The organism is Candidatus Sysuiplasma acidicola (genome assembly GCA_019721035.1).
GTDB classification, from domain to species: domain Archaea; phylum Thermoplasmatota; class Thermoplasmata; order Sysuiplasmatales; family Sysuiplasmataceae; genus Sysuiplasma; species Sysuiplasma acidicola.
The window spans coordinates 1-57,671 of record JAHEAA010000013.1 but is presented as its reverse complement, the minus strand read 5'-3'; the positions used below and the strand labels follow the sequence as shown (position 1 = coordinate 57,671).

62 protein-coding genes (1 of these 62 running past the window's edge) are annotated in these 57,671 nt (G+C 50.4%); 27 read left to right on the top strand and 35 right to left on the bottom strand.

Features of this window, described 5'->3' with window-relative positions:
- The 3 genes from KIS30_07110 to KIS30_07100 form a co-directional block, all read right to left on the bottom strand.
- Positions 1-531: the 5' end (the start) of a hypothetical protein gene (locus KIS30_07110; GenBank protein MBX8646507.1), read on the bottom strand. It extends 612 nt beyond the left edge of the window; only the first 531 of its 1,143 coding nucleotides appear in the window; it begins with the start codon at positions 529-531; its stop codon lies off the left edge, out of view.
- A gap of 111 nt (positions 532-642) precedes the next feature.
- Positions 643-990 (bottom strand): TrbC/VirB2 family protein, encoded by a 348-nt coding sequence (locus KIS30_07105; protein ID MBX8646506.1) that lies wholly within the window; start codon positions 988-990, stop codon positions 643-645.
- 106 nt (positions 991-1,096) lie between these two features.
- A complete protein-coding gene (locus KIS30_07100) occupies positions 1,097-1,447 on the bottom strand; it encodes a hypothetical protein (GenBank protein MBX8646505.1) in 351 nt (116 codons plus the stop codon).
- Between the two features lie 426 nt (positions 1,448-1,873).
- Here KIS30_07100 and KIS30_07095 point away from each other — a divergent pair, with 426 nt between their 5' ends.
- The 3 genes from KIS30_07095 to KIS30_07085 all read left to right on the top strand — a co-directional run bounded on the left by KIS30_07095 (position 1,874) and on the right by KIS30_07085 (position 4,318).
- Positions 1,874-2,047 carry a hypothetical protein gene (locus tag KIS30_07095; protein ID MBX8646504.1) on the top strand — a complete coding sequence of 58 codons (174 nt, stop codon included), beginning with the start codon at positions 1,874-1,876 and terminating at the stop codon, positions 2,045-2,047.
- Between the two features lie 67 nt (positions 2,048-2,114).
- Positions 2,115-2,930: a GNAT family N-acetyltransferase gene (locus KIS30_07090; protein MBX8646503.1), complete on the top strand. Its 816-nt coding sequence runs from the start codon at positions 2,115-2,117 to the stop codon at positions 2,928-2,930.
- Between the two features lie 113 nt (positions 2,931-3,043).
- A complete protein-coding gene (locus KIS30_07085) occupies positions 3,044-4,318 on the top strand; it encodes a class I tRNA ligase family protein (GenBank protein MBX8646502.1) in 1,275 nt (424 codons plus the stop codon).
- 32 nt (positions 4,319-4,350) lie between these two features.
- Here the strand turns inward: KIS30_07085 and KIS30_07080 are convergent, their stop codons facing one another.
- The 4 genes from KIS30_07080 to KIS30_07065 form a co-directional block, all read right to left on the bottom strand.
- Positions 4,351-4,875 carry a DUF835 domain-containing protein gene (locus KIS30_07080; GenBank protein MBX8646501.1) on the bottom strand — a complete coding sequence of 175 codons (525 nt, stop codon included), beginning with the start codon at positions 4,873-4,875 and terminating at the stop codon, positions 4,351-4,353.
- 139 nt (positions 4,876-5,014) lie between these two features.
- Positions 5,015-6,289 carry a phosphopyruvate hydratase gene (eno, locus tag KIS30_07075; protein ID MBX8646500.1) on the bottom strand — a complete coding sequence of 425 codons (1,275 nt, stop codon included), beginning with the start codon at positions 6,287-6,289 and terminating at the stop codon, positions 5,015-5,017.
- Between the two features lie 59 nt (positions 6,290-6,348).
- A complete protein-coding gene (locus KIS30_07070) occupies positions 6,349-6,663 on the bottom strand; it encodes a DUF5611 family protein (GenBank protein MBX8646499.1) in 315 nt (104 codons plus the stop codon).
- Entirely contained in the window at positions 6,644-7,753 is a 1,110-nt protein-coding gene (locus tag KIS30_07065) for an archaeosine biosynthesis radical SAM protein RaSEA (protein MBX8646498.1), read from the bottom strand. Before KIS30_07065 ends, KIS30_07070 begins: the two co-directional genes overlap by 20 nt.
- 156 nt (positions 7,754-7,909) lie before the next feature.
- Here KIS30_07065 and KIS30_07060 point away from each other — a divergent pair, with 156 nt between their 5' ends.
- The 4 genes from KIS30_07060 to KIS30_07045 all read left to right on the top strand — a co-directional run bounded on the left by KIS30_07060 (position 7,910) and on the right by KIS30_07045 (position 12,266).
- On the top strand, positions 7,910-8,956 hold the full coding sequence (locus KIS30_07060; protein ID MBX8646497.1) for a tyrosine--tRNA ligase: 1,047 nt from the start codon (positions 7,910-7,912) through the stop codon (positions 8,954-8,956).
- Positions 8,957-9,457: 501 nt separating this feature from the next.
- The gene (locus KIS30_07055) at positions 9,458-10,597 is read left to right on the top strand and encodes a Re/Si-specific NAD(P)(+) transhydrogenase subunit alpha (protein MBX8646496.1); all 1,140 of its coding nucleotides are present in this window, start codon (positions 9,458-9,460) and stop codon (positions 10,595-10,597) included.
- Complete coding sequence (locus tag KIS30_07050) at positions 10,594-10,896, top strand: NAD(P) transhydrogenase subunit alpha (protein MBX8646495.1); 303 nt, start codon at positions 10,594-10,596, stop codon at positions 10,894-10,896. Before KIS30_07055 ends, KIS30_07050 begins: the two co-directional genes overlap by 4 nt.
- A gap of 2 nt (positions 10,897-10,898) precedes the next feature.
- Positions 10,899-12,266 (top strand): NAD(P)(+) transhydrogenase (Re/Si-specific) subunit beta, encoded by a 1,368-nt coding sequence (locus KIS30_07045; GenBank protein ID MBX8646494.1) that lies wholly within the window; start codon positions 10,899-10,901, stop codon positions 12,264-12,266.
- 15 nt (positions 12,267-12,281) lie between these two features.
- Here the strand turns inward: KIS30_07045 and KIS30_07040 are convergent, their stop codons facing one another.
- From KIS30_07040 to ftsZ, 12 genes are all read right to left on the bottom strand, one after another.
- Positions 12,282-13,262 carry a DHH family phosphoesterase gene (locus KIS30_07040; protein ID MBX8646493.1) on the bottom strand — a complete coding sequence of 327 codons (981 nt, stop codon included), beginning with the start codon at positions 13,260-13,262 and terminating at the stop codon, positions 12,282-12,284.
- A 28-nt stretch (positions 13,263-13,290) separates the two neighbouring features.
- Positions 13,291-13,653 carry a prefoldin subunit beta gene (locus KIS30_07035; GenBank protein MBX8646492.1) on the bottom strand — a complete coding sequence of 121 codons (363 nt, stop codon included), beginning with the start codon at positions 13,651-13,653 and terminating at the stop codon, positions 13,291-13,293.
- Positions 13,654-13,771: 118 nt separating this feature from the next.
- On the bottom strand, positions 13,772-14,023 hold the full coding sequence (locus tag KIS30_07030) for a hypothetical protein (GenBank protein MBX8646491.1): 252 nt from the start codon (positions 14,021-14,023) through the stop codon (positions 13,772-13,774).
- Positions 14,020-14,154 (bottom strand): DNA-directed RNA polymerase subunit P, encoded by a 135-nt coding sequence (locus KIS30_07025; GenBank protein MBX8646490.1) that lies wholly within the window; start codon positions 14,152-14,154, stop codon positions 14,020-14,022. Before KIS30_07025 ends, KIS30_07030 begins: the two co-directional genes overlap by 4 nt.
- Positions 14,154-14,432: a 50S ribosomal protein L37ae gene (locus tag KIS30_07020; GenBank protein MBX8646489.1), complete on the bottom strand. Its 279-nt coding sequence runs from the start codon at positions 14,430-14,432 to the stop codon at positions 14,154-14,156. Before KIS30_07020 ends, KIS30_07025 begins: the two co-directional genes overlap by 1 nt.
- Before the next feature lie 9 nt (positions 14,433-14,441).
- Entirely contained in the window at positions 14,442-15,215 is a 774-nt protein-coding gene (locus KIS30_07015; protein MBX8646488.1) for an exosome complex protein Rrp42, read from the bottom strand.
- A gap of 2 nt (positions 15,216-15,217) precedes the next feature.
- The gene (locus KIS30_07010; GenBank protein ID MBX8646487.1) at positions 15,218-15,976 is read right to left on the bottom strand and encodes an exosome complex exonuclease Rrp41; all 759 of its coding nucleotides are present in this window, start codon (positions 15,974-15,976) and stop codon (positions 15,218-15,220) included.
- 30 nt (positions 15,977-16,006) lie between these two features.
- Positions 16,007-16,693, bottom strand: coding sequence for an exosome complex protein Rrp4 (locus tag KIS30_07005; protein ID MBX8646486.1), 687 nt, complete (start codon positions 16,691-16,693; stop codon positions 16,007-16,009).
- Positions 16,694-16,742: 49 nt separating this feature from the next.
- Entirely contained in the window at positions 16,743-17,438 is a 696-nt protein-coding gene (locus KIS30_07000) for a ribosome assembly factor SBDS (protein MBX8646485.1), read from the bottom strand.
- A 33-nt stretch (positions 17,439-17,471) separates the two neighbouring features.
- On the bottom strand, positions 17,472-18,188 hold the full coding sequence (gene psmA / locus KIS30_06995) for an archaeal proteasome endopeptidase complex subunit alpha (GenBank protein ID MBX8646484.1): 717 nt from the start codon (positions 18,186-18,188) through the stop codon (positions 17,472-17,474).
- A 123-nt stretch (positions 18,189-18,311) separates the two neighbouring features.
- Complete coding sequence (locus tag KIS30_06990; GenBank protein MBX8646483.1) at positions 18,312-18,602, bottom strand: hypothetical protein; 291 nt, start codon at positions 18,600-18,602, stop codon at positions 18,312-18,314.
- A gap of 22 nt (positions 18,603-18,624) precedes the next feature.
- Complete coding sequence (gene ftsZ, locus KIS30_06985) at positions 18,625-19,713, bottom strand: cell division protein FtsZ (GenBank protein MBX8646482.1); 1,089 nt, start codon at positions 19,711-19,713, stop codon at positions 18,625-18,627.
- A gap of 460 nt (positions 19,714-20,173) precedes the next feature.
- On the opposite strand from ftsZ, the gene KIS30_06980 reads away from it, so the two are divergent.
- The 6 genes from KIS30_06980 (at position 20,174) to KIS30_06955 (ending at position 28,347) form a co-directional block, all read left to right on the top strand.
- A complete protein-coding gene (locus KIS30_06980) occupies positions 20,174-21,496 on the top strand; it encodes an extracellular solute-binding protein (protein ID MBX8646481.1) in 1,323 nt (440 codons plus the stop codon).
- A 45-nt stretch (positions 21,497-21,541) separates the two neighbouring features.
- Positions 21,542-22,453, top strand: a complete 912-nt coding sequence (locus KIS30_06975) for a sugar ABC transporter permease (protein MBX8646480.1) — start codon at positions 21,542-21,544, stop codon at positions 22,451-22,453.
- A gap of 50 nt (positions 22,454-22,503) precedes the next feature.
- Complete coding sequence (locus KIS30_06970) at positions 22,504-23,379, top strand: carbohydrate ABC transporter permease (GenBank protein MBX8646479.1); 876 nt, start codon at positions 22,504-22,506, stop codon at positions 23,377-23,379.
- Between the two features lie 4 nt (positions 23,380-23,383).
- Positions 23,384-24,493 (top strand): ABC transporter ATP-binding protein, encoded by a 1,110-nt coding sequence (locus KIS30_06965; protein ID MBX8646478.1) that lies wholly within the window; start codon positions 23,384-23,386, stop codon positions 24,491-24,493.
- Between the two features lie 94 nt (positions 24,494-24,587).
- Positions 24,588-26,561, top strand: coding sequence for a glycogen debranching protein (locus KIS30_06960; GenBank protein MBX8646477.1), 1,974 nt, complete (start codon positions 24,588-24,590; stop codon positions 26,559-26,561).
- Positions 26,515-28,347 carry a hypothetical protein gene (locus KIS30_06955; protein MBX8646476.1) on the top strand — a complete coding sequence of 611 codons (1,833 nt, stop codon included), beginning with the start codon at positions 26,515-26,517 and terminating at the stop codon, positions 28,345-28,347. Before KIS30_06960 ends, KIS30_06955 begins: the two co-directional genes overlap by 47 nt.
- A gap of 10 nt (positions 28,348-28,357) precedes the next feature.
- On the opposite strand, the gene KIS30_06950 is transcribed toward KIS30_06955, so the two are convergent.
- From KIS30_06950 to KIS30_06925, 6 genes are all read right to left on the bottom strand, one after another.
- Positions 28,358-29,410 carry a hypothetical protein gene (locus KIS30_06950; GenBank protein ID MBX8646475.1) on the bottom strand — a complete coding sequence of 351 codons (1,053 nt, stop codon included), beginning with the start codon at positions 29,408-29,410 and terminating at the stop codon, positions 28,358-28,360.
- Between the two features lie 54 nt (positions 29,411-29,464).
- Positions 29,465-30,136 (bottom strand): zinc ribbon domain-containing protein, encoded by a 672-nt coding sequence (locus KIS30_06945; protein MBX8646474.1) that lies wholly within the window; start codon positions 30,134-30,136, stop codon positions 29,465-29,467.
- Between the two features lie 103 nt (positions 30,137-30,239).
- Positions 30,240-30,983 carry a metallophosphoesterase gene (locus KIS30_06940; protein ID MBX8646473.1) on the bottom strand — a complete coding sequence of 248 codons (744 nt, stop codon included), beginning with the start codon at positions 30,981-30,983 and terminating at the stop codon, positions 30,240-30,242.
- A gap of 26 nt (positions 30,984-31,009) precedes the next feature.
- Positions 31,010-31,672, bottom strand: coding sequence for a YfcE family phosphodiesterase (locus KIS30_06935; GenBank protein MBX8646472.1), 663 nt, complete (start codon positions 31,670-31,672; stop codon positions 31,010-31,012).
- A complete protein-coding gene (locus tag KIS30_06930) occupies positions 31,669-33,111 on the bottom strand; it encodes an NAD(P)H-hydrate dehydratase (GenBank protein MBX8646471.1) in 1,443 nt (480 codons plus the stop codon). Before KIS30_06930 ends, KIS30_06935 begins: the two co-directional genes overlap by 4 nt.
- Positions 33,112-33,151: 40 nt before the next feature.
- Positions 33,152-33,427 (bottom strand): signal recognition particle protein Srp19, encoded by a 276-nt coding sequence (locus KIS30_06925; protein ID MBX8646470.1) that lies wholly within the window; start codon positions 33,425-33,427, stop codon positions 33,152-33,154.
- 140 nt (positions 33,428-33,567) lie between these two features.
- Here KIS30_06925 and KIS30_06920 point away from each other — a divergent pair, with 140 nt between their 5' ends.
- The 3 genes from KIS30_06920 (at position 33,568) to KIS30_06910 (ending at position 36,924) form a co-directional block, all read left to right on the top strand.
- Entirely contained in the window at positions 33,568-34,068 is a 501-nt protein-coding gene (locus tag KIS30_06920) for a TIGR00725 family protein (protein ID MBX8646469.1), read from the top strand.
- 98 nt (positions 34,069-34,166) lie between these two features.
- Positions 34,167-35,585, top strand: a complete 1,419-nt coding sequence (locus KIS30_06915; protein ID MBX8646468.1) for a TldD/PmbA family protein — start codon at positions 34,167-34,169, stop codon at positions 35,583-35,585.
- A gap of 10 nt (positions 35,586-35,595) precedes the next feature.
- Positions 35,596-36,924, top strand: coding sequence for a TldD/PmbA family protein (locus tag KIS30_06910; GenBank protein ID MBX8646467.1), 1,329 nt, complete (start codon positions 35,596-35,598; stop codon positions 36,922-36,924).
- 24 nt (positions 36,925-36,948) lie between these two features.
- Here the strand turns inward: KIS30_06910 and KIS30_06905 are convergent, their stop codons facing one another.
- From KIS30_06905 to KIS30_06885, 5 genes are all read right to left on the bottom strand, one after another.
- A complete protein-coding gene (locus tag KIS30_06905; protein MBX8646466.1) occupies positions 36,949-37,341 on the bottom strand; it encodes a 30S ribosomal protein S8e in 393 nt (130 codons plus the stop codon).
- A 74-nt stretch (positions 37,342-37,415) separates the two neighbouring features.
- Positions 37,416-38,375, bottom strand: coding sequence for a hypothetical protein (locus KIS30_06900; protein MBX8646465.1), 960 nt, complete (start codon positions 38,373-38,375; stop codon positions 37,416-37,418).
- 16 nt (positions 38,376-38,391) lie between these two features.
- A complete protein-coding gene (locus KIS30_06895; GenBank protein ID MBX8646464.1) occupies positions 38,392-39,021 on the bottom strand; it encodes a translation initiation factor IF-2 subunit beta in 630 nt (209 codons plus the stop codon).
- A gap of 74 nt (positions 39,022-39,095) precedes the next feature.
- The gene (gene pyrG / locus KIS30_06890) at positions 39,096-40,715 is read right to left on the bottom strand and encodes a CTP synthase (glutamine hydrolyzing) (protein MBX8646463.1); all 1,620 of its coding nucleotides are present in this window, start codon (positions 40,713-40,715) and stop codon (positions 39,096-39,098) included.
- Positions 40,716-40,843: 128 nt separating this feature from the next.
- Positions 40,844-41,899, bottom strand: a complete 1,056-nt coding sequence (locus tag KIS30_06885) for a bifunctional phosphoglucose/phosphomannose isomerase (GenBank protein ID MBX8646462.1) — start codon at positions 41,897-41,899, stop codon at positions 40,844-40,846.
- A gap of 190 nt (positions 41,900-42,089) precedes the next feature.
- Here KIS30_06885 and KIS30_06880 point away from each other — a divergent pair, with 190 nt between their 5' ends.
- From KIS30_06880 to proS, 3 genes are all read left to right on the top strand, one after another.
- Complete coding sequence (locus tag KIS30_06880) at positions 42,090-42,557, top strand: FAD synthase (protein MBX8646461.1); 468 nt, start codon at positions 42,090-42,092, stop codon at positions 42,555-42,557.
- Positions 42,558-42,659: 102 nt separating this feature from the next.
- Complete coding sequence (prs, locus tag KIS30_06875; protein MBX8646460.1) at positions 42,660-43,529, top strand: ribose-phosphate diphosphokinase; 870 nt, start codon at positions 42,660-42,662, stop codon at positions 43,527-43,529.
- Between the two features lie 82 nt (positions 43,530-43,611).
- On the top strand, positions 43,612-45,009 hold the full coding sequence (gene proS / locus KIS30_06870; protein ID MBX8646459.1) for a proline--tRNA ligase: 1,398 nt from the start codon (positions 43,612-43,614) through the stop codon (positions 45,007-45,009).
- 26 nt (positions 45,010-45,035) lie between these two features.
- Here proS and KIS30_06865 read toward each other — a convergent pair whose 3' ends face one another.
- A complete protein-coding gene (locus KIS30_06865) occupies positions 45,036-45,251 on the bottom strand; it encodes a hypothetical protein (protein ID MBX8646458.1) in 216 nt (71 codons plus the stop codon).
- A 154-nt stretch (positions 45,252-45,405) separates the two neighbouring features.
- Between KIS30_06865 and KIS30_06860 the strand changes: the two genes are divergently transcribed.
- From KIS30_06860 to KIS30_06850, 3 genes are all read left to right on the top strand, one after another.
- Positions 45,406-45,840, top strand: coding sequence for a DUF296 domain-containing protein (locus KIS30_06860; GenBank protein ID MBX8646457.1), 435 nt, complete (start codon positions 45,406-45,408; stop codon positions 45,838-45,840).
- A 75-nt stretch (positions 45,841-45,915) separates the two neighbouring features.
- A complete protein-coding gene (locus tag KIS30_06855; GenBank protein ID MBX8646456.1) occupies positions 45,916-46,689 on the top strand; it encodes an aldolase in 774 nt (257 codons plus the stop codon).
- A gap of 5 nt (positions 46,690-46,694) precedes the next feature.
- A complete protein-coding gene (locus tag KIS30_06850; GenBank protein ID MBX8646455.1) occupies positions 46,695-47,720 on the top strand; it encodes an ATP-dependent 6-phosphofructokinase in 1,026 nt (341 codons plus the stop codon).
- A gap of 46 nt (positions 47,721-47,766) precedes the next feature.
- On the opposite strand, the gene KIS30_06845 is transcribed toward KIS30_06850, so the two are convergent.
- Positions 47,767-48,810: a zinc-binding dehydrogenase gene (locus tag KIS30_06845; GenBank protein ID MBX8646454.1), complete on the bottom strand. Its 1,044-nt coding sequence runs from the start codon at positions 48,808-48,810 to the stop codon at positions 47,767-47,769.
- 294 nt (positions 48,811-49,104) lie between these two features.
- Between KIS30_06845 and KIS30_06840 the strand changes: the two genes are divergently transcribed.
- The 4 genes from KIS30_06840 to folP all read left to right on the top strand — a co-directional run bounded on the left by KIS30_06840 (position 49,105) and on the right by folP (position 53,000).
- Entirely contained in the window at positions 49,105-49,842 is a 738-nt protein-coding gene (locus KIS30_06840; protein MBX8646453.1) for a class I SAM-dependent methyltransferase, read from the top strand.
- Positions 49,843-49,915: 73 nt separating this feature from the next.
- Entirely contained in the window at positions 49,916-50,803 is an 888-nt protein-coding gene (locus tag KIS30_06835; GenBank protein MBX8646452.1) for a prenyltransferase, read from the top strand.
- A gap of 51 nt (positions 50,804-50,854) precedes the next feature.
- Positions 50,855-51,754, top strand: coding sequence for a prenyltransferase (locus KIS30_06830; GenBank protein MBX8646451.1), 900 nt, complete (start codon positions 50,855-50,857; stop codon positions 51,752-51,754).
- Between the two features lie 352 nt (positions 51,755-52,106).
- Positions 52,107-53,000: a dihydropteroate synthase gene (gene folP / locus KIS30_06825; protein ID MBX8646450.1), complete on the top strand. Its 894-nt coding sequence runs from the start codon at positions 52,107-52,109 to the stop codon at positions 52,998-53,000.
- Between the two features lie 22 nt (positions 53,001-53,022).
- Here the strand turns inward: folP and KIS30_06820 are convergent, their stop codons facing one another.
- Positions 53,023-54,333 (bottom strand): FAD-dependent oxidoreductase, encoded by a 1,311-nt coding sequence (locus tag KIS30_06820; GenBank protein ID MBX8646449.1) that lies wholly within the window; start codon positions 54,331-54,333, stop codon positions 53,023-53,025.
- Between the two features lie 368 nt (positions 54,334-54,701).
- On the opposite strand from KIS30_06820, the gene mdh reads away from it, so the two are divergent.
- Positions 54,702-55,649, top strand: a complete 948-nt coding sequence (mdh, locus tag KIS30_06815; protein ID MBX8646448.1) for a malate dehydrogenase — start codon at positions 54,702-54,704, stop codon at positions 55,647-55,649.
- Between the two features lie 35 nt (positions 55,650-55,684).
- Here mdh and amrS read toward each other — a convergent pair whose 3' ends face one another.
- Positions 55,685-56,740, bottom strand: a complete 1,056-nt coding sequence (gene amrS / locus KIS30_06810; GenBank protein ID MBX8646447.1) for an AmmeMemoRadiSam system radical SAM enzyme — start codon at positions 56,738-56,740, stop codon at positions 55,685-55,687.
- A gap of 288 nt (positions 56,741-57,028) precedes the next feature.
- A partial coding sequence (locus KIS30_06805; protein MBX8646446.1) for a transposase occupies positions 57,029-57,671 on the bottom strand: 643 nt, incomplete at its 5' end.

The following is a 57,671-nucleotide window of genomic DNA, read 5'->3' as shown; positions in this document are numbered from 1 at the left end:
ATAACAGAGGCAAAGTATGGGCATAAGTGACGCGAGGAAGAATACCAGCAGCACCCTCACAACTAGCATAAGGTACAGGAGCGCAACAACGACCGAGAGAATGAGCAGCGTAAAAAGACTGTATCCGCCCAAGCTTTGAGTAACCATGGATGAATAGGAGGATATGTGTGAATATGGTATCACAAAAGATGTCATGGCGTCGTTTACATCGAGCAGCAGCTGACAGATGAAGAGCGTGAAGGGCATCAGGACGAGTGTTATCGACAAATTTGTAAGAGAACCAGTTGTACCTCGAAAGTGCCCCAGTGCCCGACCGGTGAGATAAGAGTAGGCGATTGCGATAAGAAACAGCGACGATATTGCATAAGAGACGACAAGCACCGCACACCAAGTGTCGTATACGCCACCGTTGAACAGGGAAGTACTCACGGTGAGTGCAGGCACTATCGCTTTCAGGACTGCCGTCAGCGCGCTTCTCAACATAGATGTCAGCGGCGCAGTGAACATGGATGATATCGACAGTGTGGCCACCTACCTTACCAGTCGCTGCCTGATGAGTCCGATCACTCTGCCTGTGTAAAATGCCAGGAAAATCCCAACGAAGGAATCCAGCACGGTCGACATTACTGTCATAGTCATGCTTCATGCCACCAGTGATTGGGCAAGTTGGACAAGGTAGGTCGAGGCAAACAGCAGGAATATGCCGAATGTTACATCCATGAAGTACTTTCTAGCCTTATATCGTTGCTCGGGATTGCCGTTGCTAAGCATCCACATATAAGCAGTGATAACATAACCAATGGCTGCAACAACTGTTCCCAACGCGATAAGAAGATTTCTCACATTCGTAAGCGTTCCGACAAGCTCCTGTTGGGGCGATGTGGCCGCGGCTGCGATTCCGGCTTGCGATATCAGCGGTACAAATATGAGGCACACAATCAGTATTCTCCTCCACACGGCAGTCTTGTGTTTTTGTTTCGTGTTGTACACTGTGTCACCTAGGTGACCAGAGTCACATTTGACTATTTAAATATTATGAAATATATTTAATATATATAATAATTAAATTTTGCGTTTCAGTAGACCATTTAGGATATCACCTCATATTCTGCAGCACATAGATGAGTCCTGCCTCGAAACCGCGCTGGAACTCATTCAAATTCTCGGATGGATTGTCCCAGAGTTTGAGCAATTCGGCTTTAACTTTCTCGATAATCTGAGGATCGCATTTATCAGATTTCGATGCTTTCAAAACTGTATTGACGACATCGCTTATGCTCACACGTATCTTGTTTTGCCTGTCTTCCATTTCAACTTTTAGACGTATCAAAACGTTCCATGCTGATGCGTCGAAATCGACAAGCCGCCGGAATTTTTCGATCGTGCCGGATTCGGCACCCGTGTCCCCATTTTTAAGATCACCCTTTGAAACAGATTCCTGGTCCATGCTGCGAAAAGTTCCGACCAAGCATATTAAGACGATTGTTACATGTAACATGTTAACAACATATGTATTATATACTCCCCTGATCGGCAGCATCTGACAGCGATTGATATAATGCTCTCAATTTTCCACTGAAAAACATGACTTTGTACTGGTTACGAGTAGCCTGCCGGCATCGATTCAGTCCTGTAGCTTATTAAACGGCGAGCGCGATTGAGGAAGTGTCTCAGAAAAATGGTACAAGAGCACAACTGCACAGCACAGGCCACCCCGAAGAACACTTTATGCAAGTGCGGGCAACAGATGTAACCGATGCTGGCAGCGACTGGCAGAAGTCACGAAACTGGTGGAACACCAATGAAAAAGTGACAGTGTCATCAACTTCAAATATGGAGATGTGAAATATGCAGGATGGGTCAATAAGATACTATGAGATGCAAGGATTGCAGGAAATGGTACGGGGCCGAGGACGACGGTTTCGGCCCATGCAGTATAAAGAACTCAAGGGGAGACATCAGGTACATCACGTTCGCGATGCACAAATGTGACGAAATTTACGCGAGTGAAGAAGACGTGGAGCCTGTGCGATCCGGCAGTCTGTAACCTCACCAGTGTGCATTTCGTAGTGTCGTTCAGGGAGGTTTTCATTATCGGAATCATTTTCAGGCGTTTGGAAAGCAATGACTTTGATTTCGCGATTGCTCTGACTGAGAAGGAAAAGTGGTATCTGACTGCGTATGACCTTGAACTTTATGTAACTGGGGACCATGGAACTGGCCTGATTGCTGTGGTGGATGGTGTTCCCGTCGGTCTGGCAACGGCAGCCATCTACGATAGGTCTGCATGGATAGGCAATGTGATTATAGATCATTCGTCAAGGAACAAGGGTCTGGGTAGAATGCTCGTCGAGGCACACATGCAGAAACTGAGCGCGTCAGGCATTAACTCATTCCTTCTTTATGCATATGACCGAAGCAAGTCGTTGTATGAGCGAATGGGCTTCAATTTTGATGCCGTTTTATGGGAAGTCGCGATTAGGGGAATGCACGCCAGTGACAGCACCGAGGTTATGCACGGCTACGACGCAGCTATTGAGCAGGTTGACTTGCGATACTTTCCATGCTCTAGGGGGCATATTCTCAGACGCTCGTCCAAAAGGAACCATTCGGATGTTATCACACACAGAGACGAAGACGGCAATGTGGACGGTTATCTCTTCACATCCTATGTGGATACCGAATACGGGAGTGAAGTTGCCCCTTTTGTGTGCAGGAGGTCAGACGTGGCGGCCATGATAAGTGCCGCCACTGATGGCGTTGGCATTATCCACCTCTATGTCCCGGAACAGAATATTGATGCAATAGAACACATTGGTGCTTCATTCCAGCGTGTCAGGCGCATCCACAGGGGCTATTTAGGATCTTCCAGCTGCCTGCCGTACCTTGGCCCAGAAATACTGTCGGCAGGTTTTCTCGAATCGGGATGAATCATCCGTTCTTCCAAATCAGTCCAGTGTGATGGATTGACCCGTCTATAACAGGCTTTCGGTTTCCAATATTGCCGGTCTCAGTAGCCAGGTGTTTGCATTCTTGACTGCGGATGGACGAATCTTTAATATCCGGTCACGATAGTCGAAGACAGGGAAGTAACGGTTTGACCGTAAGGATATATAATTCACTGACGCGGAAGGAAGATGATGTTAAAGGCAGGGGATTGAATCCCCGAAATATCAATATGTACATCTGCGGTCCAACGGTGTATGATTCTCCCCACATTGGCCATGCGCGGAGCTATATCTTCTTTGACGCGCTCAAAAGAACACTGCTCCTAGATGGATACAATGTACGGCATCTTCAGAATTTTTCTGACGTTGATGAGAAGATAGACAGGAAAGCAAAGAAAGAGGGAACAAGCCCGGCTTCGGTATCCAAAAGGTATGCACACGAGTTCATCCAGGACATGGGGAGCTTGAATGTTATTCAGCCTGACACTTATGTCTGGGCTTCAGATGAACAGGATCTGATGCATCGTATAACATGCAGCTTCTTTGATCGAGGCCTTGTTTACAATGCTGGCGAAAACGTGTATTTCAGGGCAGAAAAAGGAGGAGGATTCGGAGCTCTTTTACACAACAGGTTGGACAACCTCATATGCGGAAGTGAGGCGGATACATTCCCCTTTGTGAAGGAGAAAAAGGAGGATTTCACTATTTGGCTCGGCAAGTTTGACCCGTTGAATCCGTATGCCCCTGGCGGACGCCCTTCATGGAATCTTGAGTGTTTTTCTATGGTTCACAAGGTGTTCGGATGCGAACTGGATATCCAGGGCGGAGGAAACGATCTGATCTTTCCGCATCATGAAGTAGGTTCGGTTCTTTCCAACGCCTATTGTCGTGTGGAATTTGCTACCCACTACGTGCATAATGCCTTTGTTACGGTTCAACAGGACAAGATGTCTAAATCTGCCAGCAATTTCATTGCAACAAGAACGCTGCTCTCGGAATTCACTCCCGAGGCACTGAGACTCTACATGCTCTCATCCCATTTCAGGAAGAACATCGAATTCAGTTATGACTCACTCCGTGAGTGGGAAAATGCCGCATCCAGACTCAGGAAGTGCGGTATGGCCGGAGACCTGATGTCTGGAGAACGAGACGTGATGCCTGAGGAGGCGGCAGACGCCACTGCACTGTGGCACGATTTCATGGATGCACTGAAAAACAATATGGATACAGGTCGCGCTGCGGGCATACTCACCAGTGCGGCTCGCAGGAAGGGTGCATTCTCAGGCAAGGAGGGCAGAGCAGACTTCAGGCTCATGTGTGCTGCCTTTGGTCTGTTCGGTTTCGAGGCAGCAGCGAACCCCCAGCATTGAACTACTCGATGCAGAAGCGAGAGCCAGCACCATCATACCGCTCTGTCCAAATGGTCTGTTGTCTTGGCTCCGCACGTCCTTTCTAGCATCGCAAGCTCCTTTGTGGTGAGTGCATTCGGGTCCACATTTATGAACATGCTGCAACCGCAGCTCAGTATTATGTCGCCAATCTGGTTTACGCATCTGAGAACGAGATTGAAATCATTTTCAGCAATCAGGTATTCGATGCCGTCAAGAAATAGCGTAAATTTCCTTCCCGAGTCGGCAGCATGTTTCACCATTGAAACTAGGCGACCGAGTGAAGCAGGAGCCATCTTTCCTTCCCCAACCATGTTTGTCAGCCAGTAGTACTGTGAATTGATGAATGTCGATAGGGATCGTATTTTCTCCGGATACGTCCTGCTTATAGAAATAAACGGCATGTCGCAGGGGATGGAAGATTCGATGAAACCGATTGCCTCTTCTGTGTGTCTGAATCTGAGGACGTAAATGTCGCCAGGCTTGGAAGCCAGCTGCTCCATTTCGCTCTGCTCGTCGCTCACTGCAACGCTATCCATCCCGATCACCTTGTTGGTATTCTGTCTTAGAGTGCAGTACTGGCTAACTGCTGGATTATATAAACAAGGTTCAATGCGATTATTGATGTTGATAATATGTTGAGGTGTAGCTGCGTTGGTTCTCTCCGATGGCGGAGCATCAGTGCCGGAACACGGAATGCCCGGCAAAGCCGATTTCCGGGTATTTTCTCTCAATTTCCAGCAATCTGTTGTATTTTATAATGCGCTCTCCCCTGGCGGGTGCCCCTGTCTTAATCTGGCCAGTACCAAGTCCAACCGCGAGGTCTGCAATGAAATCGTCGGCGGTCTCCCCGGATCTGTGGCTGACGACAGTATTCATGCCTGCGCCCATGGCCAGCAGCGTGCTGTCGACCGTCTCCGATACGGTCCCTATCTGATTCAGTTTAATCAGAACTGCATTGGTGCACTTTTTCTCGATGCCCATCCTGATCCTGGCTGCGTTGGTTACATACAGGTCATCTCCAACGATCTGAAGTTTGTTGCCAGCCGCTGCCTGGAAGCTGGCAAAATCGTCAAAAGCATCCTCATCGAATGGATCCTCGATAGAAATAAGCGGATATCCGGATGCCAGTGAAAGATAATGATCTGAAAGTTCGGACGGAGCGAGCTCCATGCCATCTATTTGATATTTTCCTTTTCTGTAGAATTCGGAGGCTGCGGCATCTATTGCGAGATGGACCTCCCTGCCGGGCGAATATCCCGCCTCAGTCACGGCGGCCATGATCGCATCAAGTGCGTCAGCAGTTTTTGAAACGGGAGGCACAAAGCCTCCTTCATCTCCGATGTTCACGGCGAACGGACCGAACTTTTTCTTCAGATGTGTCTTCAGCTGCTGGTATATTTCAGATGCGCATCTCAGTGCGTCGGAGAATCTGGCAAAACCAGATGGCACCACGAAGAATTCCTGCACTGCAAGTTCTCCTCCCGCGTGAACACCGCCGTTGATGATATTCAAAAAGGGCACGGGCATTATGGGCTTTCGGCCGGAGAACGAGGAAAGGTATTCGAAAAGCTCTGAACTGTTCATCGATGAGATGAGTCTTGCAGTAGCCATGGAAACGCCGAGTATGGCATTTGCACCCAGTGACGATTTGTTCGGCGTCCCGTCGAGCACGATCATTGCACTGTCAATCTCCCTGAGGCCGGAAAATTCTTTTCCATAAATTGTCCCCGCTATGGCATCGTTGACGTTTGACACTGCCTTCAGCACACCTTTTCCGCCGAATTCTTTGTCGCCGTCCCTGAGTTCCAGCGCTTCGTGTTTTCCTGTGCTGGCACCTGAGGGAACCTGGGCAATAAACTCCTCCTTGCCTGCGGAAACGGTCGCCTGAACAGTGGGGTTTCCTCTCGAGTCGAGTATCTGATACGCCCTTACTGAGCTCAGTTTCACCATTGCGATACCTTCCATTCGATCATCTTTTTATCACCATCAACTCACACAGGTAATTTGCATCACTTGCTCTTCATCGCTTTCTTCCTTCTTTCCTTTGAAGTGTAGCCCGTCGTATTTTCCAGGAATCTGTTATATCTTGCAATTGTGTCTGATGCTATATCATTGCTTACATCGGTATTGCTTTCAGTTTCCAGACAAAGGCGTCCCTTCTCACCAAGCCAGCACTCGAGCCTCTTCAACGCTCCAAATGATGTCAGTACGTGTCCATCCTTCTCCTCGGATCTTCCGAATTCTTTCTGCATTGCCTCGGCTATTGTCTTCAGTGTTGTTCCAGACTTGAGTTTTCTCTTTATTTCATATTCCTGCACATTCATCACCGCTCTGACCGGCATCTAGCCTGTAGTCCTGTTCTGTGTAGAACGATCCCAGATTCGAGAGTTTCAGTTCTTCATGCCACACGTTTCTGCATCGGCAATCGAGTTTCCCAAGCGCGGATGCGTCCTGATGTCTTGAAAAATCGGCGATTGCATCAAGCACGCGTTTGTCGCATCTCCCGCAATTGTGAGATCCTCTTACAGTGCCTGCACCTGTTGGTTTGCTCATAACACGGATTCCGGCGTCTGCCGATCGGCGCAGCACTTCGACGACGCTCCAGAGCCATGGAGGTCTGTATGCCCCCCTCTTCCAGAGAAGTTCTACTACAGTATCTTTCTGTATGTTCGTGGGGTTGACGGAAACAGTGTGTGAATAAGGCGAAACCAGTTGTATCGTCCTCACGGCATCATCTATGGCATCTGCCTCGGAGACAAAGGGTGGTTTGAGCATCAGATAACTCTTGATCTTGAAACCCATCGAGTTCGCGAGTCCCGAGGTCCTCACGAAATGAGAAAAATTGGATGGTTTGTTGACCGAATAGTTGAGGACCATGTCGTTTGCACTTTCGAGTCCTACAGCCAGCATGATTCTGTCACTGAAGTCTGCAATGTGGCCGAGCGTCGTCGATGTGATGTATTCATGTCTGGTTTCAATGACGATACGTTCAACCCTGGAGGAGGCGTCTTCCAGTATCCTTTTCCTCAAAGCCGTCGAAATTTCAAATGTATCCAGGAAGCTGCCGGACGTGTATATCTTCAGCACTTTTTGGTCACTGAGGTTCTTGAGGGCACTCAAGTACTGTTGCCAGATGCTCTCTTCAGTGGCTGTGGAGGCGGACTCATTAGTATAGCCGCACATGCTGCAGCCCGATCTTATCGCCCACGAGCATCCTCGGGTGGCTAATATCACAACGAGTGCCTTACAGTCCTCGCCGTTTATGGACTCCTCCTCTGTCCAGCATGAAACATAGCTGTAAGGATCGAGATCTCTCTTTGCTCTGGAACGTTCGCGCGTTCCAGCTTCTCTCAAGCGGCGCAGCAAGGGCTGCGAAAGTGCAGTGCCATATCCAGCCTGCTGCAATGATGCCATACATCAACGACTAACAAGGCTGCAGTAATAAAATTTGCCCATGAACCTGTGGGACTCTGGCCTGCATGCGCAACACTCATGGCGTCAAGACAACAAAGAATTTTTCAGTTGAATGCCTGCAAAATTATTTACACAGTCAAACGATAGCGGCAGCAGATGAGCAGGGAAGAGAGCATAACCAACATACTGGATTATGCCCAAGAGATTGTTGCAGAGGCGGAGCTCAAGGAACTGCTTGAAAGCAAAGAGCGGCCAAGGGCATATATTGGTTTTGAACCTTCTGGATATCTTCATGTTGGAAGTTTCTTCATTACTTCAAGGATGATAAACCTCCTGCTCGATGCAGGCTTCGAAGTCACGATTCTGCTTGCGGACTGGCACGCATACATCAATGACAAACTCGGCGGTAAACTGGAAAGAATAAGGGATTGCGGAAAATACATGCAGGATGCCTTCTCGTTCGGAGCTGACAACAGAGGGGGTCTTTCCTTTGTCTATGCATCAGAACTCATCGGTGATAATGAGTACTGGGCAGATCTCATACGCAATGCAAAATCGCTCACCTTGTCCAGATTGAAAAGGGCCATGACCATCATGGGTAGGAGCGAGGATGAGGCCGAGATGGATTCTTCCAAACTAATTTATCCGTTGATGCAGGTGACGGACATCTTCAGGCTTCGCGTTGACCTGGCTTATGCCGGCATGGATCAGCGCCGTGCTCATATGCTAGCGAGGGAAGTGGCTGAGGCGCGTGGTCTGAAGAAACCGATTGCTCTTCACACACCGATTCTCTCCAGTCTCAAAGGTGCCTCCAGGATGGATTCGGTTTCCAAGATGTCCAAGAGCGATCCGGACAGCGCGATATTCATACACGATAGTCGCGAAGACGTTGCAAGGAAAATTGCAGGTGCTTTCTGCCCGCGCGAAGATGTGGCCAATCCTGTGCTCGACATATGCAGATACATCATCTTTCCTTACGTTGGAAAACTCGAAGTTAAAAGAGAGAGCAAGTATGGCGGAGACGTCGACTACGACAGTTACACTCATCTCAAAGAAGATTACGTTTCCGGCAGGCTGCACCCGAAGGATATGAAATCCTCCACGGCTCAAGCGCTCTGGAAAGTTCTGGAACCGCTGCACGCCCATTACTCAGACAATCCCTCGCTGCTGAAACTGGTGAACATTTCTGAAATTACAAGGTGACACGCGATTTCGTAGTTTCACACGTGAATCTGCCAATTCTGAGGAAATGTTTCAACATGTTCGACGAACCTGTGTCAGATGCACATGCTGACAGGACATACATGTTTCTGCAATATTTTCGCCGTGTTTCCGTAAAAATGCTGCGAACAATGGGCAAAGACGGCTTGGAGATACTGATGCAGCATCGCAGATGACCACTACGATAAACGGCGCACGAAACACACGTTCACCATGCACTCCGGCATATCCTCCAATATCTGGAGGGGCGGAATATTTCAACGCACTTCAATGAAAATGTGACAGGGCCTTTGACGAAGAGACCTTGTCAAATTTTCGTTGATATTCCATAGAGTAGAGTTCTCGGTAACGTCAGACCTCTACTCTATCAAAGATGCTGACGGAAGCCTTTAAGTCAACTTTTTCAAGCAAAAGTTGACAGGGTCACGAAGATATATAAACAGCAAGACTTTCGTGACTTGACGTTAGGCTGGTGTAAGACAGATGACTGTAATGCTTGCTGTTCCGAAGGAGATGACGCCGGGTGAGAGGAGAGTTTCAATTGTTCCCGACGTCGCTGCCAGACTTTCCAAATCTGGTTTTTCGATTACGGTGGAATCCGGAGCGGGCTCCCTTGCTTATTACGAAGATGCGGATTACGTTAAGGCGGGAGCGACGATTGTCAAGAAAAGGAAAGATCTGCTTTCTGCAGCCAGTATTGTGACCGTCGTGCAGCCTCCAGCAGCAGCGGACGTTGCCATGATGTCTCCGGGGGCAGTAATAGTGGGTTTCATGGCCCCCTTCAAGAATGTTGAAGGCATAAAGGCGATGAGAGACAGGGGAATCACCGCATTCTCCCTCGAACTCGTGCCGAGGATAACGCGTGCCCAGGGCATGGATGCCCTCTCATCCCAGGCAACGGTCGGTGGTTACAAGGCTGCTCTGATTTCAGCTGGCAGCACACCCAAGTTTTTCCCCATGCTCACTACCGCTGCCGGAACTATACGGCCCGCAAAGGTGCTTGTTCTGGGTGCCGGTGTCGCAGGGCTCATGGCTATTGCAACGGCCAAGCGGCTCGGAGCAATGGTTGAGGCATATGATGTGAGGCGTGCGGCCGGCGAACAGGTCCGCAGCCTTGGTGCAAAATTTCTCGAACTTCAGATTAATGCAGAAGGCTCCGGCGGTTATGCCAGGGAGCTGACGGCCGAGGAGAAGAAGCAGGAAGAGGCGATGGTTAAAGAAGCCGTTGCTCAGGCAGATGCAGTTATAACGACGGCTAATGTGCCCGGAAGAAAAGCTCCCAGGCTCGTTACGAAGGAGATGGTGCTCAGCATGAGACCCGGTTCCGTCATCATCGATCTAGCGGCAGAGTCTGGAGGAAATTGTGAACTGACGAAGCCGGACGAGACCGTGGTTGAAAACGGTGTCTCAATCATAGGTCCCTCAAATCTCCCCGGGCAGATTCCGTATCATGCCAGTCAGATGTATTCGAAAAATCTTCAGGCATTCCTTGGCCTGCTTGTTGATAAGGACGGAAAACTGGTGGAGGATTTCAGCGATGAGATACTCGCGGCCAGCCTTCTGGTTCACAAGGGAGAAATCAGGAACAGTTCTTCAAGAGAAATGGTGGAGGGAAAGAAGTGATATCGGAATTCTGGATTGCTCTCTATATAGTTGTGGTGGCCTCTCTCGCCGGTTATGAAGTAATATCACGCGTTCCTGTCATACTGCACACGCCGCTGATGTCAGGTTCCAATTTTATCCATGGCGTTGTGCTCGTCGGCGCAATGATTGCGCTCGGATATGCGACTACGCCTGTTGAGCAGGCAATAGGATTCATCGCAGTCGTCATGGGTGCGCTCAACGTCACAGGCGGATATGTTGTAACAGAACGCATACTGCAGATGTTCGAGAAGAACAAATCAAAGAAGAAGGGTGCATGAATATGTTCGATATATTCGATCCGGTTTACATCATCGCCGTCTTTTTCTTCATCGTCGGTCTGCACAGAATGAGCCATCCACTCACCGCAAGAAGCGGCATCGTCTGGGCAGGCGGCGCAATGCTTGTCGCGATACTTGTCACATTTTTCATGCCGGGAATGCGCAATCTTCCGCTGATGGTAATAGCTATGCTGATCGGCGGCGGTCTTGGCTGGTTTGCAGCCAAGAAGGTTGCAATGACCGATATGCCGCAGATGGTCGCCATTTACAACGGCATGGGTGGAGGTTCCGCTGGCGCCATAGCGGCAGTGGAACTGCTCAGAATCACCACAAACCCTGCCTTCGCAGCTCTTTCCGTGGCCGGCGCATTGATTGGAGGCATATCTATCGCAGGCAGTGTTGTGGCATTCCTGAAACTTCAGGGATGGATCAAACAGAGGCCGATAACCTATCCATTGCAGCAGCCGACAAACATACTCGTGCTGATTGTAGCCTTCGTAATGGGGGCTCTCGTCATTGATCCTGCAGTTGTTCACGGCGCATTTCAGCCGCTTCTGCCGTTCTTCATTCTCGCAATCGGATACGGTTTCCTTATGACCCTGCCGATCGGCGGAGCAGACATGCCCGTGGTGATATCGCTCTTTAACGCTCTCACTGGTCTTGCAGTCGCCCTAGACGGTTTCGCGCTAGAGAATTTCGCGATGGTCATCGCCGGCACACTCGTAGGCGCGGCAGGCTCAATGCTCACGCTGATTATGGCGAAGGCGATGAACAGATCTGTTTCAAACATACTCTTCGGAGCGTTCGGCGCAAAGGAGGAAGAGGGTGTGAACATAGCGGGCTCACTCAAGCCCATTGAGGCCGACGATGTCGCTGTGATGCTAGCATACGCGAACAGCGTGATTATTGCACCGGGATATGGTATGGCAGTCGCGCAGGCACAGCAGAAGGTCAAGGAACTCACGGACCAGCTGGAATCAAGGGGAGTTACAGTCAAGTTTGCCATACACCCTGTCGCCGGAAGAATGCCTGGTCACATGAATGTCCTTCTCGCAGAGGCCGGCGTCCCGTATGACCGTCTGTTCGACAGGGATGAGATTAATCAGGAATTTCCCAATACCGATGTCGTGCTCGTGATTGGTGCAAACGACGTTGTCAATCCAGCTGCAAGGAGACAGGGCAGCCCGCTGTTCGGTATGCCTATACTCGATGTCGACAAGGCAAAGAACGTGATTATACTGAAGAGGGGGCAGGGAAAGGGTTTCTCGGGCATTGAGAATGAACTCTTCTATGCAGATAACGCCAAGCTGCTGTACGGAGATGCGCAGGAGACAGTAGGCAGACTCGTCCAGTCGCTCAAGAAACTGTGAATCGACAGAGAAAGCTCACTGCCGCCTGACCCTGCGCCTATGGGTGTCTGCTGACTCGCAGTTTGCGGGCATGCCGATCTGTTCAAGACATTCGGCAGCGCACGAATTCAGGATGGCCTCCAGTTCGCCTTCGGTGTTGAGCACTGCTGCTCCTGCATGTCCTCCGCACGTCCCGCCGAACCCTGCGGCTATTTGCCTGAAAAGTGCGACAAGGTTTATCGATGCTCCGGCCATCCGTGGTCCTGTACGTCCTGTTACCCTCACAGCGCCGTCGGATGACGAACCCACAAACGCCACATCACAGCCGGCCCCAAGAAGCGCGGAAGCGACGCTCGACTCGTATGATGAGGTGTGGCTGCAACACACCGTGTAGCCTCCTGCAGTTCTGAAAACCATTCTCTGCAGGCCCTTCAATATTGCTGTCTGCTCTGAACGTTCCCTCGCACTCTCAGTGCGTGACACCAAATCATCAAGCCGGGTTTGGGCTATTTCGAGCATTGCGGCACATTTTCTGAGGGTTGATGCCCCGCCCCTCCTGAAGCGTCCGGTGTCGAACACCATGCCGAGCACGAGCAGTTCCGCGGCCTCCTTCGCAGGTGCGAAGCCCGCCGCTTCCAGTACTTCAATAATGATTTCAGAACAGGACGGAGACTCCTGGTTTATGAGGAAGGCGTGTGCCGCAGAGTTTCCCGACATCTGATGATGATCGATTATCACAATTTCCATGTTTTCTATGCCAGGATACTCCGAAATCCTCGACTCGCTGGTGTCCACAAATATGACCCTGCGGGCGGACGACGGCAGGAGTCCTTCGTTCGTACGTATGCCATGCAGTTCAGCCTCGGCTGATGCAATCCTGTCGAGCCCGTACGGTGCCCACAGGTAATCTATATGGAACGACGAGGACAGGGCGTAGGCAGATGCGAGACAGTCAACGTCTGCACCAGGGTGCAGCGCGATGACTGAAGGTGTGCCATCCGCAAGCAGTCGGGCCATCGAAGAGGCGCTGTGGGCTGATCCGGATTTAATTTCCTTCATCCTTCTTCGGTCCGAGCTCCCTGCTCAACTCTTCCTGAAGTGACTGGTATCTCTCACGCAGGTGCTTTTCCTGCCTTTCAATTGATTTGACCCTGATATCCAGCGTCTCTTTCTGCTCGGAAAGTTCCTTTGCAACGCTCTCCCTGTCTTTCGCTCTGACCATGATGGAACCTATGTTCTTGTAGATGGTGGCATCGGCCTGAAGGTTCTTCAGCTCCTCCTCCGCCTTTGTCACTTCCTTAAGCTGTGCCTCAAGCTGGTATCTCTGGCTCGAAAGCACCTGGATCTGCTGCTGCAGCTGCTGATACTGATTTATCTGATTCTGCAATTTCGGGCTTATGTCGTTCATAGTGCCACCTCGGAGTTTTTCATGTTTTTCAACGATTGGAGAAGATGCAGCTCCTCTAAATAATTGCCTGAGCATCAGAATCAGTCAAATCCCGGCTTTGCGTATGAATGCGGGCAAATCAGGCGCTGCTGTTCGGTAACATCTTCAATACACCGAGTGCAACATTTGCCCAACGCATGTATGAGTTGAGCGATGCCCTGAGTGTGTGCAGGTCTTCAGCCTCTATGACTAGGCACGTCTGGCCCTCTCTGTCTTCCCATCTTACTCTGCATTTTCGCAGATCTTCTGTTTCGGGACCAAGTGCACGCTTCAGAAATGCGCCCTGCTCTCTAGGAAGACAGAATGAGAGCGTGTGCTTAACTTCCTTCATTTCGCAATGAGCTGCTTCTTCACGCTCGGCCTGTCTTTCACAAATATTTTCGAACCGCACTTGTCGCACTGAAGACCTACGGTGTTTACACCTGATCTTATCGGCTCACCGCATTTTATGCATTTGTACATTATTTCTCCACTTCCTCTGATTCGCCTTCGGTTTCCTTCTGCGGCATTATTATGTCCCTGAACTGTCCAACATAGGCTCTTGCTGCATACTTGTAATTGCAATGCCGGCACTGATATATTGCCGTGGACTGTCTCTTGACAGAGACCATGCCGCATCTCGGGCATGCAGATCCCTTTGCAGCTTCACGTTCCACTTCGAGTATCCTGGCCCTGATACGCACGCCATACCTTGGGCCAAATCTAGCGACCGATCCTGATTTTTTTGCCGAATTAGACAAGTTAGCACCTCACATTTTTTCCCTGACAGCCTTTCCTGCATCCACAGACATGGCTATGGCCTTTTTTACTTCCTCATAAGTGAAATGTCCAGAACCACCTTTCTGCATGGCCCTGATGTCTCCGTTCTCATCCGTTGCGACAGTAAGCCTTGCGGATGACACTTCGTCTTCTTCTAGGGTTGGGTCTAAAAGCAGTTTGTCTCCAATCTTGACTGTGGTGCAGGACACAGGTAAAGAGGAAAGCTTCAGAGGAAAGTCTTCTCCCTTCCCATGGCGTTTTGCAGGCACCATCGTGTGTTTCAGAGCGGAAACTGCGCCTATGGATGCCGCATCGAACAGGTTGCCGTCGTAGTCAAGCGGATAAACGTCAATGTAGAGTACCCAGACTTCCTCACCTGGCTTGATGCACAGTGCTTCCATATCAATCATCTGGCTCTCCCGGATACCCCTGTCCACAACACGTGAGAGTTCTATAGCCGAGGGTGAAGGGGGGCCAGTCTCAAAATTCTCCGAAGCCATGGGGATTAGTTCAACGTTTGTAGTCAGAACGCCCTTGTTCGGAGTGTCAGCGAATGGTTCTCCAACATCCATCTTTATACCGACAGCGACATCTGTATTGCCAATTCGCAACCTTGCGGATCCCTCGGCGCTCTCAACAACACTGTTTTCAATTGTAATCGATCTGAATTCGTCGAATCTGCGGCCATCGGTTCTAATTCCCCTCGAAAGCACGTTAGAAATGTGCCCTCTCTTCACGTCTGAAAGCGGACTCCTGGATGCCATGATCAGTTCGCCTCCTCTGTGCTGGGTTCGTCCTCAGAAGCCGCAACTCCGTACTTCCTCTTGAGCGCTTCCTGCTGAAGGCCGTAAATATGTGCACAGCCCCCTTTTGCAAGGTCGACGGCTCTGTCAAATTCCTCCTGTGTCATGTGACCATCCATCTGCAGAAGCAATATTTCACCCGTCCTGGGAAGATAAGCCAGCGGGAGATCGGCTTCACCGAAGTTGTCCTCCTCTTTGTTCAAATCCAGGACTACTGTGCCAGCAACTTTTCCTGCAGCGCAGGCGGGAACAAGGTCTCTCATCGGAATGCCTGCGTCAGCAAGCGCCACTGATGCCGCGGTAAGTCCGGCGCATCGCGTGCCTGCATTCGCCTGGAGTACTACTATGTAGACGTCAATCGAAGTTCTCGGGAACTGCTCCAGAAAAACGACATGCTCCAATGCTTCTGCGAGTATCTTGGAAATTTCGACGGATCTTCTGTCTGGTCCAGGCCTCTTTCGGTCATCCACTGAAAACGCGAGCATGTTGTAGTTGCACTGGACGATCGCCTTCGTCGGATCCTGAAGATGTCTGGGATGACACTCCCTCGGCCCGTAGACGGCGGCCAGTATCTTGTTCTTTCCCATCTCCACGTAAGCTGAACCGTCGGCTCTTTTCAGCACTCCGGCTTCGATCTTTATGGGTCTCAGCTCGTCCGCTTTCCTTCCATCGATCCTCTTTCCTTCTTCGTCTATCAGTTTAAGCCCTTCGGGCAAATCCATACTCATAACTTCACCATTACTGTGACAAAATTACACTCTTTCTGAACCGCCATTCCTCAGGAACTCCCTTACCTTGTCTGTGAGGCCATACGTCTGGGCCTCCCTGTCGATCAAATCTATCGCTTTGGCCACAAGTAGTACCTTTTCGATTGGGCCGTCAACCCAAATTTTGCCGTTACGGCCCACGACGATCTTGCATCCCGTTTCCGATTTGAGCATTTCAAGCATAGATCCTTTCTTTCCGATCACGCGTGGAACCTTCCCGAAAGGCACTTCGACGATGTGTCCGCCACTCAGCTTCCTCAAGCTCTGCTCCCGCATGGTCACCTGCACGTGCTTGGAGTCGTCGACGGACAGTATGGCAGCAGTCACGCTGTCCCCGATATCAAGATACTTTGCAGTGGCGTTGAACTCAACCTTCCATGGGGACTCCGAAGCGTGGAGCAGAGCGGGATACGGTGAGGAAATGTCAAGTAGCCAGCTAGATGTGTTTATGCCAGAAACGGTGCCGATTATCTCGTCTCCTGAAAGCGGTACATACTTTCCAGCAAGTGGAATCACGTCGACGAAACTCGTTTTTGCCGTTCTGAGTCCGAGTCTTGAGGCATAATACTGACCTCCCTTTTTGTATATGCCGAAGCCGGGTTTCTTGTTTTCGCAGTTTACCGATTCACCCGGCACTACGATTTCTCTGACACCGGCAGTGGACTGGGGCATAAAAATCTCATTCTCCGTTTTTTATTAAAACATGTTCTAATCGGGTACCCTATTTTAATATTTTGGTTTCCGCCCTTCCTTTCGTCTTCTGCCCCATCTTCTCGAAGAGGTCGGTTTGCATGCCGGCTGGAATTTCGAGGACGCAAACCCAGTGGCCATCGTTCAGCCACTCTTCCTTTGTTATCCTGCCCAGCGACACCAGATCTTCGTAACATCGGCCATAATCATCACCACTGAGCTTCACGGCAATCCTGGAATTTTCAAACCTTATCGGAATGAGCGGTCGCAAGGCGTCGAGCACTTCCTGGACCTGTGAGTCTGCTGACCTGAATGGATCTATTCTGACCCGTGCCTCCTCCATCGCAGCTTCGATTCTTGCCAGTGGATGTGGTGTATGTGTCTGAGGATTAATGGCATTTCTGGCAATCGTTGCGGCTACCTGCTTTCTCTTGGTCTCAGCCATGATGTGGCGCTGTTCTGTGGTGAGCTGCACCTGTCCCTTTTCAAGTATGATGCGGGAAATCGTTCCCACATCATCAGTACCGAAGAATTCCTTCAACTTCTCTTCGGATTGTTTGGAACCCTTCTTGGCGTCCTTGAAGATCTCTTCAACTGCCATGTGTTTGGCAACGTCTACCTCCTTTCCTTCTTTGAGGTATTTGACAATCTTTGGATCAATCAGTATTTCGAATGTCTCGCCTTTATATTCATATCTGCCCACGATGGCATCATCTAGATCTACCATAGACGCGCACCGACTGAGCCGCAGGTAGCCTTATCAGGCGCCCACCATCTTAACGTATTTTTCAACCTCTGCAGGTTCGAGTTTACGGAAATCCTTCCCGACTGTCACCAGACCTATCTCTATCGCCTTCGGATTAAGATCCTCTTCGGTTGCCTTTTTCAGGCCTTTGAGTGCGAGCACCAGCGCTTCTTCTACCGACAGTTCGTCCTTGTAGTTTTCCTCGAAGAAATCCATCACAACATTCCTGCCAGCTCCGATAGAACTCGCCTTGTACGAGGCGAGGCCCCCGCTCGGATCAGTCTCGAAAAGATGGGCACCACTATCGTCGACGCCGGCAACAAGCAGAGATGTCCCAAACGGTCTCACTCCGCCGTACTGTGTATATTGCTGTTTGTAGTCGCATATCCTTTTGACGAGTGCCTCGATGCCGATCCTGTCACCATACGTTATCTTGTTCACCTGAGACATCACACGTGCGTTATCAACAAGCACTCTGGCATCTGCTACCAGACCCGATGTCGCACAGCCTATGTGGTCATCTATCAGGTAAATCTTTTCCATGGACGAAGGTTCCATGAGTTTGCTCGCTATGCGTTTGTCGACTATGAGGGCAACACCGTCCTTGAACTTCACCCCGACGGTTGTCGTGCCGCGTCTTACTGCCTCTCTTGCATACTCCACCTGAAATAACCGGCCATCCGGTGAAAAGACCGTGATTGCCCTATCGTAAGCCATCTGTCCCGGCTGCATTATTTAACCAACTCCGAATATGACATGTGTTCCGGAGCTGCTTAATGTATTTAGGCATAAAAACTCTTCTTCCCTGCCGAGTTCGGGAAAAGACCACCGCCTTGTTCGTCGAACTAAGGGCGCTCAGAGCTTGGATTTGAGTCCCTTGAGTGTTCCGGAGGCACAGAGCGTCCTCAACGAATACGGTCCATGGTTGCAGTTGAGTGCTCTGACAACGGTTCCAAGTCTGTCGTGGCTGCATCTGATCACCGCTACATCGTTCTCTACATAGATCAGTTTGACCTGGGCACTCGCATAGATCGTCCTGTCCATGCAAAATTCTATCACTCTCGATGCTTCGCCTCTGTTCCTTGGAAGAGGTTCCAGCTTCACTGCGACGTACCTCTTCCGGCCGCTCTTGTCTCTGACAGTCAACTGAAACGCAGTCTCTTACCGCCTATTTAACAAAGTCGACGCCTTTCTCTTGCACGTTTCCCTGAGATAGCATGAAAGGCGATCTGACGCCTGTTATCACGACAAGCACCTTGATTTTGCCAGATGATTCCGGTTCGACACTGCAGCCCCAGATGATCCTCGCCTTGGATCCCATGGCAGACGAGGCTGCTTCTGCAACTCTTTCCGCCTCTTTCAGTGTCATATCCTCGCCACCGACCACTCGTATCAGTGCACCTCTCGCTTCCCGTATGTCGACGTCCCCAAGAAGCGGGGACGACAGTGCCTGTCTGAGCGCATCCTCGACCCGTTCATCTTTCGGACCCGAGGACTCCCCGATGCCTATCATGGCAACACCTCCGGAGCCCATGATTGTTTTTATGTCGGCAAAGTCTATGTTGACGAGACCGGGCTTTGTGACTATTTCAGTAATGCCTTTGATGCACTGTGAAAGCACTTCATCCGCGACCCTGAATGCTGCATCCAGTGGCAACCGCGGCACAATCTCCAGAAGTTTGTCATTTGGAATGACAACCGTTGTGTCAGCGAAGTTTCGCAGTCGCTCGAGTCCGCGCAGTGCATTCTGCATCCTCATTGCCCCTTCCGCCTTGAAAGGAAGCGTGACTACGGCCATGACCAATGCCCTGTTCTCCTTTGCTATCTGCGCGACGACGGGTATAGATCCAGTTCCGGTTCCTCCGCCCATCCCTGCTGTGATGAAAACGATGTCGTCGTGTTCAACATACTTCCTGATGTCTTCCCTTGCCTCTTCTGCGGCCTGGTTTCCCACTTCTGGTATGGCACCAGCTCCCAGTCCCCTTGTCAGTCTTCTGCCGAGCAGAACTTTATGAGGTGCATTAAGTAGCAGCAGATGTCTCGCGTCTGTGTTGGCAGCCACTAGAGAAGCACCGAATATTCCCGACTGATGCAGCCTCCTTATTGTATTTGATCCACCCCCGCCGCAGCCGAATATGCTTATCCTCACTTTCAGTGATTCAACTAAGCGCATCAGCTCTTCGTCAGTAGCGTCTGAAAACGTTCCATCTGTCCTGTCCTGATTGACCCTTAAGGCATCCTCGACTATCGATTCCATTCAAATCCCATCCCGAGAAAGGTAGTTTATGAGTAATGCTTCGGATGTATTTAAAACATAAGGCGATTGTCTGACAATCGTCATGCGCTTTCACGCACAAAATGCGATTTATCGCATGTTTTCAAAGGAGTCGCAAGCAGTCGCATTCATTGCGTTGCGTATTCTGTTGGTTCATCGTTGCATTTCCTCACTGGATCATGATAGGACTCCTTTTTTCATCATTTATTCACTCACTCCCCGGAACACGAATCGTCCAGACGAAAGCAACCTCGCTCGAGTGTATTGTGATTATTGCCACTCCCCTTAGTCAGTCTGCGAATCCAACAACGTGACCCCGACTGTTCCATACGTCGTTGGATTGTTGCATTCGAAAAACAGATTCTCAAAATTTATATAGTAAAAATTCAATTGCTGACTATACTAACTAACATTAGTATATTGAATCTGCATGAGGGGAAAAATGAACAAGTTAACCTTAGCTGTGGTAATTGTGGCGGTAGTTATTGTAGTGGCTGGTATCACCGCGGGCTTTGTGCTCACGAAGAAGACACCGACAAAGACATCGATTGTGTTTTCAGGCTGGGTTTCAAGCGGAGCGGAGTATACATTCGATCAAAAGATGGTATCTACTTTCAATTCACAGCACAGTAATATCTCTGTGGTCTTTGAGCCAATCACCTCCAATTATTACGCATCGCTTTCAACGAAGTTTTCAACAAACACAGCGCCTTCTGTGTTCTATATGGAAAACAATGTCCTGCCTGCCTACGCTAAGGCAGGCTACCTGCTGAATCTCACGCCGGTCCTCTCCGCAAACACTTCGTATGATCTCCAGGGATTTGTTCCAAACATAGTCAACACATTCCATTACAAAGGCGGACTGTATGCTGCCCCGAAGGACTGGAATCCTCTTTTCATCTATTACAATAAGGCAATATTCAACCAAGAGCACGTGCCTTATCCCTCAAATCTTACCGCATGGAACTGGACAACAATGGTAAGCACGCTCACAGCTCTCAAGAAAAATATATCATCGCTTCCTGGTGGAGGCAGTGGCTACTATCCGATGGTCATTGGTCCGCAGTTTGCAAGGATATTGGCGTTCATGCATCAGGCGGGAGGCCAATGGATAAACCAGGCGGGCACCGGTGCTTCAAGCAAGAGTGCAGGACTCCTGTCTGCTATCAATTTCTGGTACGGATTGTATGCGAAAGGCCTTGCGGGCCTTAATAGCAATCTTTCCGCAGGCTGGAACGGTGGAGATTTCGCGACCGGCAAAGTGGGAATGGTCATGAGCGGCGGATGGACCGTTCCAGTTGCAACCGGAAATGGTTCTTTCTTCAAGTCCAATCCGCAGGATCTGGGTTACTACCACACGCCATCCGGTGTTCAGAACGGCACCATGATGTTCAGTGTTGGACTCGCAGTCAACAGTCATCTCACCGGAACAAAAAAGTGGGCGGCTGAGCAGTTTGTGGAATACTTCACCGGACCTGCCGGAGAGCAGCAGTGGGTGAGCTTGGGCCTGGCTCTTCCTTCAAGAACTGCGATTCTGCAGAGTTCGACCTACGCGGCGGAACAGCCGATCCTTGCCTACGCCGGCAGCACTGAATTCCCGTATGCCTATGGGTGGAACTACAACACGACCAACTTCAGCGCTGCCGAGTCGGGAGCCCACACGATAATCGTTTCACTGTTCGCAGGAAAGCTAAATCCAACGCAGGCGTACCAGCAGATACTTGCCGAAACAAATTCGAGCTTGGCCGGTTCTTCGTCACTTTGACGCCAGTTGACGGGGACGGGATGATATGTGGCTGCGGACGCAGCGATGCGGCGGAGATTCTGGGCAGTGGTCAGAGTTCGTGATGCTGGCAGCAAGCTGGAAAGCAGAACGGCATATCTCCTGATAGCCCCTCTTTTTATTCTTCTGGGTTCTTTTGTTTTTTTCCCTGCAATATTTTCTTTTTACGTGAGCCTTTTCCATTATGACCCTTTCAATCACAATATCTATTACGTGGGATACAGCAACTATCTGAGTGTTTTTAACAGTCCTCTCTTTCGAATCGCAGTTATTAACGTCCTGATTTATGCTGCCGTTGTTGTCACGATTCAGACATTCCTCGCATTCAGCCTGGCTCTCCTGTTTAACAGAAGGTTTCTCGTTTCCAAAGTTTCACGTGCCTTTGTCTTCCTTCCGGCAATCACGTCATCTGTTGCAATGTCGATAATTTTCATATGGTTTTTCTCCAAACAGGGTCTGTTGAATTATATCCTCGCGCCGCTTGGAGTAGCACCTGAAAACTGGCTCTTCAGCACAACATATGCCTTTCCCTCCATCATGATGCTCAACATCTTCTCAACTTCTCCTTATTTCATGATCATGTACCTGGCGGGACTCCAGTCGATTCCCTCTCCAATAATGGAGGCGGCGGCCATTGATGGTGTTGTCTCTCCATGGTCAAAGTTCAGATACTTCTATTTCCCAATGCTCACATTCACGACTCTATTTGTTGTCATACTGGGCATAATAGGCTGCATACAGCTGTTTGACCAGGTCTTTGTCATGACTGATGGTGGACCTGCCTATGCAACCTATGTGCCGATGATTTTCATATTTAATCGGGCTTATCTTTATCCCGGTATGATCGGTGTCAGCGCTGCGGCTTCATTCATGCTTTTCATCATCATAATGACAATAACTGTTGCCCAGCGCAACTTCCTGAAGGAGATGAAATGGTGACGCTGTGGCAGAGATTGCGTCCTGTTCTGGAAAGGATCAGACGGAGCGTAATGAGTGATGATGGGAGTAAAGATTTGGCCATCAACAAACTGGGCCCGTTCAAGCGTCTTGTTCTCATGGCGGCCATGATAACTGTCGCAATAGTGTATGTTATTCCGTTTTACTGGATGGTCCTCAAAGCTTCAAGGAACAGTATTCTCGCTAATTTCCCTCCAGATCTTAACCCTTTCTCCAGGACCAGTGTCAATAATTTCATAAGCAACATCCATCAGGTCTGGGGATTCGGCAGCTTCCCTACGTGGTATTTCAACAGCATACTTGTTTCATCGATAGTGGTCACGTCGAGTGTGATGGTCGGCGCAATGGCTGGTTACGCATTCGCCAGATTGAAATTCAGGGGCAGGGACGTACTCTTTTATGTTGTTCTGGGCACGTTGATGATTCCTTTCCCGGTCATACTCATAGCATCCTACGTATTCATGGTGGACATAGGGTGGATAAACACTTATCAAGGACTGATTCTGCCTCAGATTGCATCCGCAGTCAACGTCTTCCTCATGCGTCAGTACTTTCTCACCATTCCATCTGAAATTGAGGACGCTGCCAAAATAGACGGCCTCAGACCATGGCAGATATTTTACCGCATTTCCGCACCTCTTGCGAAACCGGCATTTGCGGCAAGTGCGATTTACACATTCATCGGTTCGTGGAATAATTTTCTTTGGCCCCTGCTGGAGGCACAGACTGTCAACTACTGGACCATTCCTCTCGCGCTCAATTTCTTCAAGGGTGCGAATGGCACTCAGATATACTGGAATCAGATGATGACTGCAGACATACTCGCACTGATTCCCACATTCATAATTTATATGATATTCGAACGCTACTTCATTCAGGGCATTTCCCTGACCGGAACAAAAGGTTGAAAATATGGGTGTCAACGTCAACAATCTGGTAGTGCAGTACGGCGAAACAAGAGCCGTTGACAATGTGAGTTTTGAAGTCCGGGAAGGCGAGTTCCTGGTCATTCTTGGGCCATCCGGCTGCGGGAAAACCACGATTCTGCGCTGTATTGCGGGGCTCGTCGAGCCTACTTCCGGCGAAATCATTATCGACGGCAGAGTCGTTAATGGCGTCTATCCTTCAGAGAGAAACATCGCCATGGTCTTTCAGAATTATGCGCTGTATCCTCACATGACAGTGCACGACAATATAGCGCTGAATATGAAGATGAAGAAGATACCCAAACAGGAAATTGAGAGACGCGTCATGGACGTTGCGTCCAAGCTTCAGATACAGGAGCTCCTTCAAAAGAAGCCAAGACAGCTCTCGGGAGGTCAGGCCCAGAGAGTCGGACTTGCCAGGGCAATGGTTCGCGATCCGGTCGTCTTCCTCATGGATGAGCCTCTGTCCAATCTCGACGCAAAGCTTCGAAACGAAATGAGGGATGAAATGAAACGCTTTCAGAAGATTACCGGAAAATCCATCATATATGTTACACATGACCAGATTGAGGCCATGACTCTCGGTGACAGAATACTCGTACTCAATCACGGGAAGGCTGTGCAGATCGATGAGCCACGCAAACTCTTTGACGCGCCCAAACACCTCTTTGTAGCAGGTTTCCTGGGAAATCCGCCGATGAACATTTTGCAATGTACAATCAGATCTGCAGGTGCAGGCAAATACGAATTGCAGTTCGGCACAAACAGGATGTCACTGAAATCAACCGATAATGTGGGGCCGGCTGCTGAGATGTCAATAGGCTTTCGCCCCACAGACGTGGTAATCTCGGACGACGGCCCCTTCACCGCATCTCTCGAATATGTGGAACTTCTCGGAACAGAGATGAACGCCCATTTCAGCATCGGTGAGGGACGATTCATTGCGAGGCTGCTCCGTGACGAAATTACGGAGAAGCTCTTTCAGATGAAGAACGGCAGCGCGGTGTCATTCGGCGTCAGGGGAAACAGGATTTTCATATTCGATGCAACCAGCGGCCAGCGATATAATGCAACATTCAGTTCCACAGATGCGTGAGGTGCGCACATTAGGTTACGAAGGAGCATGACGTTCGATGGATCAGAACAGTGTAGAGTCAGTGTTTCGAAGAGAGTTCGCGCGCTGCAGGAAAATGAGTGACAGAGACAATTCACGGGTGATGGACGCGTGGGTGGTCGAAAACCGTCCTGAGCTGCGGCGCGGCGATTATCTTTCATTCGTCAAGGGAAGGAAGTCACATTTTATAGTGCTGCAGAATGGCAGCATCAACACGGCACCCTCAGGCAGATTCAGGACCGGCATCTGGTTCGGTGGCGAAGGGCATATTTCATCGTTCAACATGCATGTTTCCGGAAAAAGTTGCGCTGCCGCGTTCAGAAAACAGGTCAGGACACCTGCATACACTTACAGAGAGTATGAGGGTTTCGAACGTATCGACTTCGCTCCATTCGACAAGAACGCCATCGCATTAGCACTCCTGTTCCGGGAACCCGGTACCGCTGTTATTGAAATGACAGTGAACCACATGATGATGTGGCCGGAGAACAGAATGGAGAGCGAGTATGTTCTTTCGTGCCCGTCACCCGGCAGATATGGTGTGAAAAGCCCTCTGTCTGAGACGAGCATTGCGGTCGGCGGTGCGAAATCTGACGCATCGCTCGATGGAAACATGCTGAGAGTCACAATACGCGGCAGAGCTTTCTGCCTCATTTCCATAGGGATGCGTGGAAGCAGTGTGGATGTCGCCGATTTCGCGAGGAACATGGATTACCATTCCTCAATTCTCAGGGACTGTGTGCTTGTAACGCCTTCATTCGAAATGAATAAATACTTTCTTTGGGCCAGACACGACATTCTGGAATTGTTTTCGGAATCCAGCCAGGGAAATGGATTTTTTGCTGGCATGCCGGAATTTTCATGGTTTTTCGGTCGAGACGGGGAGTGGATTAGCATGGCGGCGATCGAGTGCGGGTTGCACGAACTTGCACGAGCACAGCTGGATATGCTGGCAAAAAATTCCGAAGGAGGGCGTATTCCGCATGAAATACCACTTACGGGTCACAATGAAAATCAGCATTACGGTCTGAGCGGGGATGTGCTGCCCACCAGATTCATGTCTGCGGACAGCACTCCTCTCTGGATCATGGCTACGTTGAAGCTGGAGAAATGGCACAGAGTCGGAGAACAGGAGGAGATGCTGAAAAGAGCCGTGGATTTCTGCATATCGTGCGACAGAGACGGAGACGTGCTTATCGAAAACAGATTCAAGGAAGGACTCATAGGCTGGCCGGAATCCTGGTCATCCTATCGTGACGGCGCGTGTATTGACGTCAATGCATGGTGGTTAAAGGCGCTGGAGGAGTACGCGGAAACACATCCCGAATATGAAAAACTCGCCAGGAAGGGTATGAATAACTACATCTCCACGTTCTTCCGGCTCGACGGGGAAAATCTCACTGTTCTGGACTCAGTAGACAGGAAGATACAGAGAAAAATCAGGAGCCCGATGGAGATCGTACCGGCGATATACTGGAAGAGCGACCTTATGCGATCTCTCGTTGCCTCGCTGTCCGGGGCGGACATGATCACACCATGGGGTGTCCGTTCCATGGCATCCTCCGATCCGATGTATGACCGGGGATACCACACAGGCGAAGTCTGGCCACTGATGACCGGATGGTTTGCTATGGCTGCATTCAGAAACGGCTTTGCCGATTTGGGCTCCAGCCTCCTCGAGTCTTTCCCCATGCTCGCATTTTCCAGTCCGGAGCCGGGCAGGGTCGGCGAAACCTATCATCCTGAATATATACATTCGATGGGCCAGTTCGCCCAGGGATGGTCTTCTTCGCTCTTTGTTCAGGCTGTGATAGAAGGGCTGTTCGATATAGATCCGGACGGCAGCGAGGGTGCTGCCGGTTTGACGCACTTCATGAACGCACATCTGCCTGACGGATGGTCATATATGAAACTGAGGCGCGTTTCCTACAGGGGAAGGCTCTATGATGTGTCGGTAACTAGAAAAGGTCTTAGTGTGATTGACTCAGAGCCCGGTATGACAGATGAAGCCGCAAACAGGAAGTCTAAGAGTCGCGCTCACAGGCAGTGAGCGTATCGCGCTCGCAAATGAGTATGCTTATTTCTGTGGTTTCGCAGATTTTTCAGCCAGGCCCATGGGTTTTCACCTGCCGGGTGAAATGGGCGGTCTCTGGGACCCGCCGTTGCGGCTGTTCAGTGGTATAGACGTCATGTCGCAGGGCAGAAGGATGATGCCATCCGGTCTGCTCGTCAAGGCGTCATGGGTGGAATTGGATTACGGCAGCTTCGGCGTCGACATCAGCATGCCGGAACATGTGCTCATGTTTATAGAAGTAAAAAATGCGCGTGGCCTCGATGTTGAGATCGGTTTCGACATGAATCTCCACCCGATATGGCTCAGCGATTTCGACACCCGCTGCACGACGGAGACGCGAAAGGGAAAAATGTCACTCAACATACCGTCGATGGGGCGAACATATGTGCTGGAGACGGACGCGCGTGATCTTTCAGCCTGCGGCGGAAATGTGCGTGTCGGAGACAACAGGAATTTCAGTTTGGCTCTGTATCGCGTCACTGGAAGCAACCACATTGGTGCCAGGGCTGCTCTAAAACAAACCGCGGCTAGGCATCAGAGGCATGCCTGTGATACAGTTCTGGAGAACGTCGACGGACAAATCTCGGAAGCGTTTCTCTGGGCAAAACACAGTCTAAGGACGCTCACGCACAGACAGGAGGGAATAGGCAGGGGACTTACCGCAGGCTACTGTGACTTCCCATGGTATTTTTCGATAGATTTCTTCTATTCAATCGATGCGCTGCTTGAGACGGGCATGTGCTCTGTTGCCAGAGACACACTCAGGCTGTTCATCCGTTACGCGAGGCGCCAGGGGGGAAGAGTCCCTCATGAGCTTGTTACAAACGGCGTGATATACAATCCAGGTGATCTCGAAGAGAGCGCCATGCTCAGCACGGCAGTTCTGAGGTACGTCTCATGGGTCGGCGACGCACATTTTGCAAGAGCCCATTTCAGGGACTGTCTCGCATCACTGGATTTTGTGAATTCGATGCAATTCAAGGGCCCGGGAATAATGGAGGACGCGGCGCGCGGAAGTTCCGTGGAGATAGACACGCTGTGCTACTTCATAGAGGGTGTGGAATCGCTTCAGGCTCTCAGGAACATGGCCTTCGACAGAAGGTCTTCGGCCTTTTCCTCAGAAATGGCAGAACTCAAAAGAGCGTCGAAAGAGGCGTCGAGGATTGTAAACGCGGTGATGTGGAGCAATGAACTCTCCACCTATGCAAACCGTATGACGGACGGCGTGCCGGAACAACTGGGTTTCTGGACATCGATCGTTCCTTTCCTTACGGGCGTCGCATCACCGGAGCGATATCGCCGCTTCTCCGAATCTGAAAACGGTTTGAAGAGTATGACTGGAAGAGACGGCCTCCTGATCGGTTCCGGAATACTGAAGACAATGGCAATACAGAACGGGTTGATGTCGCTCGCGGCATCAAGGTATGCGGATATTGAAAATGCCCTTCTCTTTTATATGCACAATGTGCGGCATGCAGGCGAGTTCATGCCCGGCGTTGTACCGGAGATATTCAACGATCCTGCAGGATGCTACATGCAGGCATGGTCATCGGCAGCAATTATTCATCCGCTTGTCGGCGGAATTCTCGGCATAATACCAGACGGCGGAAGACTGCGGGGCGGAAAGAGGGCAGGCAGCACGCTGGACGGATTGAGGATAAGCGGATTGCCGTTCAGAGGCAGGAAATACAATTTCGAGGTTGTGCAGGGTGTGGTGGTGTGCCGTCCGCCGGTGCGGCAGCGCGCTGCCTCCCGTCGCTGACGCGACGACATTATTTCGCAGATTCCAGCACTATAATCTCTGCCTCTATGTCTTCGACCATCGAGTTGTAGCCCCCCACGACAAATTTCTGTCCTTCCGATTCAACTGTAAAATTGACGACGTCCGGACTCGCCTTCACATCCGTAACAATGCCTTTTATTGATATGAGGCTGTCATCAATGCGGCGGCGTCCCCTGACGGATACCGTGACCTTCTTTTCGCTGGAAAACAGCTTCAGCAAGTCGTTGACCGCCAGTCTCTGCGACGAGTACGTGGCAGGTATGCTCAAATCCCTCTGGAACAGCGTGCTGGAAGCGTACCATGCGTTGAAGAAGGTGTGCATCAGGAACCACGACATGTCCACATCGTTGAAAACATAACCGTAACGTCTTTCAGTAGGAAGCAGTGCTATCTTTCTCGGCATGAATGTGGTCCCGCTCACATCGCCGATTATCGAGAAGAACTGGCCCAGTTCTGCATACCTTATTTCACTGAACAGGGCAGCATCCCTCTGCAGGAACTCATCTTCGTATCTCTTCCTCTCGACTCCAAAAACGAGTAGAACTGCCTTCAATCCCTCTTTGACCCTCCTCGACAGCGTGCCGTAGAATTCGGGAAGCAAATTCGGCATGGACTCTATGCATACGGTGTCGTTTGCCTTGGCTATCACAGAGCGTGAGTTTATGACGAAACCCCTCCACTGCCTGCTGAACCACATCGATGGTACATTGTCTCTTGATTTTCTTCCGGAATGCGCCCAGTTCAGCAGTTCATCCCTGTTTTCCTCGAGTTCTCTGGAGATGTTCTCCAGTATCAGTTCTGCGTCTATCGGCAGGTACAGTTTTGGTCTGCTGTCCTGTATGTTTATGAAATTCTTGCGCTCGAGACCCGATGTTATGTCGTACAGCTGAGGCTGCCTGAGATTCAGTTTCCGCAGAAGATCCTTGGTCGTGGCTCCCCCCTGCTCGACCAGGAACTTATAGACAATCGACTCATTCTCTGAAAGACCTATGCTTCTCAGCAGTTTAAGCATCGAACCATTTTCATCTTTCAGGCCCTTCACCCTGCTGGATTAATGCCGCAAACTTTATTTTACTTTTGTAAATTGTAAACTTCGTCAAGCGGTGTCTAAATACATCCTGCAGAAGCCGCAGTACATCTTTTCGTCTATTTCGGAACCGCACTCAGGGCAGGACGGCGCCAGAGGCATGCCGCATCTGCAGGCCAGCATACCGGCCCGTTCGAAGTTACCGCAGGCATCACACCGTATCAGTGCAGTGTTCTGTTCACCGAACACTGCAGCACAACACCTGCAGAAACGATCCTCTTCGGCGACTGCCGTGCCGCAGACTGGGCAGAGATAGCCATGAAGGCTTTCGAGATGGTACCCGCATGATGTGCAGAATGTGTCTTCAGGGGGCAGTGAGTGTTCACAGTTCATGCACCGGAAATCCGTCGCCACGGGACTTCCCTGAATCTGTGCAAATTCTGCAAACTTGGGCACCCAGGCCGCCGCAGTAATCACGTGTTTCGCATCGCCTGCTTTTCCGCACCTGAGACAGGTCTCGCCTGCAACGTAACACCCCCTGTGGTAGGAAGCTCCGCATTCGCAGAAGAACGGATCCTGACACGAACTCATGAGGCCAAGACAGGTGTAACACGTCTTGGGCGACGGTCCGACAATCTTGGGTCCGAGGAGTCGCAGTCTCGTCGCAACCACGAGCTTCCTGGCGGTAGCAACGAACTGTGAAACCACCGCTGGCCGTGCGAATAAACCAACATTTTTCATGTGTTTTGCTCAACTCCCTATTCCGGACCCTTATGGTTCATGTCTGATAGAAATGTTTCGCACAATGTTGTTTTCAAACACCATCTTGTGGAACAGTGAAAATTCAAGCAGCAGTCCGCGTCTTTTTAAGATTTTCACTGAGCGTTCCAAGAAATGTGCCATCAAGAAGATACAACTTCCCTTTGCCGGTTCTCACCAGTCCATTGCTGAACAGTGGTCCAAGTACCTTGCTTCCAGGTTTGTTGATGGGTGTTCCGGTGAGCAGCGGATTGAATGCAGGCAGTATGATGACCTCTTCAGGCAGCTTGTCGTACCGATTCGTCGGATCCTTCCTGCTCATCGGCGCACGGAACCAGCACTTTTCCACATAGCGGTTGTCCAGTGAATCAATGAATTCTACAGCTGGATGAATGTGGCCCATGATCAGCGTACCCTCGTTCATCATCGAACGTAGGGGCCATGTGTGTCCATGGAAAAATGAGAAACCGGCCAGCGAGAAGCCTGCTGGCGGGTGCACTCTTATTCTCTGCGGCATCATTCTGACAATCATGCCGTCGTGATTTCCCGGGATTATGTCTATGCGATGGTAGATATCCAGCAGGGATGACATGAATGCCGGTATCTCGGACACAACGTTTTGTGCAATAATTTCGTGTCTCAGGTCACCGACTATTATGAGGTGGTCGGAATGCGAAGAAAGCTTTGAGAGGTCTTCAATCATCTTTTCGGTTTGAGCTGCAATAAGTATCCCTTTCTTTTCAAGCTCGTTACCCAGGCCTATGTGCAGATCGGCAATGATGAGCATGTCTTCATCAGATCTCGCTATAAGCGCAGGGTATCCTGCCACGGGCTCAGAGGTTCCTCGGCCCTCTTTCAGACACCCCACCTCAGCCGTTCTGACAGCGGCGCCGGCAGACCGTGCTTCATATTATTGGAAATAATCTCTTCGACATCGTACGGCACTCTAATTATGCTCTGCTTCGATTCCGAAAGGACAACGCACGAAGCCCTCGCATCGCCGTCCCTGGGTTGTCCGACTGAGCCTGGATTCAGGACAGTGGCCGATGACATTCGTTTTACGAATGGTATGTGTGTATGTCCAAGCACCGTGAAGGGTTTGCGGGAGTATGCGGCGAGACGTTCGTCGACCAGATCTTCGTATGTATAATCGTCCGGCCAGAATGGCGAACCGTGGAATATCGCTATTTCCCCGAGTTCCGCACTTTCATGAAGACTCTTCAGGAAGTCAATATTTTCTGGCTTGAGCTGAGAAACAGTCCACCTTAACGCTGTAGCTGCGAGTGCATTCATGCTGGTGTAATCTTCCCTGGCGGCGCTGCGGTCATGATTTCCGAGAATGCAAGTGGTTCCCCTGTCTCTGAGCAATTTTATCACCTCATTCGGCATAGAATTGTAGCCAACAATGTCGCCAGCGCAGAGGATGTCGTCTACTCCCTCTGCATCCAGACGGCGCATGACTTCCCTGAGTGCAGGGTAATTGGAATGTATATCCGAAATTACACCGTACTTTTTCATCTGTTGTTCTCCAGTTGAGAAGCTAGAACTTCAGGTATGGCTTCAATGACATCGCTTGCGATCATGCCGAATGACTTCCTGCCAAAGCACAGATCACCTGCGCAGCCGTTCATATAGGCTCCGAGTCTTGCCGCATTGTATCCATCCAGTCCTTTAGACATCAGAGCGGTAACGACGCCTGCAAGGACGTCTCCAGTTCCTCCCACTGTCATTCCTGGGTTTCCGGTGTCATTCAATCTGACGCGCTTGCCGTCACTTATTATGTCGACGGCGCCCTTCAGTAGTATCGTTGCGCCTAGTTTTGCAGCCCATTTAATCACCGTCTCCTTCCTGGAATCCAGGTCATCATCAAGACGCACGCCCGTGAGTGCTGTGAATTCGCGTGCATGGGGTGTTATCACAACGTCCTTTCCGGAAAGTATGGAGTCGTGCCTTCCCGCAACCTCTATGCCGCCGGCATCTATGACAAGGGGGGATGAAATGCGAGCTATGAGTTTCCTGATAAACTCCGCGGATGACGCATCGGTTCCGGGACCGACAAGCACAGCACTGCTCTTTCCGATCCAGCTCATGATGTCGTCTATACTGTCCGGAGAAAGTGATCTATTTCCTGCTGGAAAGGCCATGATTGACGGTGAGAATGAAGCAACTGTCTGCACAAAGTTGCCGGGAACGAACGTGTAGACCAGATCGGCACCCGTTCTGTACGCTGCAATCGATGCAAAAACAATCGCTCCGCAGAAGGCTCCTCCCCCTACCACGGTGATAACACCGTTGTTACCCTTATGCGAAGCACGTTTCGGTACCGGATAGAGTTCCATCTCTCCCGGCCCGGTATATTTCATGGCTCTTTCCGGAATGCCTATGTCCACAGTGATGATGCGGCCGCTGTTTGACTCGTTCATGCCTGATTTCGTGTCCATGAAAGTGACTGTAACGTCCGGCGATACGCGTTCGTCGTAGGGAAATCCCGATGGAACATCGACAGAGAGTACAGCAGATCCGTTTCGTCTTGCTTCATTGATCATCTGCACGATTTTCAGGAACTCACCCGAAGGCGGTCTGTTTATGCCAGATCCCAGAAGGCAGTCGACAATGAGCGTCTTCTTCATCTCCGGTGATTCGAGGATGGATGCGTCCCTCACGAGACCGGAAACCCTGTCGAGTTTCTCCTCAAGGTCCGGTTTGCGCTGTATGCCGGGTCCACCGACCAATATCACAGACACGTCGCGTCTGCGAGATAGTATGAATGCGGCGACGAATCCGTCACCGCCGTTGTTTCCGGGTCCGCACACAAACACTACGTGCTTCATTGTTCCGAACTCGGCGTCTATGGTGCTCACGATACGCTTTCCTGCGTTCTCCATGAGTGTGGAAAGGGGAACTCCTGCGGCCTCCGCGTTGCGGTCAGATATCCTGGAATCAATCATTTCCAGCACTCAAAATGCACACTCCGCGGATTTGTCCGGCATTTGTTGCTCACTTCTTCATTTTATTGCAGATTGCCTTCAGCAGTTCTCTCTTACTCATCTTGTCGTCGACAAAAACCCTTCCCTCCTTCCTGAACCACTGGGATGGAAAGCATGCGTCGCCGTCTATTTCATGCTCGACACCTATCGCTTTTAGTGCATCCGAGATCATCTGCACGGTTGGAGTTTCGACCGCGTCCTTTCTGTTCACCCTTCTTCCCTGTTTCCTCTTCAATCCTGCATCGAAATATGATGGCCATACAACCCAGCGTTTATTTTTGGTCATTGCACTCAATAGATTGAGCCCGATTAAATAATTCTTGTCATGTTAATATGTGGTTGTGTGCACATTCTAATCTGCAAAATCCAATGGAAGGAGCAACGAAGTAATAGATGTAATGCATACAATCGTATCCGAGATACGATATGAAGGTTCCGTATAATATAGCAATAATCGGCGGCAGCCAGGCCGACAAAAGACATCTTAAGCTGGCTTACACTGTCGGCAAGCTTCTCGCTGCAAGGAGCGCTATCATTATATGCGGCGGTTTGACCGGTGTCATGGAGAGTGCGGCGAAAGGCGTGAAAAGCCGTGGAGGAATATCTGTCGGCATCCTTCCCGGCGGGAATCTGGTCGAGGCTAACCCTTTTCTTACCGTCCGGCTTCCAACCGGCATAGGTTACGCACGGAACTTTCTCATTGTGAGGGCATCCGAGGCCGTCATTGCCATCGACGGCTCAAGCGGCACAATCTCGGAAGCCTCTTTCGCCCTGACTGAAGGAAAATCGGTGATATCTCTGGACAGTTTCAGGCTCGCGACATTAAAGGACGGAGACGGGAAGTTCATAGTGGCCGAATCGGCCAAGGATGCAGTGGAACTGGCAATTTCCGCTGCCTCAAAGTACAGGCGCAGTCATGCACAATAACGGAAATGCCGCCGATATTGGTGCTCAGGACGTATTTTTCAAAGATTATATGAGCCACTGTCGTATTTGCCTCTCATAATATTTCGGAGTTGTAGCTGATGGAGGATCAGGCCGGATTTGAACTTGCTGAAAAATGCCTCGACATTGCGCTGCAGAACGGCACAGAATATGCTTCGGTAACATACAGAAACAGCAGAACTTTTACAATGCTCTTCAGAAACGGCTCTCTTTCTGTAATCTCGCCTGACACAGACTACGGTATAGCTGTCAGAATAGCAATGCCCGGAGGGATAGGTTTTTCCGCCACCAACAAACTCTCGGTCGCAGGAGTCAGGGCCGCGGTTGGAAGAGCGAGGTCAATGGCGCGAGCCTGCAGGAGCAGGGCGCCTGATTTGAAGAGCGGAAGCAGCAGGACCGCTGCATGGAGCGTGGCGCAGAAGATACCTTTTGACAGTCTTGATGATAAACAGAAGGTGGGCAGGATTGTCGAACTTGACAAAAGCATCGCTTCCTCAACGACACTGAAGTCATTCAGGCAGATTTATCTGTCAGAAAGGATGGAAACAAAATTCTACGTCGACTCCGAGGGTACGAAGGTCGTGGGTGTGGATCCAAAGATAGTGCTCACTTATTTACTGACACTCGTGAATGGCGGCGATTCTGAACAGGTGCACAGGGATTACGGATATACGGGTGGATATGAGGCACTCGAGCACTGGGACATCAACGCATCATCCACGGATGACGTGAAAGGGATTCAGCGGCTGCTCGAGCGGGGAAAGACAGCAAAGAGGGAAAAACTGGACGTGATTTGCGGGCAGGAGGTCACCGGCATAGCATGTCATGAGAGCTGCGGACATCCGATGGAGGCTGACAGAATCATGGGCAGAGAGGCATCGCAGGCCGGAAAATCCTTCGTTTCACTGGATTCCATCGGGGAGAAGATAGGATCAGAGCTTGTGACCATCGTCGACGATCCGACGATTCCAAACAGCTACGGCTATTATGCATTTGATGACGAAGGCATCGAAGCAAGGAGGAGGACCCTTTATTCCAAGGGAAGGATCAACGAATTCCTTCAGAACAGAGAGAGCGGCGGCAAGACAGGCAAGGGAAGCAACGGTGCAGGCAGATCCTCTTCATTCGAAATGGAACCACTTGTGAGAATGGCCAATACCTACCTCCTTCCGGGTGACTGGGAAGAGGATGAGATGATTGCAGACGTGAAGCGCGGCATCTTCCTCAAGAGTTTCACAGAATGGAATATCGACGACAGGCGATTCAACCAGAAGTATGTGGGCAGGGAAGCATACATGATCGAGAACGGCGAAATAACAATACCGATCAGGGCTCCTGTGCTGGAAATCACGACAAAGGGATTGTGGGGTTCTGTGGATGCAGTCGGCAAAAACGTCAAATTCTTCGGCGGATCGTGCGGAAAGGGGGATCCGATGCAGGGTATGGCTGTGGACATGGGCGGACCGACGATCAGGGCCAGAGACATTGTAATAAAGTGAGGTGATGAGTTTGAATGCAGACAATCTCGCAGACATTTCAGAGAGAATAGTTTCAGAGGCTGTCAGGGCAGGGGCAGACGATGCCATAGTGAGCGGCATCAACTCCGATACAAGACAAATCAGATTCAGCGAGAACAGAATTGACATTTTCAACAACTGGAATGACACCTCCTTTCATCTGTTCCTGGCCAGGCAGAAAAGGGTCGTTGCCACGACGATAAAGGGAAATGACGATTACAGGGAGGCAGTGAGACGGGCAATTGAAACTGCGGGCAACTCTGAGCCGAGCAGCGATTATTTCGGCATAGCGAAATCGACGAAGGCACGAAATTACGCATCGTCGGAGTCACCGGTGTCCGATGCGACGCTTTCCGGCTTTGCACATGATGCGATCAATGCGGCCGTCAGGGACGGCTCCAGCAGCTGCTCCGGCTCGCTTTATGGCAGTTTTTATACGAGATGCGTCGCGTCTTCCTCGGGAATAAACAGGAAAGAGCGCGCCGGTTCCTACTATCTCTCGATAAGGTGTTTCGCGGGAGAAGAGGCGAGCGGCCATTCAGTGATTTCGTCACTGAGAAGCCGCGGTTTCCATCCTGAGAGGGCGGCGGAGAAAGCCGCCATGATTGCATCGAGCGCGGGCAAACCAGGCAGTTGCGAGGAGGGGAAGTACGACACCATTCTGGATCCGATGGTCGTGGCCACGCTCACATCCCATGTTGGCATGATGGCATCGGCGTATCAGGTAGTCTCCGGCTTTTCCTGTCTTGGGGGAAAAATTGGAAGACACATCGCTTCGGAGTCAGTTACCATTGAAGACGATGCGGAAAGAAAGCTCTACGGCTTCAGGCGCTTTGATGATGAGGGTGTTGAAACAAGAAAGACGAAGATCATTTCCCGGGGAGTATTGAAGTCGTATCTGCACAATACTTCCACTTCAAAGAAGTTCGGAGTAAGGAACACGGCAAACGCAGGGCTCATTGAACCAGAAGCATTCATGCTTTCTTTTGACGGCGGAGACAGGACACGGGAAGAGATGATTCGTGAACTGAAAGACGGGTTGTATATCAACAATGTCTGGTACACACGATACAAAAGTTATGCGAGAGGCGATTTCTCGACGATACCTAGGGACGCAATACTTCGTGTAAAGAACGGAGAAATCGTCGGCTCGGTGAAGGGAATACGCATAACGGAAAATTTGATTGGTCTCATGAAGAGAGTGAGCGCTGCTTCCAGGGAGCGGGAACATCTGAGCTGGTGGGGTGAGTCTTTCACTCCGAGCACAGTGCCTTACATAACTGTGAAGAAACTCAATGTAACAAGATCATCCGATCTTTGATGTATGCACATCAGCGCAGAGGATTTATTTCTGCTCAGGTGGCATCAGTATGGCGTTGATTACTCCGTCCTGTCCAGGTCTCGATGTTACAGTCGCCAAGCCCAGCTCTGTCTGAATAACCGCGCCCTTGTTGATTATGTTTCTCTGCGTAAAGTTGGGGTTGGCAGAATTCTGTTTCACCGTGATAATCTTGGATCTCTTGGTAGTGCCTGTGGCGGCATCGGTTACGTTCGCAACATCGTCTGAAAGGACTCTGGACTTGGAATTTCCGCCCTTCGTCCTATATAGCTTTACGCTGTGCTGACCGAGGAATGTGAACTGTTTTTCCCTGCCGACTTCAAATCTTCTCTTCTTTCTGCTCTGGACATATCGACCGCCCGTCGACTTTCTTCTTGCCCTGCCGTTCCAGACTGCCATGCATCTGTGGGTTTATGTAACGTCGTATAAAAACTTTGCCGACATCCGTTCATGAGAGCATTCGACGTGTTCAATCACAGCGAGAATGCGAAACCAAATCCGAGATTGTGGAAGACAAGCATGTAAGTGAGCAGGAATCCAATGATTGTGCCAGAATTGAGCAGCGGGAGTCCTGCCTGGGCTTTTCCCTTTGAGGTCAGTCTCATAAGGATGATGAAGCCAATCATTGCCCCTGTTATGCACCCTGCCGCCACTGCCATGTTTCCGGGTATGCCATGGAACAGTGATGTCGGCAGATTGGAAAATGCGCTTATAGTAAGCACTCCCGGAATGATCATGTCGCCGAGACCCACATACAGGGCGTCGCGTTCAACAGGTCCCTCGGAATGTATGTCTGCACTGCCTGCCTTCCTGAAATTGCTGAAACCGCTCTTCCTAGGTACCATCAGTACGATCGGAAGGTTAAGGTCCAGCGCCCCCTCGGCAACGTCAAGCATGTGTTTGGTTCTATATACTGCTATGAAATCGTATGCAGCCATCGCCGCAAGGAGGACGAATGCAGGCAGTATGCCAAGTGAGATGCCGAATATTGCAGTGATGCCGCTGGCCATGATGAAGCCCCACGTGTCGACGACATACCACTCCGGGTAACGCCACAGTGCGACGCCAATGCCAATCATCACTGCCAGCGACAGATATAGATCCAGTTCAGGCTGCGTCGGCATCAGCAGGAAGAATATAGGAAGGAGGACATATACTGCGGAGAGCGAAACAACCGAAATGAAAATCACTCTGAGCCAGTTTCCCTTCTTCATTTTGAAAATGTAAAGCATGAGGCCAGTGAATACTATAAGCACGCCCACATAGATGAGCGGAATCAGCGGATTCGTCTGTCCCTGTTTTCCGAATGCCTGATATCCGAAGACTTTGTACTGCGGCACCAGTGCAAGCGCGACTAACTGCACGCCCAGAAACAGCAGGGCTGTCGCAGAAGCGGGAATATAGAACGAAAATTTTTTTCCTTCACCCTGCAATGTGATGTGCCTCCGTTCATGGAACTATGTTTGCAAAAGCTATCGTCCCGCTCATCTTTCCTATTCTTACCTTGACTGTGGCACCTTTCTGTGCGCCAGGAACATAAATGATGTATCTGTCGATTCTGGCGACACCGTCGCCTCGCGATCCCATGTCCTGTATGGTTACTTCGAGTACAACACCCTCTTTCAGCCCAGTAACCTCCTCAGGCTTCACGGTCTTCTTCACGTGGACCGGTCGCTTTGCTCCGCATGCCTCGCACTCAAGTACCAGTATCCTACCCTCCTTGGTCATTCTAGTGTCGGGTCTGCCGCACTCGGAGCAGATGACATACGTGTCCGAGTACTCTTTCAATCTTTCTGTCATCTGCATCGGGTTAAGTTTCGACTTGAACACCACTCTACGTCCCTCGATTGTGCCGGGTGTTCCCAACTCACGCAACAGATACTGTAGCAGGTGCTGCGGATCTCTTCTCAGACGCTCGCTTATGTCTAGAAAGTTCCTGAGTACGGAACTCTTTCCCTCCGCAATGAGATCTGGTTCTGGTATCTGAAACCGTTCACCGCTGGAAGCGGTTGCGGGTATTTCGGATTTGGCCCTCTTCAGAAGGTCCTTGTAATTCAGTGCCTCTGTGGTTCCGGACATTATAATCTTACCGTCATTTGGTTAGCTTAGCTTCCATATAAAGCGATCGTGGATGGAATCCGCCTCAGCCGCAGTCATGCTATTCTGTATTTTTGTTTCATTGCCGCTCTCACAAGTCCGAGGTGAAGCGGAGAAGGCCTCGTCGGCCGCGACTTGAGCTCCGGATGAAACTGCGAACCGATGAAATAGTCAGCGCCCTTCAGTTCGGCAATCTCCATCCTTCGTCCGTCTTCAGATTTGCCCGTGAAAATCAGCCCTTTCGAAACGAAGTCAGATTTCATCTCCGGATTCACTTCATAGCGATGTCTGTGTCTTTCGAATATCTCGTCCGTGCCGTAGAGTCTGTGGGCGACGCTCCCCTTCTCGATTATTATTTTGTGTGCTCCGAGACGCATTGTTCCGCCTTTTTCAGAGACTGCTCGCTGCTCCGGCAGCAAGTCAATGACAGGGTAAGGTGTGTTAGGATCGAATTCGGAGCTGTTAGCATTATTGAGGCTGAGAACATTTCTCGCAAAATCAATGACAGCACACTGAAAGCCGAGGCACACACCCAGATACGGTTTGTTGCTCTCCCGAGCGAATCCTGCGGCAGTTATCTTTCCCTCTATTCCCCTGTGACCGAAGCCTCCGGGAACGAGTATCGCATCTGTCCCTGCAAGTATGCTCTCGGCCCCGTGTTTCTCAATCTCTTCCGCCTCGATGAATTTTGCGTTCACCTTACACCCGGTCTCGGCTGTCGAATGTCTGAACGCCTCGATGTGGCTTATGTAAGCATCTGCGAGTTCTGTATACTTGCCGACTATTGCGACGTCCACACTGTATTTTGGATGCATGAGTCGCTGGTAGAAGTCTTTCCATTCCCTGAGATCCTGTTTCCCTGGTTCAAGTGAAACCTTGTTCAGGACGTAATCTGCAACCCTCTGCTCGTCAAGCATCATTGGAATACCGTAGATTGATTCTATGTTGGGTGCGCTTATCACCGCTTCGACCGGTACGTTACAGAAGAGTGAAATTTTTTCCTTTATATCTGATTCTATATCCCTTTCGGCCCTCGCAACTATGATGTCCGGGTCGATGCCTATGGCTCTCAACTCTTTAACTGAATGTTGCGTCGGCTTTGTCTTCTGTTCTCCGACCGCACCGACCTCCGGTATGAGTGTAGTATGAATGAAGATGCATGCATGACCTTGTTCTGCGGGACTAAGGTCCATTCTCATCTGCCTCACAGCTTCAAGAAACGGCATGGATTCAATATCACCCACGGTCCCGCCAAGTTCCACAATCGCGATATCTGCTCCGGATGCCTCGGCAACTCTTGCAATCTCTCTTTTTATCTCGTTGGTCACGTGCGGTATAATCTGGACGGTCTTGCCAAGATACGCGCCTTTTCTTTCCTTGCTGATGACCCTGAGGTATATCTTTCCTGTCGTTATGTTATGATCGCTCGAAAGGTTTGTGTCCAGGAATCTCTCATATGTCCCAAGATCCAGATCTACTTCCCCTCCGTCGTCCAGCACAAATACCTCACCGTGCTCGAACGGGTTCATCGTTCCAGCATCGGTGTTGAGATATGGGTCTATTTTAATCGCAGTTACGCGGTAACCTCGCGATACCAGCAATCGTCCAAGAGATGCCGCAGTGGTCCCTTTTCCTAGTCCGGAAATCACACCACCCGTGACAAAAATATATTTCATTGCATCACGGGATTGGACAATTGATTATAATGGTATTTCAATCTTATTGTGACTCGCCTGCGACAATCGAAATTCATCAGCGGTATGTTTGTCCGCCGCTTTCTATGTGCATTATTGCCGCCGAAGACTCACACTATTGTCCTGAATGATGAAATTTCCTTTTTCAGCCTTTCTATCGGGGCCACCGGAGTTGGGTCAGTATTGTGCAGTATCGCGAGATAGTAGCTTGTTATGTCACCAAGAGCCATCATCTGTATGAACGAACTCAGCGGATTCCCTTCACGCAGTTTCACTACCTTGATTTCGGTCCTGGCCGAAATCAGTTTCTTTACTACCTCCACTCTCCTTACCATCAGTGGATGCTCAGTGCAGTCTTCAAGCAGTACTATCCTGTAGCGCGAAATATCGCTCTCCATCATGGGTATCCATTCATTGTGGTTCAGTTCAGGCAGCACACTGAGCCACGCAAAAATCTTCGAATTCTCGTTGAATTGAGTCTTCATCCTCTCGCCAAGCGAATACAGACCGGGTGTCGTCACTATGAGGGGAGTTCTGTCTCCTATCCACTCAGCCATCATCTTCGCATCATTCTTTTCCTCAGGCACATCTCTGGAAAGCGAAGCTATCGTGCTTCTTGCTGCCTGAATTCCGTCCATGATGGTTTTCGAAAAATCATAAATTGACAGTCTGGTTGCGATGCCGATTATAGTACCTAGCATATAGCCGACTGCAGCCCTGGGCTGAAGTCCTGCCGGCATTCTTATGTAAGGCAATCCATGCTGCCTAGAGATGCTTTCCATTTCGCCCCCGGATGAAATTGCGATTGAAGGGATGCTCCTCCGCACCGCATCTCTCAGACTCGACACACTCTCTTCCGTGTTTCCCGAATAACTGACAGCGATGTGCAGCGTGTCTTCACCGATCAACTTGGGGAGGGCATAATTCCTGTTCACGTTCACCCCGAACGACGTGTACCTGTCTATGATGTCTTTGAACAGATCTCCCCCGATAGCCGAACCGCCCATTCCGGAAATCAGGAACGAGGATGTTATATGCCTCACCTTGTCTTGCGTAAGGTTCGACGCGAGTTCCCAACCTTTCTCCAGCTGAAAAGGCAGAGAGACGATCGACTTGAACATATCCTCCCTGTCAATTCTGTCGTACGTTTCCGCTCTGTCAAGCATTCCTGCGTCCATCGGTTGGTAGACTGCATATCAACTATTTTACCCGAACTGGCGATATCGTGCTGTGAACGAACTCATCTCTTTCTGATAGGCGAATAAGACGAAATCTATTTACCCTATACCCGCAACTCACCGTTTGCTGCGTCGCAGGTTGAGTGTTGGTGTGTCTGAAAATAATAGGATTCGCGTGATGGCATCGGGTGTTTTTGACATAATCCACTTGGGTCACGTTCATTACTTGGAGGAGGCCAGGAAACTTGGTGACGAACTCGTCGTCGTCGTCGCGACGGACAAGACAGTGCGACGTATGAAACACGAACCAATAACGCCAGGAAACATGCGCGTCCAGCTCGTCAACTCACTTAAGCCGGTGGATAAGGCAGTTCTGGGACACGAAGATGATATTTTCAGAACTGTTGAAGAACTCAAACCCGACATCATCGCGCTCGGCTTTGACCAGAAGTTCAACGAGACGGAATTGCAGAAACAGCTAGAGCTCCGAGGACTTGGCCACATAAGAATAATCAGGGTTTCGAAGATGGAATACGAGAGCTTTGATCTGGACGGTACAAGGAAGATTATTCAGCGTGTTCTGGAATGGTATGCTCTGGATAAGAAACTCAAACCGGTGGAGGGCAAGGAATCCGGCTTGAACTGAACGTGGCGCGCGGCTGATGCACCTGAATTGACCATGCTTCACTGCTTCGCAGCGGACTGTTGACCGATAATAATAAGAAAGGCAATAAATTACAACTTCTCTGTGATTATAGTCGGAGGCTCGAGTAGCAGGGGTCTCACTGCTCATCTGGCAACCGAAACGGGAAGCACCGTGGCGTCGACAGAGATCAGGTGCTTTCCGGACGGAGAGAAGTATGTCAGGGTGCTGACTCCTGTTGTGAAACAGGACGTAATTATTGTTTCGGCAACATATCCGGATTCTAGCATCATCGAAACACTCTTCCTTTTTGACGCAGTGAGGCGAGGACGGCCGAATTCAGTCAGGCTCCTGATACCTTATTATGGCTATCAGAGGCAGGATAAACTGTTCAAGGAAGGTGAATCGATAGGTGCTGAAGTTGTTGCCAGCATCCTTGATGGTAAATTTGACGAAATCATAACAATCGACCTGCACGCGGAAGGTGTTTCCAATTATTTCAGGAAGACAAAGATAAGGAATTTCATCGCATCGCCGCTGATAGCTAGGTATTACAACAAGGCAGGCATAGATATCGTGATTTCACCCGATGGTGGAATCCGGGCTGTTGAGTATGCAAAACTGGCCGCCCATCAGCTTGGCTGTGAATATGACTATTTCCTGAAGGAAAGGATAGATGCGAATAACGTTAAACTTTATCCCAAGAAGGTTGACGTTTCGAAGAAGTCTGTGCTCATTGTGGACGACATAATAGCCACAGGTGGCTCCATGCTTGCTGCGATGAAGAGACTTTCTGAACTCGGTGCATCGGCCATATATGCCGGCTGCACGCATGGTCAGTTCACTAACGGCGCTCTTGCGAGGCTCAGAGAGCATGCCAAAGAGATTATATCGACCGACACAATCGAGAGCGAGGCGTCAAAAGTGTCTGTCGCGGCAATCGTGTCCGAACACCTGTTCCAGCTGAAAAGATGAACAGCGGCGATCCAATGGTCTGCGAAGATGGCATGATAGTACTCGATTCCGGCGTCGGAACTGGCACTCCGGTGTGATTTAGGTGAAGAAGGAAGAGGATTTCAGCGAATGGTATAATGAGATTGTGGAAGAAACCGGCCTGACTGACAAGCGCTATCCAATCAAGGGTATGAATGTCTGGCCCGCCTATGGCTGGAAGACCATGCTCCTTATAAACGCAGCAATCAGGCGGGAATTCGATTCGCGCGGTCACGACGAAGTGTATTTTCCGCTGCTCATCCCGGAAGACCAGTTTCAGAAGGAAAAGGAACACATCAAGGGGTTTGATGCCCAGGTTTTCTGGGTCACGAAGGCCGGGAGCAATGACCTTGATGTGGATCTGCTGCTCAGACCAACGAGCGAGACTGCAATGTATCCTGTGTTCTCGCTCTGGATAAGATCTCATGCCGACCTGCCTCTTCGCGTGTATCAGATTGTGAACACTTTCAGATATGAGACTAAGCAGACTAGGGCGTTCATCAGGGTCAGGGAGATACAGTTCATAGAAGGTCATACCTGTCATGCGACATTCGAGGAGGCAGAAGCGCAAATTGAAGAGGACCTGGATATAATGCGCAGCGTGGCTGCCGATCTGTGCATACCGTACAGGGTCATTCGCAGAATTGAGTGGGATAAATTCCCAGGGGCTTATTATACGCTTGGCGTAGACACCATGCTTCCCGACGGCAGGGCCCTGCAGATAGCTTCAATACATCAGTACAGGACGAACTTCTCCCTGCCATATGAAATATTCTTCGAAGAAACTGACGGAAGCAGGAAACCAGTGCATCAGACAACCTATGGCATGAGTGAGAGAATGCTTGGCGCTGTAGTCGCAATACATGGCGATGACAAAGGACTCGTCATGCCCCCGGCTGTTGCCCCAATTCAAATACTGGTGGTGCCCATTCCCGCAAAGGGCAATGCCGAATCCATCTATGCGGAAGCGCGTAAGCTGGCGAAGCACATAAACAATCACGGCCTGAGAGCTCATGCAGATGAACGCGATATAAGGCCCGGAAACAAGTTCTATTACTGGGAGAGAAAGGGCGTTCCGATAAGGCTGGAACTGGGGAAGAGAGAGATCGACGAGGGTTTTGTCACTGCAGTCAGGCGCGACAGCGGTAAAAAGACGCGCATCAGCGCTTCAGATATCATACGCGAGCTAGGTGTTCTTCTTAAAGAGATGGCATCCTCTATGCTGAAGAAGGCGGAGGAAGAAGTGAAGAGCAAAGAGTTCGATGTGCACGATCCGTCTGCCATAAAGGACGGATACAACAGAATGCAGTGGTGCGGATTGGAGCTATGTGGCAGAAAAATCGAAGAACTGAGCGGCGCGAGTCTTCTGGGAACCATTCCGGGGGAAAAGCGCTCGGGGGGCAAATGCATCATCTGTGGAGCTGCCACGGAGTACGTCGTATATGTCGCAAAAACAATGTGAACTGCCGGCGTCTGGAGCAGGCATGCTTACTGAACTGATGTTTTCTTCCTGAACATTATGAAACCGAGCAATCCAAGACCGAAAAAGAACAGGAATATTGCATATACGCCTTCATTGCCGCGTTGCAGCATGTTCCAGTCTCCGTAAGCAACTCCGTATGCGTAATAGAACGAAAGTCCGATGATCATCATGATCACCGAGCCCACTACCTTCAGTTTACGTGCCAATTCGGCGGAACTCATCGGAAGCCAAACTGGACGGTGCTTAATAAAACTTGCCGGTTTGCTCGCTGTGGAATGCCACCTCAAGTAGCGGTGTAAAGACTGTGCTTGAAATTCTCTCTACGATCAGATAAAATTAACATTGAGCACCCACATAACAGGCGCTGGTGGAACATTGAATATAGTGAGAGAAGGGGACATGATTGCAATCACGCTCGAGGATGGAGAGGGTGTTGTTGAGTCCCTGATTCGGGCATGCGAGCATGCGAGTATCACCGCCGGTATGATTGTATCCGGCATAGGCATGGTGCGGGATGCAGAAATAGGATACTGGGACGGCAAGAAGTACAATGTGGACAGATACGGGAATCCGTCGGAACTGCTTTCTATGCACGGGTCGATAGCAACTGACGGCGGCAGACCATCGGTGCATATACACGTGAGCCTAAGCGGGAAGGATCACAACTCCTTCGGCGGCCATCTCGTCGGTGCGATAGTCAACAATGTGAACGAAATTGCCATTCTGAAGTTTTTCTCAGGCAGCTTCAGAAGAGAACTCAATGAGCGAACGGGACTCCCCACACTCAAAATCGATCATGGTGGTAATTAACCGCACAAGAGGGGAAGTTATATTAGTCGTAATGCACTGAATGAATGTTGGTGCTAGTGAAGGAAGGTGTCGCATATGGGAAGAATGAACAGATTCATGAGAAATGGCAGGTCTCTGATACTCGCTTATGACCAGGGATTGGAACATGGCCCGACTGATTTCAACGAGAGGAACGTCGATCCTGCATACGTGATTGATATAGCAAACCATGGGGGCTTTGATGCATTCGTATGCCAGAAGGGCATTGCGGAGAATTACCACGATTTGCTAGACATACCGTTGCTTCTGAAGCTCAATGGCAAGACGCAAATCTATGGAAAAGAACCGCTCGCCAGGCAGAACTGCTCGGTTATCAGGGCCGAACGACTCGGTGCTGCCGCAGTCGGATACACGATATATCTCGGGAGTCAGTTTGAGCCTGAAATGGCGGCCGAGTTCGGTAAGATTGAGGAGGAGGCTCACGATGCCGGTCTCGCAGTTGTGCTTTGGATATACCCACGCGGCGAATACGTCAAGAACGATACGGCCAGAGAGATGGTCGCATACTCTGCGCGTGCAGCTCTCGAACTCGGAGCGGATGCAGCCAAGATTAAATACACCGGTGACAGGGAGAGCTTTGCATGGGCCGTAAAATCGGCTGGCCGTATACCCGTGTACATGGCAGGTGGAAAGAAGACGAAGAATGAAGATGAATTCTTGCATCAGGCGGCAGAATGTGTGGCTGCCGGTGCGACGGGCCTCGCCGTTGGCAGGAACGTCTGGCAGAGCGACGATCCCATCGCATTTTCTAAACGGCTGAACAGTGTTGTTATTGACGGATCCAAAGCCGCACCGTCGAAGAAAGCGTGATAGCTTTGAGGATCGGAATACTCAACGGAGGCGGCGACTGCGCGGGGCTGAATGCAGTAACCCGTGGTGTTCTCAGGGGGGCGGAAGAGTATGGTCTTGAAGTTATGGCAATCAAGAGAGGCTGGGCCGGGCTTCTGGACGGGGAGGCGGAACGCATCCGCTATTCTGATTTTGAAGAGCTTGTCGGGGCAGGAGGAACCGCGTTGCTCACTTCAAGGACGAATCCAATGAAGCGAAAAGACGGGCTCCTGACAATCTCGTCGAATATCAAGAAAATGGAACTTCATTGTCTGATTGCCGTCGGCGGAGACGATACGCTCGGCGTGGCCGCGGAACTTTCAAAGCTCGGACTCAACGTCATTGGTGTGCCAAAGACTATTGATAACGATCTGGCAGGCACCGACTACTCCTTCGGTTTTTTCACTGCGGTAGACGAAGCAATGCACCTCATCGAAAGCCTGCGCACCACAGGCGTGTCGCACGGCCGCGTGATGGTCGTAGAAGTCATGGGCCGCGACGCGGGCTGGATATCTGCGTACGCTGGAACTGCTGCGGGTGCCAACCTGATAATGGTACCGGAATTCGAAACGCCGCTGGACAAGGTTGTAGATGCGGTGAAGAAGAGGCACAATGAAGGGAAGCGAGGCACAGTCATTGTTGTTGCAGAAGGTGTCAGGCTGGTATCCAGGGAAGGCACTGAAAGGGATGAGTTTGGCCATGAACTTATTGCAAAGACTGAGGGCTTGAGTAACGCTTCCGCCATAGCGAAGTATATTGAAGGGAAGACGGGAATTGAGACAAGGGCAACCGTGCTTGGTCACGTGATAAGGGGAACGAGCCCCAATGCCTATGACCGAGTGATGACAACTATGCTCGGATTCAAGGCCGTGACTGCTGCGAACGAGGGGCGGTTCGGTATAATGGTCGCAATCAGAGGTTCCGGAATAGTGGAAGTGCCTCTTTCTGAGGGTTCGAAGAAGAAATACCTAGACAGCGAAACATGGAATATTTTGTCAAAGTTCTTTGTCTGAACTGTCTGTATGGCCTCAAACCTGTGCGCGAAATCTGCTGATTCTTTCAGGCTACATTCAAGAGAACTTTGCCTTTTCTGCCGTGCTCGTCGAGTCTTTTCAGCGCCTCCGGCAGCTTGTCAAATGAAAATGTGGAATCTGCAATACCCTTCAGTTTACCCTCACTCATGAGTCTGAGAACAGTGCCAAGGTCTCCCCTGTCTGCGCTTGTTGAACCTATGTATTCTGCCTGTATAGAATATAAGTGCAGAAGATTTATTTCTGCTTTGATTCCAGTGAGTGTTCCGCATGTCGCGTATCTGCCCATGGGTGCAAGCAATGAAACGCTTGACTGCCAAGTCGATGCTCCCAGCGGGTCGACGACCAAATCAGCGCCTCTTCCATCTGTCATTTTCCTCACCTCAGAGGCAAGGTCGACGTTTCTAGTGACGACATGGTCTGCTCCGAGACTCTTGACCATGCCTTCCTGCTCCTGTCTCCCTGTGATTGCGATGACCTCACAGCCGTACATACTTAGGAGCTGCAGTGCAAACAGACCAACGCCGCCCGTCGAGCCCATTACTACCGCAACTTCGCCGATCTCCGGGCGCAGTCTCCTGACGAGGTGCCACGCTGTAGCACCGTCCACAGGCGCCATAACCGCCTGATCCGGCTCCAATCCGTCCGGCACAGGTATCACGTTAGATGCTGGAACATTGACAAGTTCACTCCAACCCCCGTGCCTCTGGAGGCCTATCACGTAAGGAGCTGTGTCAATGTGCTCGTTACCGAGGCAGGCACTCTCCTTTCCCCTGAGGCAGTAATGACACTTACCACAGAATAGTTTTGGATTGACGGCGACTTCCATTCCTGCCTGAAGGTTGGAAACACCTGCTCCTGTTTCCTCAACTTCACCGATGAACTCAGCACCCGGCACGTGAGGGGTCTGCAACCACTGAAAACGGCCAGTTATCACCGACCGGTCAATCGGGTTCACGCAGGCCTTTGAGACTCTGATGCTCACCTCGCCCTTCCCAGGCTTATTGCCAGTTTCATCGCACAAGTGCAGATGGTCGTAACTACCTAGCTTGTCAAGAGTCCATGCCTTCATGATACTCCCTCAACGTCTGGGTCGGTCTTATCATTTTCGTTCCGTATGGCAAACTTCCAATTAAGAGCTATCCTAAGATTTGCGGCATTTCATCAGTCTGTCCGTTCAAGTCACATTGTAAAACGTCCGGCATCCTGAAATCCGATTGAATTGAGCTCGTCATGAGAGGCATAGCCTGATAAAAAGTAAATTGTCGCAATAGCAGCATATGGAACCGCGTCAAGAGTGCCATGTCAGCAATAGTAATATATGCGGTACGTTGTCGAATTTGTATGCCACAACAGCGGTGAGACAATGGCGGAATCCAGTTCTCATGACGTAGCAAACGGGGAGGGTTTCGATGGAATGGCTTGGAGAAGTGTAGAATCCGATATAGAATCTATACAGGATTATTATGACAGTGCCGGTTCCGCAATCTCATTCGGCTTAATGGATAGATGGAGGAAGAAGGCAGCCCTTGAGACAGGTGATGACATGCGCGTTATTGAGGTAGGAAGCGGTCCTGGCTCATTTTCCCGTTACCTGAGGGGAAAGGAAGTCGTGCTGCTTGAGCCAAACGAGAATATGCTCAGGCGTTCAGTCCGAGACAGACTAGTCGCAGAACGATATGTGCCTGTGATTGGCGTGGCGGAACACATGCCGTTCATCGAAGATGCATTCGACAGAGTCATGTCCGGTTTCTCTTTCAAGAACCTGCTCGACAGGAACAGTTCACTGCTTGAAATGAAGAGAGTTCTGCGCAAGGGTGGCAGGGCCGTCATCATAGATATTGCGCTGCCGGATACTAGATTCAGGCGTTCTTTCATGAATTTCTATATGAAGCACATACTATACCGCATTGCATTTCTCACCGTGCCTAAAAAGGTCAAGAAGGAATGGGGGCACAATCCTTGGAAGCATCTCAGTTTGTCTTACATGTCGCTGGGTGATCCGAGGGAACTGTCGGAGGAGATGGCGAAACTGGGTTACGTGAATTCACGATTCAGGTACCTGATGACACACGGTGTTGCAATAATTTGCGGAGATAAATAATGCACTCACCCAGCAATGCGGTTAATTTCTTAATCAATAAATTTTTATCGGGCATCAATATCGCAGGCAGGACATGATTGGCAGCAAGGTAAGAATCATCATTTTCAGGATAATTATAGAGCCGCACCTGCTGATAAGTCTTCTTTATGCGGTGCTCGGCGGTCTCATGGCATTCAAGCAAGGCTTCTATTCAGCTCCCCTGTTCGCGCTAACCGTCATAGGAGCAGTCGGTTCACAGATCGCGGCAAACACATTTGACGAATATTTCGACCACAGATTTGGCACAGACCTGCTGACTACAAAGACGGCTTACAGTGGGGGTGGCAGGATTATCTTTAATGGAGGCCTGAATCCGTCCGATGCCTTCAGGGTGGCATCTGTAGCTCTTGTTTTCTCCTTCTTCGTAGGCATATACCTATCCCTTAGAAGTGGATGGGAACTAATACCGCTGTTTTTCCTCGGTGGGTTGGCCGGAACATTCTATTCGACAATCTGGCAGAGAAAAGGACTTGGCGAATTAATGCTGTGTGTCATAGGGCTGATTGTTATGGGCGGCTACTTTGTGCAGGCACATTATTACTCTGCCTCCTCCGTTTATCTTTCTATTCCGTGCGGCCTGCTCATCGCCAACCTGGTCATAATGAATGAGGTGCCGGACGCCGAAGCTGACGCGAAAACCGGGAGAAAGAATGTTACGACTACGCTTGGCCGGGAGAATGCAATACGCGCGTACTTCCTCATCGCCACGTCCATTTATGCGATCATACTCATAGGTATCGCATCAGGGCTGGTGATACCGCTCGCCGCGATATCGCTCATGTCCGCCCCGCTTATATACAGCGCCTATATTTATGCTAAACCAGGACTCGCCAGCATGGATCACCTGGTCAAGGCACTTAGGAACAATATACTCGGTATGTATGTATTCATAGTGATGCTTGTTATAGCGTATGCGATATGACCTCACGACTATGCATAAACATGAAGACGATGTACACTGGACGCTGATTGTATGAATGTCAGAACGATCGTCAGCGGTCTGCGTTTCCCGCTGTACTGGGCATCGGGTGGCCCAATAGTCATAAGCGCCGCACTTGCCATATATATGCATGATTTCACACATCCACAGTTCTGGGCAACAGGCTCATTGGCCCTGTTTGTGTTTGAGATAGGCGTGAACCTCTTAGCGGAGGTATCGGACGGCATGGAAGGTGTGACAGTGACACAGTCGGAGACATGGATTCCCACCGGACCGTACCTTATGGAGAAAAGCGGATTGCCACCAAAGAAACTTCTTATGTACGGAGCTGCGTGTTTCGCCCTGTCAGGCATCATGGGTCTCTATTTGGCATCAGTGACAGGCTTCGCTGTAATCCTGTCACTCGGCGTAGCGGGAATGATAATGACCTATGTCTATGCGTTTCCGCCGGCCGAGCTTGGATTCAGAGGTGTAGGTGAACCAGTGCCGTTTCTCGCCTTCGGACCATTACCTGTCGTCGCACTATTCTACCTTTCCACCGGCGGCGCGCTGACTCCCCTACCGCTCCTCTTCTCACTTCCGACGGCATTCTGGATCACTGCCGTGAGGTATGCCCATCATCTTCCTGACGAAGGACACAGGAGGGCCAAACGATACAGAAAAGTATACGGTGCAAGGCTTGCACACGCCGTGCCTGTTCTTACGCTGCTCATGGGATTGGCAATTGTATCTACGTCTATTCTCTATCCGTTCACAGGTATCGGCGTCTTTCTGCCGCTCTCTATGTCGATTCTCCTCAGCCTCAATATCGTGAGACTGCTGCGTGAATGCGCATTAAACCCGATCTGTATTTCGCGTCTCACAAGGCATTTTGTTGCTCTCCAGTTTATCGGTACCCTGCTAATCGCCCTTGCCCTTCTTGTCCATTTATGATGCGATCGTACGAACAAGCTTAAAGGTTGAATCGGAAATAATCATAAAAGGTGCAATCGTGATTGCAGTAATCCGACGCCCGTTCGGCACTACAGGCTGGTCGTTGCCAGAAAAAACGCATGAGCACGGATCCGGACGCGTGTCGGTTGTGATAAGCGGTGTTGAGCTTGAAACAGCGCCCGAGGGGCAACTAAGAGCGCTTATCTCTGCTTCTGGAAGGGAACCGCTGCGCATGCATATTGCAGGAGACAGTGTACTGGTTATTGAGGGGGAAGAGAACGGCATTAGCGAAGCTGTATCAGGGCTGCAGGATTCTGCTGCGCGGGAGTTTCCTGCCTCATTGAATGCAGCAATGATAAACGCCATCACAGGAGGCGTAAAATCCATCCGATGCGACAAAATGACGCTTGATTTTTCAGAACCGAGAATCATGGGCGTACTTAACGTAACACCCGACTCCTTTTCGGACGGTGGCATGTATTGTGATAAGCAGAGTGCAGTCGACAGGGCGCTGCAGATGATCGAAGATGGAGCATATATTGTCGACGTTGGCGGGGAGTCGACCAGGCCGGGTTCGTCGCCGGTCAGCAGCGAGGAGGAACTCAGACGGATTCTGCCTGTCATTCGTGAGATACGCTCCCGAACTGCTGTGCCGATATCAGTGGATACATATCACCCCGATGTTGCCAAGGAGGCGCTGAGGGCCGGAGCGGATATAGTAAACGATGTGACTGGGCTACGAACCGGAGAGATGAGGAATGTCATACGCGACGCGGACTGCCCGTTCGTCACTATGCACATGCTTGGCATGCCGGCGAGCATGCAGAAGAGTCCACAGTACGAAGACGTCGTCTACGAAGTCATGCGTTTTCTGGCGGAGAGCCTGCGCATTTCTGAAGAAGATGGCATAGACGTGACAAAGGGAATTGTGGATCCGGGCATAGGATTCGGAAAGAGCTTCCAGCACAATATAACGCTGCTTAACAGGCTAGATGAATTATTGACGCTTGGTCACCCGGTTCTGTTAGGTGCTTCGCGCAAATCGTTTATAGGTAGCATCACTGGGGGAGGGAAGCAGAACAGACTGGAAGGGAGCCTGGCCGCTGCCGTTCTGGCATATGCAAAAGGAGTTAAGCTGTTGAGGGTGCACGATGTCCTTGAAACACGTCGGGCACTCAGTGTGGCTCGATGCATAGTGACGGGAAAGATGACGGAAGACAGGCAACAAACTGATGAGCGACCGTGACCTGCAGCGTTTGACCAAAATATCACATGTGGCTGTAGACGTTGTACAGATCCCTCATCATTCTGAGCAAGGACACTCTGCCGGAGATGGTGTCCTTTGCTGTTTTCGACAGCTTCCTTTTCCCGAATCCTTCCACGCGAAATACGGCTGACATGAAATCACACACGACTTTCGGATAGAGTGAGAAAATCCGTTCGTTATGGAGAGCGTCGTAATTATCCTCGGCGGCGGACATCTCAGCCATCAGCCCATCAGCCTCCAAATGTTTTGTATATGTCATCAGGGAACTACGGTCGAAGGAGCCGGCTGCTGCAGCATCCTTAAATGTCCGCGCCGCGGCCATGCCAGACGTCATGGCTAGGTCCACTCCCCTGTATGTGTAACCGTTGTTTATGAAAAAGCCTGCGGCATCGCCTGCAACAATGAAGCCGTCGCCCACAAGGTTTGACGGTTCCCTGGGCACGCTGTTCGGTATCATGTGGGCCGAATACTCTATGATCTTGCCTCCTCTGAGCACTCTCTGCATATGTGGGTGAAGCCTGAATGATTCGAGCAATTCGTGGACCTCGAGTCTTCTGGAAGACAATTCAACCGGGTCCACTACTATCCCGATTGAAACGCTTTCGCTGTTCGTATACAAGAACGCTCCGCCTGCTGGCATGTAACTGCTGGGGTAGCCGACGAAGATCTGTGCCAGTCCCTCTTCATCATCCAGGGAAAATCTCCTGTTTATTTCGTCTTTTCCGAAATAGACTGTTTCTTTCACTCCGACCTTCATCTGCTGCGGTGTCACGTCATTTCTGACACCGCCAATTCTCGACAGTGTGGCAGTGACACCTTCTGCGTCTATTACACACGATGCTTCCAGCCTGTCTCCGCCGGAAACAATGCCTCTAACCCTGCCATCCTGGATTAACAGGTCGTCGACCTTGGTGGATGTGACGATAACCGCTCCAGCTTCCTCCGCCTTTTCAGAAAGCCACTTGTCCAGTCTGCTCCGTCTCGCGACAAAACTGTCTGCATCCCTTGCCCGAATCCTGTGATCGGCGAAATTCACAGTTGTGCATCTGTCATCGTCCATCAACCCGACAGACTCGCTGACGACAAATCTCTCGTACGGTATGCTTTCAGGATAGTCCGGAAAGAGCTTTTTCAGTACATGGGCATAGACCCTGCCGCCGAACACGTTCTTTTCACCTGCAGACTTTGCCCTCTCGAGAAGCAGAACCTTGAAACCGGATCTGGCAGCCTCCAGCGCTGCTGTGCTGCCAGCTGGTCCGGCTCCAACGACGATCAAGTCAAAACTGTCCATTTCATTTCTCTCCAGTGGCACGTACCTCTTTGGATGTTAAAAACTTTCAATTGATCGACTGCAACGCTGCGGAAAACTGACACACACATCAGCGCGCATCGGCGGAATAAGCTCCAACTTCTCAATGATACACTCGGTCCGAGCGGTATGAAAACAATATCGTTAGGCTATTCGAAATGACGGTTATCGTGAATTGACCGTGCGCAAACTGTTTATTCTTCTGTCTATCTCAACTCGATTTCGCAGCATCATGCATTGCTTCTTTAGTGGGCGTAGAAGTCCTTCATCCGGCTCTTGATATGGCCGTTATGACCATATCTATTTATTCACTCTGTATTCTGTCCTCTCTGCAGATTGAAAAATGGATGTATATTGCAGGAAGTGAAAATATGTCAGGAGTACACAAAATTTCAATGATTGGGGCGGGAAACGTCGGAGCGACTGCCGGCCAGAAAATCGCCGAGAGGGACATTGCTGACGAACTCGTCTTTGTGGATGTTGTCGAAGGTCTGCCGCAGGGAAGGGCGCTGGACATGATGGAGTCGGCACCAGTTGAAGGTTTCAACACAAAAATCAGCGGCAGCAACGACTATTCTGCCATTGCAGGCTCAGACATAATTGTCGTGACAGCCGGGCTAGCGAGGAAACCTGGCATGACCAGATCAGACCTTCTTGACAAGAATGCGACAATCATCTCCTCTGTTTCGGAGAGCATCAGGAAACACGCACCCAATTCAATCGTGGTAGTAGTAACTAACCCGATGGACATAATGACGTATCTACTCTTCAGGAAGACTGGTTTTCCGGGCAGCAGGGTAGTGGGAATGGCCGGCGTGCTGGATACCTCAAGATTCCGCACCTTTGTTTCCATGGAAACAAACGCGTATCCATCACAAGTGTCCGCATTCGTCCTTGGCGGACACGGTCCTTCTATGGTGCCGGTCATCAGCAGTAGTAGCGTCGGAGGAGTTCCTCTTGTTCAATTACTTGAAAGAGAAAAGATTGATGAGATAATCAAGAGGACGAGGATGGGCGGCGACGAAATTGTCAACTTCCTCAAAACAGGCAGTGCGTTCTATGCCCCTGCTTCGTCGATATACGAAATGGTGCAGTCCATTGCGCTTGATGAAAAGCGGATACTGCCATGCTCTGCACACATAGATGGCGAGTACGGCATCAGGGACATCTACACCGGTGTACCCGTCATACTCGGAAGAAAAGGTGTCGAGAAAATTATAGAACTGTCCATAACGGCTGAAGAGGCGGAAGCGCTGAAACAGAGTGCCGAAAGCGTACGGAAGGATGTACAGCTTCTGACTGACCACAAATTCCTCTGATTGGTCACCACAGCGTAAGAGAAGCACGCAAAAGGTCAGTTTATGACTGGTAGGAATCTGCTCGATCTGTAGTTCTTTCCGAGCCTGCCGTATATCGGCAACTGACAGGAGCAGTTGCGGCATCTGTTTCGGTCGTCGAGATTCCAAGATGTTATGTTGAATCCGTGCCTGCCCACTGCGACCGCGCCGCATTCCGGGCAGTATGTGTTCTCAAGCGGATGACCCGGAACGTTGCCTATATAGACATAGCGCAGGCCCTCCTCCCTTGCGACGGCACAATGCGCTTCCAGTGTCTCGACAGGAGTGTCTGGAAAATCCATCATTCTGTACTCAGGATGGAACCGGAGGAAATGAAGTGGTGCATCAGGTCCGAAATTGTCGAATATCCACTTCGCCAGACTCCTCGCCTCATTCAGGTCATCACCTGCCTGTGGAACCACAAGATCTGTGAACTCTACATGAATGTCTGTCTTTCTTATTTCCAGGAGATACCTGAATATGGGTTCGGCATCCGGTATGCCTATGTAGCGTCTCACAAAGTTCCTCTCTGCATTGCCCTTGAAGTCGACAGTTATGGCGTCGAGGAATGTGCCGAGCATATGCGCTCCCTCGGGTGTCCCGTAGCCGTTGGAAACAAAGATGTTGAATAGCCCTCTCTCATGGGCAATTTTTCCTATGTCAGCGGCGAATTCCATATAAATCGACGGTTCGTTGTAGGTGTAAGCGATGCCCTCGCATCCATGTCTCATCGCGGTTTCCACGACCTGCTCGGGTGTCATCTCGCGTCCCTCTGTCTTTCTCCTCTGACTGATATCGAAATTCTGGCAGTAATGGCATAGCCAGTTGCAACCGGTTGTGGCGATCGAAAAAATGCCGGTTCCCGGATTGAAATGCACGACTGGCTTCTTCTCAATCGGGTCGATGTGACCTGATATCACTCTGCCGTAGGCCGCCAGATACAGCTTGCCGCCTGCATTCTGCCTGATGCCGCACAGGCCTGTCTGGCCGTCGGCCAGACGGCAATATCTAGCGCAGGCAGTGCATCTGACCTTGCCCGCTCCCACCTGCTCATACAATAAGGCTTCCTTCATTACGGCATAGTACAACGTGTGCGCCGGTTAAAAAGGGTTTTGAAAAGCTGCGCCAGAAAGTACAGTTGATATGGTAGTGAGCACCGATGCCGCGTCCTAGTGTATGATCATCTCGCAAATGTCGGCAGCAATGATACTGGCTGCAGACAGGACATGAGGCTTCCTTCCTATCTCGCGGGATACCTGATGCCTTAACACTTGCCAAGTGTGGGAAAAAGGCTGGCAAGGCAGGTTGTGTGAACCAGCATGCTCTGTATTCGGCGCTATTAATCCCAGACTCCCGCTGTTTTAGGGAATTGGTGTCTCGATTCCAAGCTTTTCCATCAATATCCTGGACTGCTTCGGTATCTCCGACAGCACCCACCTGTCACCTATCTTCATCTTAGATATGAGCGACAGGTGGAGCAGTACATCCTTTGGCGAATATTTCTTGAGCATCTTCTTCCTGAACAGCAGGTCGTAAACCCTGTAATAGAGCAGGAGTGCGACGAAGTTTATGAACATCCAACCCTGCATGCTGACATCGCTCCTCATGTAGGAGCGGTCGGCATGCAGCGTGTTCTTGAACGTGTCGAATGTCTGTTCAATCTCGATCCTCCTCTTCAGAAGCTCGTAAACCTTGTGAGCCCTTGCAGTCGTGTTCGTTATGACTGCAATGGTGCCCATCTTCTGCATCTGTTCATGGTACGATGACATCTTCCCCTTACCATCCTTGATGCGTGCAATCATGTCCCTACCCTCCTCTGTCCTGAGGTCCTCGTCAAGGAAGAGGATGACCCTCCTCTTTCCCGTCTTCTTCATCCTGTGCCATATTACCCTGTCATCGAACATGAAACAGCCGTCGAATCCTGTGCGTATGTCACCCCTTGCAGGTGAGTAATCGATGAATGCGCTGTCCCTCTTGAGCGGGAGTATGAAGCGCATTCTCTCC

Bases quoted from the DNA above. Each gene is read 5' to 3' on its own strand.
- KIS30_06960 (MBX8646477.1), top strand. From the start codon at position 24,588: ATGAGTGACAGAGACAATTCACGGGTGATGGACGCGTGGGTGGTCGAA.
- KIS30_07000 (MBX8646485.1), bottom strand. From the start codon at position 17,438: ATGGTAGATCTAGATGATGCCATCGTGGGCAGATATGAATATAAAGGC.
- KIS30_06925 (MBX8646470.1), bottom strand. From the start codon at position 33,427: ATGACCAAAAATAAACGCTGGGTTGTATGGCCATCATATTTCGATGCA.
- KIS30_06865 (MBX8646458.1), bottom strand. From the start codon at position 45,251: ATGAGTTCCGCCGAATTGGCACGTAAACTGAAGGTAGTGGGCTCGGTG.
- KIS30_07045 (MBX8646494.1), top strand. From the start codon at position 10,899: ATGTTCGATATATTCGATCCGGTTTACATCATCGCCGTCTTTTTCTTC.
- KIS30_06975 (MBX8646480.1), top strand. From the start codon at position 21,542: ATGCGGCGGAGATTCTGGGCAGTGGTCAGAGTTCGTGATGCTGGCAGC.
- KIS30_07035 (MBX8646492.1), bottom strand. From the start codon at position 13,653: ATGAACGACATAAGCCCGAAATTGCAGAATCAGATAAATCAGTATCAG.
- KIS30_07065 (MBX8646498.1), bottom strand. From the start codon at position 7,753: ATGGCATCATTGCAGCAGGCTGGATATGGCACTGCACTTTCGCAGCCC.
- KIS30_06970 (MBX8646479.1), top strand. From the start codon at position 22,504: ATGAGTGATGATGGGAGTAAAGATTTGGCCATCAACAAACTGGGCCCG.
- ftsZ (MBX8646482.1), bottom strand. From the start codon at position 19,713: ATGGAATCGATAGTCGAGGATGCCTTAAGGGTCAATCAGGACAGGACA.
- KIS30_07060 (MBX8646497.1), top strand. From the start codon at position 7,910: ATGAGCAGGGAAGAGAGCATAACCAACATACTGGATTATGCCCAAGAG.
- KIS30_07080 (MBX8646501.1), bottom strand. From the start codon at position 4,875: ATGGATAGCGTTGCAGTGAGCGACGAGCAGAGCGAAATGGAGCAGCTG.
- KIS30_07085 (MBX8646502.1), top strand. From the start codon at position 3,044: ATGGACGAATCTTTAATATCCGGTCACGATAGTCGAAGACAGGGAAGT.
- KIS30_06840 (MBX8646453.1), top strand. From the start codon at position 49,105: ATGGCGGAATCCAGTTCTCATGACGTAGCAAACGGGGAGGGTTTCGAT.
- KIS30_06835 (MBX8646452.1), top strand. From the start codon at position 49,916: ATGATTGGCAGCAAGGTAAGAATCATCATTTTCAGGATAATTATAGAG.
- KIS30_07095 (MBX8646504.1), top strand. From the start codon at position 1,874: ATGAGATGCAAGGATTGCAGGAAATGGTACGGGGCCGAGGACGACGGT.
- KIS30_07070 (MBX8646499.1), bottom strand. From the start codon at position 6,663: ATGAATGTGCAGGAATATGAAATAAAGAGAAAACTCAAGTCTGGAACA.
- KIS30_06915 (MBX8646468.1), top strand. From the start codon at position 34,167: ATGGAGGATCAGGCCGGATTTGAACTTGCTGAAAAATGCCTCGACATT.
- KIS30_07030 (MBX8646491.1), bottom strand. From the start codon at position 14,023: ATGAAGGAAGTTAAGCACACGCTCTCATTCTGTCTTCCTAGAGAGCAG.
- KIS30_06955 (MBX8646476.1), top strand. From the start codon at position 26,515: ATGAAGCCGCAAACAGGAAGTCTAAGAGTCGCGCTCACAGGCAGTGAG.
- KIS30_07055 (MBX8646496.1), top strand. From the start codon at position 9,458: ATGACTGTAATGCTTGCTGTTCCGAAGGAGATGACGCCGGGTGAGAGG.
- KIS30_06980 (MBX8646481.1), top strand. From the start codon at position 20,174: ATGAACAAGTTAACCTTAGCTGTGGTAATTGTGGCGGTAGTTATTGTA.
- amrS (MBX8646447.1), bottom strand. From the start codon at position 56,740: ATGAAGGAAGCCTTATTGTATGAGCAGGTGGGAGCGGGCAAGGTCAGA.
- KIS30_07015 (MBX8646488.1), bottom strand. From the start codon at position 15,215: ATGGCATCCAGGAGTCCGCTTTCAGACGTGAAGAGAGGGCACATTTCT.
- KIS30_07025 (MBX8646490.1), bottom strand. From the start codon at position 14,154: ATGTACAAATGCATAAAATGCGGTGAGCCGATAAGATCAGGTGTAAAC.
- KIS30_06830 (MBX8646451.1), top strand. From the start codon at position 50,855: ATGAATGTCAGAACGATCGTCAGCGGTCTGCGTTTCCCGCTGTACTGG.
- KIS30_06855 (MBX8646456.1), top strand. From the start codon at position 45,916: ATGGGAAGAATGAACAGATTCATGAGAAATGGCAGGTCTCTGATACTC.
- KIS30_06895 (MBX8646464.1), bottom strand. From the start codon at position 39,021: ATGTCCGGAACCACAGAGGCACTGAATTACAAGGACCTTCTGAAGAGG.
- KIS30_06885 (MBX8646462.1), bottom strand. From the start codon at position 41,899: ATGCTTGACAGAGCGGAAACGTACGACAGAATTGACAGGGAGGATATG.
- KIS30_06905 (MBX8646466.1), bottom strand. From the start codon at position 37,341: ATGGCAGTCTGGAACGGCAGGGCAAGAAGAAAGTCGACGGGCGGTCGA.
- KIS30_06845 (MBX8646454.1), bottom strand. From the start codon at position 48,810: ATGAAGGCATGGACTCTTGACAAGCTAGGTAGTTACGACCATCTGCAC.
- KIS30_06920 (MBX8646469.1), top strand. From the start codon at position 33,568: ATGAAGGTTCCGTATAATATAGCAATAATCGGCGGCAGCCAGGCCGAC.
- KIS30_06935 (MBX8646472.1), bottom strand. From the start codon at position 31,672: ATGAAAAAGTACGGTGTAATTTCGGATATACATTCCAATTACCCTGCA.
- folP (MBX8646450.1), top strand. From the start codon at position 52,107: ATGATAAACGCCATCACAGGAGGCGTAAAATCCATCCGATGCGACAAA.
- KIS30_06880 (MBX8646461.1), top strand. From the start codon at position 42,090: ATGGCATCGGGTGTTTTTGACATAATCCACTTGGGTCACGTTCATTAC.
- KIS30_06965 (MBX8646478.1), top strand. From the start codon at position 23,384: ATGGGTGTCAACGTCAACAATCTGGTAGTGCAGTACGGCGAAACAAGA.
- psmA (MBX8646484.1), bottom strand. From the start codon at position 18,188: ATGCAGCCGGGACAGATGGCTTACGATAGGGCAATCACGGTCTTTTCA.
- KIS30_06945 (MBX8646474.1), bottom strand. From the start codon at position 30,136: ATGAAAAATGTTGGTTTATTCGCACGGCCAGCGGTGGTTTCACAGTTC.
- pyrG (MBX8646463.1), bottom strand. From the start codon at position 40,715: ATGAAATATATTTTTGTCACGGGTGGTGTGATTTCCGGACTAGGAAAA.
- KIS30_07040 (MBX8646493.1), bottom strand. From the start codon at position 13,262: ATGGCCCGACTGCTTGCGGATGGCACACCTTCAGTCATCGCGCTGCAC.
- mdh (MBX8646448.1), top strand. From the start codon at position 54,702: ATGTCAGGAGTACACAAAATTTCAATGATTGGGGCGGGAAACGTCGGA.
- KIS30_07010 (MBX8646487.1), bottom strand. From the start codon at position 15,976: ATGGATTTGCCCGAAGGGCTTAAACTGATAGACGAAGAAGGAAAGAGG.
- KIS30_07005 (MBX8646486.1), bottom strand. From the start codon at position 16,693: ATGCCCCAGTCCACTGCCGGTGTCAGAGAAATCGTAGTGCCGGGTGAA.
- eno (MBX8646500.1), bottom strand. From the start codon at position 6,289: ATGGTGAAACTGAGCTCAGTAAGGGCGTATCAGATACTCGACTCGAGA.
- KIS30_07100 (MBX8646505.1), bottom strand. From the start codon at position 1,447: ATGGACCAGGAATCTGTTTCAAAGGGTGATCTTAAAAATGGGGACACG.